The organism is Ventosimonas gracilis (assembly GCF_001580025.1).
Classification (GTDB): domain Bacteria; phylum Pseudomonadota; class Gammaproteobacteria; order Pseudomonadales; family Pseudomonadaceae; genus Ventosimonas; species Ventosimonas gracilis.
Genome location: NZ_LSZO01000157.1, coordinates 1 through 57,671 on the forward strand (window position 1 = coordinate 1; position 57,671 = coordinate 57,671).

Below are 57,671 nucleotides of genomic sequence, written 5' to 3' on the forward strand. Positions count from 1 at the left end.
CCGAATGCCTGACTCGTCAGCAAAGTACACGGCGGCATCTTCGCGCTTGGCCTGCAACACAATGGCTGGAAATGTCTCGGTTTCCCATGTATGCACCAGAGCAGCATCTTGCTGCCACGCACGATATTTCGGCTTTTGCGCACTGAATCCCAGAACTTTCATCACGCGATACATTGCACCTACGGACAGATTGATGCCAAATTTCCGTTTGATGAGATGACGAATGAGATCTAACGTCCAAAGGCCGAATTCAAAGCAAAATTGCTGGGGCGTTTTGCTGCGTACGGCATCGGCGATCCATTTCATCTGCTCATCACTCAACTTTGAAGGACGACCGGGAATTGGTTTGGCCAGCAATGCCGTTTGACCACCATTAGCGAACGCGGCCAGCCAGCGAAAAACACTTCTCTTATTGACACCAAAAGCAGCCGCCACACTGTCAATTGACTGCCCTTCGCGAACAGCTTTGACGGCTTGCTGGCGCATAACCTGTAAAGTGTGATGATCGTGAGCACGACCATCGGATTGCCGTTTGCATTTCATGCCTATATTATATATAAAAATGACTTTACTTGGTGAAAATTTAGTAAAATCTTATAACCCGCCTGATCGAGCAAACCATTGGCTTATTGTTTCAGCGCCGCAATGGCTTTTACCGATTCTTCAATTAACGCAGGCCCTCGATAAATAAAGCCGCTGTACAGTTGCACCAAAGAGGCACCTGCCTCTATTTTTTCCGCCGCGTGTGCGCCTTCGCTAATGCCACCTGCCGCAATAATCGGCAAACGCCCACGCAGCACGCTGGCCAGTTGCCTGACCATTTGCGTGCTGCGCTGGCGCAGTGGCGCACCGGACAAGCCTCCCGCCTCGGCACTTTGCGGCAGATGTTCTACGCCTTCGCGCGAGACCGTGGTATTGGTAGCAATCACCGCGTCCATGCCGCTATCGATTAACGCCTGCGCGACTTCAGCGGTATCGCTCTCGCTCATATCCGGTGCAATTTTGACGGCAATCGGCACATAACGGCGGTAACGCGCCGCCAACACGGCGCGGCGCTCGCTTAACGCGCCGAGCAAGGCTTTTAAACTGTCACCAAATTGCAAGCGGCGCAGCTGCGGGGTATTGGGCGAGCTAAGATTAACCGCCACATAACCGGCATGCAGATACACCCGATCAAGCGCTAACAGATAATCATCCGCTGCACGTTCCAAGGGTGTATCGAAGTTTTTGCCGATATTAATACCCAGTACGCCGTTAAAACGCGCCGTACGCACCCGCGCAAGCAGTGGATCAAGCCCTTGATTGTTAAAGCCCATGCGGTTAATCAGCGCGCCCGCCTCGGGCAGCCGAAACAGCCGCGGCTTGGGATTGCCCGGCTGCGCCCGCGGGGTGACGGTGCCGACTTCAATAAAACCAAAGCCCAAGCTCGCCAACCCTTCAATCGCCTCGCCGTTTTTATCAAAGCCCGCAGCAAGACCCACGGGATTGGCAAATTTCAGCCCCATCACCTGCACCGGCAGAGGCGGCAAAGAGGCAGAAACACCTAAGCGAGCACGGCTATCGAGCAGTTTTAAGGCGAGCTGATGCGCCGCCTCCGGCGGCAATTGAAACAATAACGCACGAGCCAAGCGGTACATAAGTCACAGCAGAACAAAAAAGAACGCATTATAGCCGCTGATTTTGCCAGCACGGCCAACTAACCGACTACAATCGCCCGCCAGCTGACGGAAAATGTTTATTGCCCCGTTTACGCCCATCAATCAGCAGACTAAATGAGTAGGAGTTTTCCTTTTGATCAAGAAAATCCTGATTGCCAACCGTGGAGAAATTGCGGTTCGTATCGCCAGAGCTTGCGCTGAAATGGGCGTTCGTTCGGTGGCGGTGCATTCGGAGGCTGACCGCTTCGCGCTGCATGTCAAGCGTGCCGATGAGGCGCACAGTTTGGGCGATGACCCGCTTTCCGGTTATTTAAATCCACGCAAATTGGTCAACCTTGCGGTGGAAACCGGCTGTGATGCGCTGCACCCAGGTTACGGTTTTTTGTCAGAAAACGCCGAGCTTGCACGGATTTGCGCCGCGCGTGGCATTACCTTTATCGGCCCATCGGCTGAAGTGATCGCGCGCATGGGCGATAAAACCGAAGCCCGAAAAGCCATGTTGGCAGCAGGTGTCCCTTGTACGCCGGGCAGTGCGGGCAATCTTGCCAACCTGGATGAAGCGCTGGCCGATGCCAAGCGTATCGGCTATCCGGTGATGCTTAAAGCGACCAGCGGCGGTGGTGGGCGCGGTATTCGTCGTTGTGATAACGCTGAAGAACTTAAGCACAACTTCCCGCGCGTGATTTCTGAAGCGAGCAAAGCCTTTGGTTCGGCAGAGGTGTTTTTAGAAAAGTGCATCGTCGGCCCCAAACATATCGAAGTGCAGATTTTGGCCGATCGCTTCGGCAACTGCGTGCACCTGTTTGAGCGCGATTGCTCCATTCAACGGCGCAACCAAAAACTGATTGAAATCGCCCCCAGCCCACAGCTCACCGAAGCGCAGCGGGAAAAAGTCGGCGAACTGGCGGTACGCGCAGCCAAGGCCGTCGGTTACCAGAACGCCGGAACCGTGGAGTTTTTGCTGCAAGGCGACGAGCTGTACTTTATGGAGATGAACACGCGGGTACAGGTCGAGCACACCATCAGTGAAGAAATCACCGGCATTGATATTGTCCGCGAGCAAATCCGCATTGCGTCTGGCTTGCCGCTTTCGGTTAAGCAAGAGGACATCCGCCATCGCGGCTTTGCCTTGCAGTTTCGTATCAATGCGGAAGACCCGAAAAACAACTTTTTGCCCTCGTTTGGCAAAGTCACCCGCTACTACGCACCAGGTGGGCCTGGCGTGCGTACCGATACGGCGATTTATACCGGCTACAACATTCCGCCCTATTACGATTCGATGTGCCTAAAACTCATTGTTTGGGCGCTGACCTGGGAAGAAGCGCTAAACCGCGGCTTGCGTGCACTGGATGACATGCGCCTGCAAGGCGTGCGCACTACCGCGCCCTATTATCAGGAAATTCTGCGCAACGCCGATTTTCGCAGCGGCCAGTTCGATACCCGCTTTGTGGAAAGCCATCCGGAACTGACCGAATACTCTATTAAGCGAAACCCCAATCATTTAGCCATTGCCATTGCCACCGCCATTGCCGCGCACGCCGGTTTATAAAGAGGACCATCCCTGATGAGTAAAAAAATCAGCGTTACCGATACCATTTTGCGCGACGCGCACCAGTCGCTGCTCGCCACCCGTATGCGCCTTGAAGACATGCTGCCGATTTGCCCCAAGCTCGATGCGGTCGGCTTTTGGTCGCTGGAAGTTTGGGGCGGCGCGACCTTTGACGCTTGTGTGCGCTTTTTAAAGGAAGACCCGTGGCAGCGCCTGCACCAGCTTAAAGCCGCACTGCCGAACACCCGGCTGCAAATGCTGCTGCGCGGACAAAATCTGCTCGGCTACCGCCATTACAGTGATGACGTGGTACGCGCCTTTGTCGAGCGTTCGGCAGCAGGCGGCATTGAAGTGTTTCGCATCTTTGATGCGATGAATGACGTGCGCAACCTAAAAACCTCGATTGAGGCGGTAAAAGCCAGCGGCCAGCACGCGCAAGGCACCATTTGCTATACCACAAGTCCGCTGCACAGCATCGAAACCTTTGTCGAACAGGCCAAACAAATGGCCGATATGGGCATTGATTCGATTGCCATTAAAGATATGGCCGGACTGCTTACCCCTTATCCCACCGGCGAACTGGTGGCCGCGCTCAAAGCTGCGCTACCTTTGGATGTGGTGATTCATTCGCACGATACCGCCGGTATCGCCAGCCTGTGCCAGCTTAAAGCCATTGAAAACGGCGCAGACCGTATTGATACGGCGATTTCCAGCATGGCTTGGGGCACCAGTCACCCAGGCACTGAATCGATGGTCGCCGCGCTCGCAGGCAGCCCGTTTGATACCGGCCTTAACTTGCAACTGCTGCAAGAAATCGGCCTGTATTTTTATGCCGTGCGTAAAAAATACCACCAGTTCGAGAGCGAATTTACCGGCGTGGATACCCGCGTACAGGTCAACCAAGTGCCGGGCGGGATGATTTCCAACCTCGCCAATCAGCTTAAAGAGCAAGGCGCACTTAACCGCATGGACGAAGTGCTGGCAGAAATCCCCAAGGTTCGTGCTGATTTGGGCTACCCGCCGTTGGTGACGCCCACTTCGCAGATTGTCGGCAGCCAAGCGTTTTTTAACGTACTGGCCGGCGAGCGCTACAAAACCATCACCAACGAAGTCAAACTCTACCTGCAAGGCCGCTACGGCAAAGCGCTTGGCGAAGTAAACCCTGAGCTGCGCCGCAAAGCCATTGGCAATGAAGAGGTTATCGACGTTCGCCCGGCCGATTTATTACCGCCGGAACTGGACCGATTGCGCGGGGAAATCGGCGCACTCGCCAAGAGCGAAGAAGACGTGCTCACTTACGCCATGTTCCCCGATATTGGCCGCAAATTCTTGGAAGAGCGCCAAGCAGGCACTTTGACCGCGGAAACGCTGCTGCCCATTCCAGACGGCAACCAAGCCGCCAGCACCACTGCCGAAGGCGTGCCGACCGAATTTGTGATTGACGTACACGGCGAAACCTACCGCGTGGACATTACCGGCGTAGGTCTTAAAGGTGAAGGCAAGCGGCACTTTTATCTTTCCATCGACGGCGTGCCGGAAGAGGTGGTATTTGAACCCAAAGGGCGCTTTGCCGGTGAAAGCAGCGGCCGCAAACAAGCCGAAAGCCCTGGTGATGTCGCGACCAATATGCCCGGCAATGTGGTCGATGTGCTGGTAAAAGAAGGCGATACGGTAAAAACCGGCCAAGCCGTTCTGATTACCGAAGCGATGAAAATGGAAACGGAAATCCAGGCTCCCATCGACGGTACCGTAAAAGCCCTTCACGTCAAAAAAGGCGACCGCATCAACCCCGGCGAAGTGCTGATTGAGATTGCCTAAAAGCCGCCACTTAAGCTATGTTTCCCCGCCTGATTTAAGCGGGGAACATCCCCAAGGAGCTCCAACCATGCGTCTGTTAATTGCCATCTTGCTGCCTTGGCTGGCTTTTTTCACCATTGGCCGCCCGCTGTCCGGCATTATCTGTCTGCTATTGCAACTAACCATTATCGGCTGGATACCCGCCGCCATCTGGGCGGCGGTGATGGTCAGCCAGTACTACACCGAAAAAAAAATCGAGCGTAGTCTTCTTAAACAACGCTAATCCCTTCCCTGCCAGTGAATTCCATGCGCACCACGTCCTATCTACTTGCCACCTTAAAAGAAACCCCGTCCGATGCGGTGGTTGTCAGTCACCAGTTGATGCTGCGCTCGGGCATGATTCGCCAGCTTGCTTCCGGGCTTTACACCTGGCTGCCGTTGGGGCTGCGGGTATTGCGCAAAGTTGAGCGCATTGTCCGCGAGGAGATGGATGCCGCCGGTGCGCTGGAAGTGTTAATGCCTGCCGTGCAACCGGCTGAACTTTGGCAGGAATCGGGCCGTTGGGAGGAATACGGCCCCGAGCTACTACGCTTTAAAGACCGCCATCAACGCGACTTTTGCGCAGGCCCCACGCATGAAGAAGTCATCACCCATTTAATCCGCAACGAAATCAGCAGCTACAAACAATTGCCGCTTAATCTCTACCAAATCCAAACCAAGTTCCGCGACGAAGTACGCCCGCGCTTTGGCCTGATGCGCGGGCGCGAATTTATTATGAAGGATGCTTATTCCTTCCACTTGGACCAAGCCTCGCTACAAGAAACTTACGAGCGCATGTACCAAGCCTACAGCCGCATATTTACCCGCCTTGGCCTTAAATTTCGCGCGGTTTTGGCCGATAACGGCAGCATCGGCGGCAGCGGCTCGCACGAATTCCACGTGCTCGCCGATTCCGGCGAAGACGCCATTGTCTTTAGTGACGGCTCGGACTACGCCGCCAATATGGAAAAAGCCGAAAGCCTGCCACGCGAAAGCGCCCGCGCGGCAGCGAGCGAAGCGCTGCGCTTGGTCGATACGCCCGAGGTGAAAACCATTGCCCAGCTGGTTGAAGGCTTTAACCTGCCGATTGAAAAAACCATTAAAACGCTGATCGTCCAAGGCACTGAAGCAGGCTCGCTGATTGCGCTGATCGTACGCGGCGACCATGAACTCAACGAAATCAAAGCCGCCAATCTGCCGCAAGTGGCAAGCCCGCTGGTGTTTGCCACGGAAGAGCAAATCCGCTCGGCGATCGGCGCAGGCCCCGGCTCGCTTGGGCCCTACCAACTCAGCATTCCTTGCGTGATTGACCGCAGTGTGGCACTGATCAGTGATTTTGCCGCCGGGGCAAATATCGAGGGCAAACACTGGTTTGGTCTTAACTGGGAACGTGATCTGCCGCTGCCCGAGGTCGCTGACCTGCGCAATGTGAAAGCCGGCGACCCCAGCCCGGACGGCCGCGGCACGCTGCAAATCTGCCGTGGCATTGAAGCCGGGCATATCTTTCAACTCGGCACTAAATACAGCGAGTCGATGAACTGCACGGTAATGGACGAAAACGGCAAACCGCGCGTTTTGACCACCGGCTGCTACGGTATTGGCGTATCACGCGTAGTGGCGGCGGCTATCGAACAGAGTTTTGACGAACGCGGCATTATCTGGAATGACGTGCTCGCGCCGTTCCAAATCGCATTGATCGCACTGCGTTATGAAACCGAAGCCGTGCGTGAAGCCGCCGACCGCCTGTATCAGCAATTAACCGAAGCCGGCTATGAAGTGCTGTTTGACGACCGCGACAAAAAAGTAAGCCCCGGTGTTAAATTCGCCGATATGGCGCTCATTGGCATTCCGCACCGCTTGGTGGTGAGCGATAAAGGCTTGGCGACAGGTGAAGTGGAATACCAAGAGCGCCGCAGCGGGGAAACGCAGCAAGTGTTGCTTACGCAATTACCGGGCTTTATTCAGTCGCGGGTTAAGCGACCCTAACCCGTACAACTGTTCAACGCCCCTCGCCCACTTGTGGGAGAGGGGAAAGCTTCGCTCTCTTGGCTTGCAGGAGAGCGAAAGTCACTAATACACGTCCCGCCGGTAATTGCCTTCTTCGATTAACTGCTGCACCGCATCAACGCCTAATAGTTCATTAAGAACGGTATCCACCCCAGCCGCCATGCCTTGCAGGCTGCCGCAGACGTAAATGGCCGCGCCTTTTGCCAGCCACTCTCGCAGGGTATCGGCGGCTTCCAGCAGGCGTTGCTGGACGTAGATTTTTTCCTGCTGGTCACGTGAAAAAGCCAAATCCAAGCGCTGCAAATCGCCACTTTCCAGCCAGCTTTCCAGCTCCTTGCGGCAGTAAAAATCATGCTCGCGGTTGCGCTCGCCAAACAGCAACCAGTTGCGCGGACAGTTCGCCACAATCCGCGCTTTAAGCAGCGAGCGCAGACCGGCAAGGCCGCTGCCATTGCCAATTAAGATCAGCGGGCGCTCATCGTCCGGCAGGTGGAAACCGCTGTTGCGGCGCAGCCTTGCCTGCACCCTACCGCCTTCGGCCAGATATTCGGTCAACCAACCGGAAGCGAGTCCCAGCGTGCCATCTTCGCGCTGCTCTTGACGAATGATCAGTTCCAGCACGCCATCACTGGGCAAAGAGGCAATGGAATACTCGCGGGCGGCGAGCGGCATCAGTGCATCGACCAGCGCCTGCGCGTGCAGGCCGACCAAGTGGGCAAAACTTTCCGGCAATTGCACAGCGCCAAGCGCCTCGCACAAGGGGCGGCGCTGGCCGCCTTGCAGGACGATAGCGCTGCCATCGAGTGCGTAGCGGTCAAGCCAGGCCTGCACGGTTTTTTGCGGATGACGCGCCAGCACTTGCAAAATATCGCCCGCCTGCCAACTCGCAGGTTCGCGGCTGCGTAGTCCCAACATAAAAGTGGGCAAACCTTGGCTGCCCGGATTAAGCCGTTCGCGCCGAATAAGCGTCCAGTCCTCCCACTCGGCCTGTTGCAGGGCTAGTGGCCTTGCTCCGGTTAAGTCGCTCACCTGCTGCTGCCAGCGCGAGAGCGCCGCTTGGTCGCTGCCGTCCATCTCTACCGGGTCAAACAAGCTGCTTGCACCTTGCTTGCCGAGCCACTGATGCAAACGGCGGGCAAAGCCGCAGAACTGTTCATATTGACGGTCGCCCAAGGCGAGCAGCGCATAGTTAAGGCCATCCAGCCCCAGTGGGCTGTCCAGTAATTTACGCGCAAAACCACGGGCGCTGTCCGGTGGCTCGCCGTCGCCAAAGGTGCTGACCACAAATAACGCTTTATCGGCTTCACGTAACGAATGGGCATCCAGTTGCGATAGCGGTTTGACGCGCACCGGCACATCGGCGGCTGCGAGTTGCCCGGCGGTCTGCCAGGCCAGTTGTTCGGCAAAGCCGCTTTGGCTGGCAAAACCAATCAACCAAGCGCCCGCGTCACTGCTGGCAACGCCCTTGCCGCGAGCCGTCTTGACCGCGCGTTTTTTACGCCGCCGATCAAGATAAAGCAGCCAGCCGGTGATAAAAAACAGCGGCATGGTCAGGCTTGCCAACATCACCAAAATGCGGCCCATCAGACCAAAGTATTCGCCGGTATGCAGTACGTAGATGCTGCCCAAAAGCTGCGACCTGATGCTTTTGTCCGCGTAACGCTCATGACGCAGGATTTGCCCACTCTGCGCGTCGATTTGCAGTTGATTAAAGGCGCGTGGATGCGCCGCATCGGCCAATTGGTAGGAGACTGAAAACGGCTGCCCAGGCTGTGTGCCACGCAAAAACCAACGCACCGGCGCACCGCCACTCGCCTGCTGCAAACCGCGCCAGAGTGCGTCATAGTCCACCGCTGCGGCGCTTTTTGCAGGCTTTGCACCGCGATTGGCATTGCCTTGGCCGCCTGCGCCGCGCGGCTGGGAAGTGACCGGCGCATCCGACAACAGACGCGTCAATCCGTCTCGATACCAGTCATAAGACCAATACAAACCGGTCAACGCGAGCAGCAGATAAAACAGCAATACCCAAGTACCGGCCACGGCGTGCAAATCCCAGTTAAAGCTGCGGCCCTTTTTCGCCCAATCGAAGGCAAGCCAAGCGCGAATACTTTTCGCATGACGCGGCCAGCGCAGATACAGGCCAGATAAACAAAAGAAAATCAGCGCCAGCGTGCTAAAACCGGTAATGCTCCGGCCAAGATCAAGCTGGCCGATTTCGCCCATCGCAAGCCAGCGGTGCAGTTGCAGCACAAAGCGGAAAAATCCCTGCCCGCGCGGCTCACCCAACAGCTCGCCGCTGTACGGGTCAAACCAACGACTCGCACCACGACGCTCGCCGGGGGGCGGTGCAAAAAACACTTGCGCAGCGCGGTTTTCAATGCCATCGACGGAAAAACCAGAGACCTTGTCGCCGCTGGCTTGTTCAATCCTTTGTACCATCTGCGCCGGTGTCAGCAGCGTTCTGCCCTGCGCCTTAACGACCAGTGTATCGGGATTAAGCGCCCGTAAAATCTCGCCCTGAAACGAATACAGCGCCCCGCTGATGCCCATGATGGACAGCACCAAGCCCGCACTGATGCCAAAAAACCAGTGCAACTGAAACAGAATTTTCTTAAACACCAAAGAGATACCTTGCCAGCACGAAGGAGCAGGTGAACACCCACCCTAGAAGCGGTCGGCATTTTAAGGGGATTTTTCAAAAAATCAAATAGGATTTATTATCATAAAAGAACGTGCGCGATTCGCTTCTGTGATTATATTTTATTTACATTCAGCCACTGCATTAGGCTCTGCTCCCATTTCAAACAAATGGCGCTTGCAGTAGTTCCTGTACGCTTAGCATTAAATCTTGCGTGCCAGCAAGGTGGCAAAACGCAGAGCAATAGGCTTGCCTTGTTGGTCTGTTTTATGCAAATGACCGACATCTTCGTTATAGGTTAAAAGCTGCCAGCCTTGATAATAATCACGCAATTCGCCCGCACGGAAAGTAAAGGGAAAAGGTACGCGGCAGGGATAATCTTCAGTATCCATTGCCGCGACTATTAGATTATGCCCGCCGCTTATCGTAGCCTGCTGCATATTGACAATTAACGGAGCAATGGTGGTTCGCTGCAAAAACATCATCACCACAGTGGATAAAATAAAATCGTACTGCTCGTTGATGCTTTGATTTTGATTTAAATCAACCTGGCGAAGGATTAAACTATCCAGCCCTTCCTGCTCTTTAATCTGCAAAGTGCTTTGCAGGCTTTGTGCATTGCTATCGATAGCTTGCACTTGAAAACCTTTCAAGGCCAGATACAACGAATTACGCCCGCTACCACAGCCAATATCCAGCGCTTTTCCCAAAGGCACATGCGCCATTGCCGCAATCACTTCCGAATGAGTGCGGGTTAGGCCGTATTTTTTACTAAAGTAATCCTCTGCCGTGCATAAAAAACTCAGTTGGCACTCAATATCGTCACTTGTTTCAACAATCAGGTGCCAGCGCTGTGGCTCAATTAAAGGCGGTTGCTGATTAGCATTAAACAGTCGTATTGCTTGAATATTGCCGAGCTCATCACAAAGTGCAAATTTTAACCAACCCTGCTTGATGCCAAGCTGCGCCCAAGTGCCCGCTTGTGTGTTATGCGGTTTTTTAAAGCCTTCTGGAATAGTATGCGCGTACCAATGCGGTAAATTTTTATAGGCGAACAGCTTGTTATTAAGCATAAACTTCTCCTTAAGTGATTTTATTCAATCCAGCAATAACCGGTTCGGGCATCAATTTATGCAGGCAGTCATAATGAGCAAAACGGCAAGTGCGCTTAAAACAAGGGCTGCACGCTAAATCAAGACGCACAATCTGCACCTGTTCGGCCAAGGGCGGAGTAAATTGTGGCGAGGTAGAACCATAAACGGCAATTAGCGGCCGATTTAATGCCGCCGCTACGTGCATTAAACCCGAATCATTGGAAACCACCGCAGATGCACAACTTAATAAATCAATCGCCTGTGCCAAAGTGGTACTCCCGGCGAGATTAACGGCAAATTCGCGCAAGTTTTCTGGCAATTGCTCGCAGATAGTATCGCCGCCCGGCCGGTCGCTGGCTGAACCAAAAATCCATACCTGCCAGCCTTCACGTATTTTTGCCTCGGCAACTTTGGCGTAATGCGCAGCAGGCCAGCGCTTGGCCTCGCCAAATTCCGCACCCGGACAAAGTGCGAGTATCGGGCGGTGGCTATTGAGTGAAAAATCATTTAATGCGGCCTTACGATGAGCTTCGTTAATTTGCAAGCGAGGCTTTGGATAAGGCTTGGTTAAAGCCGTATCGGGCGGATAAGCCAATGCCATAAAACGCTCAATCATTAACGGATAGCGCTGTTTATCGAGCTTGCGCCAATCATTTAACAGGCCATAACGCAGTTCACCCAACCAGCCTGTGCGCTTTTTTATTCCGGCAAAAAACGGCACCAAAGCGGATTTAAGCGAGTTGGGCAAAACAATCGCTTGGTCATACTCGCCTTTTAGCGATTTGCCAATCTGCCGCCTTTGCCTTAGCGCAAATTGCCCATGTCCCAGCGGAAAGCTCAACGCCTTGCGTACCTGTGGCATGCGTTCCAGTAGCGCAAAGCTCCACTGCGGTGCCAGTACATCAATAGTGCAACTTGGATATTGCTGGCGCAGAGCGGTAAACAAACACTGCGCCATCACCATATCGCCTACCCAACTGGGGCCGATAATCAGGATATTCATCGAAAACTCATCGGTGTTTTAACGCTTTAAATACGGCTCCATGTTCACTTAAAACTTGGGCTTGTAACCTAATTATCCCGCGTTAATAACGCGCCGATTTCCTCTGCCGCTTTTAATAAAGGCTCGGCCAGTTCGTTTTCTGTGCGCTGTTTAATGCGTTGGCCGGGGCCGGTGACGGCGACGGTGCCGATCATTCGTCCGGCCGGATTACGCACGGCGACGGCCAAGGCGTAGTGACTTTCTTCCAGTTCATCATCGACCACCGCGTAGCCTTGCTCACGCACCTGTTGCAGGGCGGCGAGCAGGGCGCGGCGCGAGGTGAGGGTAAAGCGGGTGAGTTTGGGCAGGGTTTCCGGCAGCAGTTGCTTTACGCGGCTGTCGGGCAATTCGGCCAGCACCAATTTGCCCATTGCGCTGGCGTGCAGTGGGAAGTCGCGCCCGACATAAGCAAAGCCGTGTGAGAAGTTAAACAGGCGCGATTCGGGCAGCTCTTCGGTAATCAAATCCAGCGCCGTTTCCCCGTACAGCACGCCGTAGCCAATGGCTTCGTGCATTTTGTTGGCCAATGCTTTGAGCAGCGGGCCAATGCGGTTGACCAGGCCGCTATTGGGGTCGGCGAGACGCCCTAAATGCACGACCTTCCAGCCCAGACGGTATTTGGTGCCGAGGCGTTCGACAAAACTGGTTTGCTCCAGCGACAACAGCAGCCGAAACGCGGTCGGGCGCGAAAGCCCGGTATGCCGCGCCAGTTCGGTCACGCTCGCACCTTGCGGATGGTTGCCCAGCTCATAGAGCAAGGCCGCCGCTTTGATAATGGATTTATTGGCTAAATCGGCACTTTCGCCGGATTTTTCCGGTTTTTCACTGCTTTCTTCCAACAATTGGGCATCGCTCACGAGATAATTTCCTGCCTGCCTGCCATTTGGTGTGTCTGTTCGCATTGCACTAATAATGTTCAAAAAAGCATTACTTTACCTTAAGTTATGCGAAAGGCCTCGTTTTTCAAGGCGTGGATGTCAAGTACCGCCAGCCTTGCCAGCAAAATACAGCCCGATGTACACTCATTATGTACATCATTCATCAAGGCCAGCCACCATGCTAACCACCCGTGCCTTCAAAAACGGGAACTCCCAGGCCGTGCGCATTCCCGCAGCCATTGCCTACCCCGACATGGACACGGAACTTGAGATCGAGCGTATCGGCGATGAACTACGTCTTCGCCCCGTGAGGCGCGACTTGGGCGATGTGCTGTCCATCTTCGCCAGCTTTTCGGAGGATTTCATGCAGGAAGGGCGAGGCAGCCAGGAGCAGTCGCCAAGGAAGGCACTGTGATGCCCCGCTACATGCTGGATACCAACATGTGCATTTACCTGCTCAAGCACCAGCCGGAGAGCGTCGCCAGAAAATTTGCGCAATGCCGCGTCGGCGAGATCATTATGTCAGCCATCACCTTTGCGGAACTGGATTATGGCGTGGCCGCCTGCGCCAATCCTGAGCGCGAAGCCAATCTGCTTGCTGCCTTGACCCGCCGCATCAAAGTGGCTCCTTTCGAGCAAAACTCTGCCAGAGCCTATGGCGCAGTCCGTCTGGCCACACGGGAGAGAAAATCCGACCATCTGGACAAGCTGATCGCGGCACACGCGATTTCCCTGAATGTTGTTCTGGCCACGAACAATATCCGTGATTTTTCAGCCTATTCCGGCCTTGTGCTGGAAAACTGGACTGAAAACGTGCATTGAGGCCCATGAAGTGAATTGCCCTATTCGGCTAAGCAATAGCAAACTTCTCTTTTCGCGTCTTTAATCGGCCTCGGCCAGTCTTGAGCCGGAAAAAGCCATAACCGGCTGATTTAACAGTAATTTATTAAAATTTAAGAATTTTCCCGTCAAAGTGCAATAACGCTTGACAAGTCAAAACATTGGCTTATGATTGCTCTTAAATTGAACGCATAGTCCATATTTAGAACAACGGGAGGCGGACAGCGTGGCTAAACAAATCCGTATCGAGCACGTATTTAAGGTGTTCGGTGGTGACCCCAAGCGTGCATTGGAGTTGGTCAAACAGGGGCTTTCCAAGCAGGAAATCCTCGAACGCAGCGGCCAATCCATCGGCGTATTCGATGCGCACTTTACCATTGAAGCCGGTGAAACCTTTGTCGTCATGGGCTTGTCCGGTTCCGGCAAATCCACCTTGGTGCGCATGCTTAATCGGCTGATTGAGCCGACCAGCGGGCAGATTGTGGTCGATGGGCAGGACATCGGCAGCCTTAATCCAAAAGCGCTGCGCCAGTTGCGGCGCAAAGATATTTCCATGGTGTTTCAGTCCTTTGCGCTGATGCCGCATATGAATGTGCTGGATAACACCGCCTTTGGGCTGGAACTGGACGGGGTAGACAAACCAACCCGACAAAAACAGGCGCAGGCCGCGCTCGAACAAGTGGGTCTGGCCGCTTGGGGCGCCAGTTACCCGGATGAACTGTCCGGCGGCATGCAGCAGCGCGTTGGTTTGGCGCGGGCGCTGGCATCCAATCCCTCGATTTTGCTGATGGATGAGGCGTTTTCTGCGCTCGATCCGATTATCCGCAGCGAGATGCAGTCCGAACTGCTGCGTCTGCAAAAAATCCAGCGGCGCACCATCGTGTTTATTTCGCACGATTTGGACGAAGCCACGCGCATCGGCGATCGCATCGCCATTATGAAAGATGGCCAAGTGGTGCAAGTCGGCACGCCGGATGAGATTTTGCGCAGCCCGGCCAATGATTATGTGAAGAGCTTTATCCACGGCGTGGACGCGGCGCTGGTATTTAAGGCCGGCGATTTGGCGCGTAAAAAGCGCATGACCTTTGTTTCCGAACAGGGCGAGCACTGCGGCTGCCATGCGGTGCTGCATCTTTTGGAACAAGCCGACCGCGACTACGCCTATATCGTCGCTGCGGATGGGCGCTTTTTGGGCGTAGTCACGCCGGATTCACTGCGCACAACGCTCAAAGACGGCGGCCAGGTTATCGGCATCAAACAGGCGTTTTTAAATGTGCCGCCGGTAACAGCCGATACACCCGTCACCGAACTGTTCGAGCCGGTGGTCGCCTCGCCCTGCCCGCTGCCGGTGATTGGCGAAAACGGCGAATTTGTCGGCGCGATTAGCCGCAACCGCTTACTGCGTTTTCTCGATAAAGACACCCCACCGCTGGCGGCCAATCCCAAAGAAATTGAACCCATTTTGTTGGATTAAACCGCCGGCTTATAACTAAACCACCCCACTTCAGCGTACAAATACAAGGGAGGAACGCTGATGAATGAGACCCAAAACCCCAATGCGGAAAGTGACCCGTGGGGCATGAACGCCGCGCCCGCGCCGAACCAAACCAGCCAAGACCCATGGGGCATGACTGAGGGCAGCAGCAGTGAAGCCGCGCAAAACTGGCTCTCTAGCGGCGGCGATAGCGCCAGTGATGCCGCCGCCAGTTTGCCTTTTCCTGAACTGGTGCAACTGGCGATTAACGACGGTTTGGGCTGGGTAGTAACCCATTTTCGCCCGCTCTTTCAAGCCATCCGCACGCCGATTGACAGCACGCTCAGCGGTATTACCGATTTGCTGCTCGCCCTGCCGTGGCCGCTGATGATTGCCGTTATCGCCCTTTTCGCCTGGCAATTTGCCGGGCGCTTAATGGCGGTGATGGCCGTGTTTTCCCTCGGCATGCTCTATCTGCTGGGGATTTGGCCGGAGACCATGATTACCTTGGCGCTGGTCTTTACTTCACTGGTGTTTTGCTTGATTTTGGGCTTGCCGCTGGGGATTTTGCTCGCCGCCAGCGACCGCGCACAAAGCCTCACCCGCCCGCTGCTCGATGCCATGCAGACCACACCGGCCTTTGTCTATCTGGTGCCGGTGGTGATGCTGTTTGGCACTGGTAATGTTCCCGGGGTGATTGTCACCATTATTTTTGCCCTACCGCCCTTGGTGCGCTTAACCAATCTGGGCATTCGTCAGGTTCGGCCGGATTTGATTGAAGCCTCCCTCGCCTATGGCGCCTCGCCCTGGCAATTGCTGCACAAAGTGCAACTGCCGCTGGCCTTGCCGTCGATTATGGCCGGGGTCAATCAAGCGCTGATGCTCTCGCTTTCAATGGTGGTGATTGCCTCGATGATTTCCGTGGCCGGATTGGGGCAAATGGTGCTGCGCGGCATTGGCAGGCTGGATATGGGTCTGGCGGCCGTGGGCGGATTAGGCATTGTCATGCTCGCCATTGTGCTCGACCGCATTACCCAATCGATGGGACAACCGGCGCGCAGCGGCAAACACTGGTATCACCTCGAACCACTGGGCTGGCTGGTTCGCCTTATTCGCCCAATTTCATCCCCGCATAACAAACTCAATGGAGAAAGCCTCGCATGAAACCTTGCACCCTATTTACCCGCGCCCTACTGGCTTTTAGTTTAATCATCGGCATAAACGCTTTCGCCAACGACCGTCCCGGCCAAGGTGTAAAAATCCAAATGATTAAAACCAATGAAGCCGGTGAATTATTTCAAACCCGCTTGGTGATGAAAGCCCTTGAACAATTAGGTTATGACGTACTGCCGCATCAGGAAATGTCGCATCCGTTAATGTATGTATCCCTTGCCAATGGCGATGCCGATATATTCGCCACTCATTGGGAACCCTTGCATTCGGACTATTACAAAAACGGCGGCGGCGATAGCAAATACTTTAAACGCGGCCAATATTCCACCGCGGCACAGGGTTATTTAATCGACAAAAAAACCGCTGAAGCACACGGCATTAGCAATATCGCCCAACTCAAAGACCCCGAGCTTGCCAAATTATTTGATACCGACGGCGACGGCAAAGCCGATTTAATCGGCTGCGACCCGGGCTGGGGCTGCGAAGCGATTATTGAACACCAATTAGATGCTTATGGCTTACGCAATAACATAAGCCACCGCCAAGGCAGCTACGCGGTACTGATTGCCGACGTGATCACCCGCTTTAAAGCCGGCCAACCGGTGCTTTATTACACCTGGATACCGCTGTGGCCGTCCTCCATTATGAAACCCGGCCAAGACGTGGTCTGGCTGGAAGTGCCCTTCTCCGCCCTGCCTGGCGGCCGCGCGGGAGAAGATACCACCCTGGCCAACGGCAAAAACTACGGCTTTAGCATGAATACCCAACATATCGTCGTATCGCGCCCCTTCGCCGAAGCGCATCCGGATGTCGCCAAACTCGCCGAAGTGATGCAACTGCCGGTCGCCGACATCACCGCGCAAAACGCCCTGATGGCCGAAGGCCAAAACACCGCCGCCGATGTCGAACGCCACACCAACGCCTGGATACGTGCACATCAAGCAACATTTGATGGCTGGCTGGAGCAGGCCAGAGCGGCGGTTAAATAAATAATACAAACAAGGCTTGATAACCCATCAAGCCTTGTTTGGTTTTACCAGTCCTTTGTTGGTTTATCTTGGCAGCACTTCACTGGACTTGGAGCTAATAGTCAGGTTTTCTTGCAGGCTTAAGACTTAAACTCAGGGCAAGGCTTCCAGCGGTACCGGGTAGACGTGCTCTCGTGGGTCGCTGCCGGGGGCGAGGGAGACCCAGCGGTCGGTATCGGCGTTGTAGCGTTGGTAGTAGCGTAGTTTAGTGGTTAGCCTGCGGATAAATTTTTCCTGTTCCAGTCCGGCCATGCCTTTCCAGGTATCTTCATCAAGGTTTAATACTTCGCTTAAATAGGGCAAGCCTTCAAGGTATTCGGCCATTAAACCCATTTGCTTTAATTTAAGGTTTTTATCTTGCAGTTGGTTGGGGTCTTTGCCCATTGTGGCAGCAACTTGGCGCAGCCGATCAAACATATCAGAAGGAGAAATCAACCCGTCGTTAGCGGCCTCTGCAATTTGTTTGACGACTTCGGCCAAATCACTGAGTTGGCTTTTAGTTAATAGTACACGAACATCGGTAGTGGGTTTTTCCTGATGAGTAAAATCACGGTCGCTAATCCAGGCTTTAAAAACGGGCGGTGCTTTGGCACTATTTTTTTCGCCCAACCAGGCAAGGCGCATGGCGTGCCCTAAAAGCTCGGTTTCTTTATCCAGCGCAGCTAGGTTTTCTTTGCCGTAGTTTTTATCGGCCGTTAATGCGCTGCCTGCGGCCATATCGCCACGATAAGCAGCTTTTACTTGGCCGGTAATGGCAGAAGACAGGCGGTCGAGCATATTACCAAATTCACCGATATCTCCGGCATTGACCGGATAATACAGTGGTTTATTAAGAAAGTTGTTATGGGTTAAGTTCTGGTACTGTGCTTCGGCGCTTTGATGATTTTTTGCGCCGCTGGGTGTTTTAAGGTGCAGTGCGTAAATGGCAACACCGCGATATTGCGCTTCAAGGCGCACTTGTTCGGCATTAAGACCGGTTGAGGATAAAGAATTATCACCGTCAATCGCACCAGCATCGGTAATTAGCACAATATAACGCGCACCAAATTGGTTCCAGGGTATATTGTCCAGCGCTTGCATTACACCGGCGTAACTGTCTTCGTCAAATGACGGGCTGGATACACGGGCTTGTTGCAAGTTGGCGGCTTTGGTGCGTTCAATAAAGTCTTTACCGTCTTTTACCTCGGCGGGATTAACAATCATTTTGCTGACGTATTCCAAGCCGGGGGCGGCTTTTATATTGGAGCGAAAAGCGACCAGTCCAAATTTAACCTGGTTTTGCAGCTTTTCTTTTTCTACCGTTTGATAGATACGCCTGACCGCTTCACGGGTACGCTCGATATAGGGCTTCATGGAAATGGTGGTATCAATGACAAAAACCACCGCTGCATTAAAACCTTTAAGGGTTTGTGCTTCACTTTCTTTGTTCGCGGGCTTTGCTTTATTTTCACTGGCGCTAACTGAGGCGACATTTAACAGGCGCACGCGAAAACCCTGTTCGGTAAATATTTCTTCAGCGTCCAGCACAGGTAGCAGGTAGAAGTTTTTTGCCATATCCACCGCGTAATCCGGCTCGCGCGCAAGTACAGCGGGGTCGCGCCCATTGTTTTTCATATTGGCGAGTATCGGCGCAAGTTGTTTTTTGGGGTCTTCTTGCTCCAATAACTGCATGGGTGTGGCTTTGTCTTTAAAAAACAGCAGCGGGTCGCGTCCGGCCGGGTTGGTTAATGCCAGTGTCATTTGCATTTTCCATTCGACGGTGCAGGCCGCATTCAGCCAGCCCGCGGTTTTTCCGTAGCTGTCTGCACCGACTTTCAGCCATTCGTCTGCCCCTTGTTTTTGTCTTTGGTAGACGTAAAAGCGGCTAAATGCAGGCTGTGCTTTACCACCGCTAGAGGCGGGTTTATCCAAAAGACGGCAAGTCGGCGTAGTAAGAACACGCTGGTAGAGCGTTTGTTTGCCTTGTTGCAGCAGCGGTTTTTCTTGGGCGAGCGTTATAAAGGGGAGCAGGCTGAGCAGTAGGGCAAGAAAGAGGTTTTTTTTCCTTGCCTCTCCTATCCGGCAAGCGGGCGAGGGGAATAAACGGCTTTCTTTCGCAAGCGGGCGAGGGGAAGTATTCATTTTTTTAGCGCCTCCAAGCGTTCGCGGGCGACGGATTGGCTGGGGTCGCGCTCCAGCGCGAGTTCGTACCAGTAGCTGGCGGTTTCTGCGTCGGCGCTTTCGATGCAACCGCCGGCTTTAAAGTTAGCCGGGTCGTATTCGCGGGCGTAGGCGAGCGCAATAACGGCATCGCCGGATTGCGCTTTGTGGGCGTACAGCCGCTGCACCAGATTGCAGCGTTTGTTTTCTTTGGCGGCGCTAATCAGTGCAAGGACTTCGTCACTGCTGGGGCTGGTTTTTAGGCAGCTTTGGATCAGTGCCAAGTCATCCGGGTTTTCAGCTAAAACGGGTGCACTGCATGCGCCTGCTTCGCCGCCCGCTTTAATATCGGCAGGACTTTGCATAAAGCGCGGTATCAGCCACCAGGCCAGGCCCGCGACAAGAATGGCAAACAGCAACAACAGCAGCCAGCGTAGCCAGCGCGATTGAGTCCGCTTTGCGGGTTCAGCGGGGGCATCAGGCCGATGCTGTTCCTCTTCCTTATTTTTTTGCTGTTTCTCTTGTTCTTCTTGTTTCTCCTCTTGTTCTGCCCTTTGCGCTTCCTTTTGTTCTTTCTCTTGCTCTTCCTTTTGTCGCTGCTCCTGCTTGCTTTTTTCTCGTCTTGTCTTGTCGATTGCAGTGCTGGACAACAGGCTATCGTCAATGCTCAGTACGCCTTGATCGCTACCGTCTGCATTTTGCAGATAGAGCAGATAGGTCATCGTTCTATCTTTGAGTAACGGATCTACCAGGCAAGCGCCCACTTGGGCCAATAATTTGCCGTCTTCTTCACGAACATCCGCCAGTGAATTCCAGTATTTGCTGGCACCCCACTTCCCTGCACCATCCAAATAGCCGTCGTTTTGATTGTTACGTACGGCAAATTCCAAGGCAGAGGCACCTTGCTTCCAGCCTTGTATCAGCAGTTCGCCTTGGCCGGGGGTGCCTTCGCGGGTGGGGCGCAGTTCAATTTTTAGCATGCTTTACCCCTGATGCAGACTACGTAAAGTGGTGAGCAGCTCACCGAGGGCTTCGTTTTGTTCGATGCTGATTTCAAGTCCGGCGCTGTGCCCGGCGTTGTCTTGGCAGATTTGCCCAAGACCTACCAGCCAGTCGCCGATGTATTGGCGGGTGTAGTCTCGCGGTTTTTCGGCCAGTTGCGGCAGTGCGTTTTCGCCAAGCGTAGCGGGCGGCTCAAACAGCGGTTTACCGGCGGCGATTTTGCTGGTGGGACGCTCGCTCGCCGGTTTGCCTGCAAAGCCCAGCCAGCCGATAAAGTCGCCCAGCAGGTTGCTGGCGACCAGCACTTGGCGACCGACCAGTTGCTCACGGCGTGTGCCGATTTGCTCAACGCTGGTGACGGCTGAAAGCAACAGGCCTTCCAGGTCAAGACGACTGGCGGCGGTGATCAGTTCATCGACCAAGGCTTCAATGGCGGTTTTGTCAAAGCCTAAAAATCTCATCAGCTTTAGGTTTTCCGGCAAATGGCGCAGATGGGCTATCCATTCGCGCAGTACGGCTTTGGCAAACTGTGCGTCGCTACCTCGCGCGGCAGGTTTTTCGGCCTTGGTTTCAAACAATGGTGCGCTCGTGCTGCCGAACAGGTCAAAGCCTTGATCGTCATCCTCGCTGTCACCCAAGTCGAGCGCCCCATCACTGGCAGCGGTTGGCATGGTTTCGCTGGCCGCTTGATCGTCCGGCGGCGCCTCTTCTTCTGCTCGCAGATAGAGCGGGCGCAGCAGTTCAGGCGGCAGCTCTAGATGGCTTAGTAGCTCACCCAGCAGTGCGCGGCGCGGCCAGATGGCTTGGGAGATTTGCTCAGCGATTTGCCGTTTTTTCGCCAGTTCCCCACTGCCTTCACCTTGAAACCAGCGCCCCAGGCGGCTTTCCAAGCCCAGCAGGATTTCATCCAGTTGTTCAGCAATACGCTTAAGTTTTACCTCAAGTGTCGCCACTTCGCTTAAATAGCGAGCAATGCGACCCACGCCGCCTTCGTTTAGCGCAAGTACGGCATCCCAAGCCGCTTCGGGGTCTTGGATATGCAGGCGTACGGCTTCATCTTCGCAAAAGGTTTTGCGCATCAGCGCAAGCTGTGTTTCGGCGTTGGCGCTGATGCCCTGCTCTCGATTATCCGCATCCTTCTCAATAAAACTGACGTCCATCACCGGGTTGCGCGCCAAAAAGGTATTGGCAAAGGGCGCGCCATTACTCCAATCGATCAGCCAAGAATGTTTGCCAAACAGCTCCAGCATGCAGCCTTTGAGCATGCCTGTACCACGCCCCCAGCTACTGCTTAAGATGTCTTCGTTTTGGCTTAGCCCTCGCGCCTGCCTGATGTCGAATTTAGTGATCACCCAAAGCAAACCGGGTTTGCGCCTGGCACGTTGTTCGGGAGTGGCTCCTTGCGTTTTCTCAATCCAGTGCGTTAATACCTCATCGACGTTGTTGTTAAGTTCCAACTGAACATCGGATGAAGTACAAAAAATCAGCACGTTCATTTCTTGGTTGTCGGTATAGCGCTCGAACAGGTAAGCCACTTTGCCGCGCAAAATCATTTGTGCGACGGCATTGGGGTTTTCCCCACCGACTTCGACTTTCATGCCCTCCATCGATAAGGTCGATGCTTTAAACCTGCCGCGATAGCCGGGAAAATCCAGCAAGTCCACCTGTTCAAACAAAGGCTGTGCGGTCGGTTCAAGCAGTGGAATCACCAGCTCAGTGGTCAACACCGCCAGTTGTGACAGGGGAAGCTCGACCTCTTGCGCAAGTTCACCGTCTTTGCTCGGACATACCCTAATAGCCTTTTGATCGCGCCCTAATCGGTTCAGCGTATCGACATTGAGCATGCTGCCAGACTGTGACAGCCCGCCTTTTTCGGTTTCGTGCACCAGGGCGGTCAGTGGCGCAAAGACGCTTTCGGCATGCCCAAGGCGCGCCAGTGTCTGCGCAAAATCCTGATAGGTACGGGTAAGTTCGGGGATTTCATTCCAGATAATGGAGAACAACTGGCTGCGTCCACTGCCGTCAAGCTTTGGCGCAAGTCTTATTGCGCTTGCCCAATAATCGTTCGGTAAATCGGTCAGCAGTGCCGAGAAGTTCTGCTGTAAATAATCCCAGAGTGAAACCACGTCATCTTCAGTCACGCCGGGCACGCTCTGTTTTGAGTTTACGCAGCGCTTGTCCAACTCCTTTAGCACCTGGGCAATGCGCCCGTTATCAAAGCGATACTGGACTTTGCCCTTGTCAAAATCGCTAAAAAAGGAGTTAGCCAGTATTTTGGCGATTTCCACTTCGCTAAAAAGTTTTAGTCTCAGCGGAAAACCTTCAGGCGTTGGTACTTGCGTGCGGGTAAAGCGAGTAACCAGTGCGGTGGCCTCCACACCGCCGCCGGGCGGGTTGATATGTTGAAGAAAATCCAGGCGTTTGCCATCTAGCAAGGTTTCCAGCTTGCCGTTTTTTCCGGCGACCATCGATGAAACCAGGTAGGACTTGCCCGCTTGCGACATACCGAAAAAACCCACCGTAATCGGCAGTTCAGACACGCTTCCCAAGCGTTTGGCGTTATTGCGGATACGGCGCAAGCTCAAAATCAGGTCATCGGCTTCGTTATCGAGCCTTGGCGCAGCGCTTCGCGTGGTTTGCGTCCATTCAATGGCTTTTCCTGCATTTTGGTAGAGGCTCGCCCAGTCGGTGGCCAGCTTTTTAGGGTCTGTCATTTGCGAAATACACTCCCGCTATCGAGCCAGTAATGGGTCTCAGCCAAACCGCTGTCATCCAAGGTATTAAGCCGCAGGCGAATATGCGCACGGCTCACTGAGCCGCTTTCTGATTCAGCGCCCAAAAATTCAAAGGTTTCGCTGCCTTCGCTTTGATTACGTGAGGGTTTGATGCCAAGGCGCACCTTCAGCACCAGCCCTTGCGAGGCCACGCGCTCGCGCAGTTTGTCATTCTCGATGGAAAGCACATAGAGCGGCGCGGCAGCCCAGCGTTCGCTTTCAAGCTGGCGAAACCCCAGGCGCAGTGTGCCGCGCATCTCAAAGGTCGTATCCGGCAATTGGTAATCGGGATTATCCAAATCAATATCGCGAAAGTAGACGTTGGCCTCTTTGATGAGATTGTTGTTGTCGATTTGCCCTAAAAATTTCAGCGTGGAATAAGCGCGAAATTCCGTCGAACGGAAGAAGAAGTTGGGCAGGCGCAGTTTATGCGCGAGTAAACACAGCATTGCCCCCACCGCAGCGGTCGTTTTGGGGTCTTCAATGCGTCCTTCTTTGTGGAACGGATACCAACCGCCGGTACGGTAATGATTAAGCGGGACAATGCGCGAAGGCGGCAGCGGCAGGAATTTACGTAAAAGCGCCTGCACTCCGGGCAAGCGCGACGGGCGACCGGTTAAGAGCAGCACGTCCGCCGAGTACTGATCAAGCACCTCGCACAGTGCTTTTAACGGTTTGGCAATGTTCATCCGATCGCTGATAAAGGCTTCGTGCACGCGGCGCAAAAGGACATTAAGCGGCACGCTCAGTATGTCAAAGCGCTCAGGCGGGCTGCCTGCCGCGCGGCGCACGGCGCTGGCAAAGTAATCGAGCACATCCGCCGTTGGCGTATCGCCCGGCAGCAGTTCGCCAAAGGTACCGGTAAACTGCACGGCCTCCTCCAGCGGGTCGTAGTGCTCGTAGGCTTTAAGCAGCGCCAGCCCCAGTGGGGCGAAAATTTGCAGGGTAAGCTGCTGGCGCAATACGCCTTCTTGTACCGAAAGCGGCTCGCTGCCAATCAAGCGCGACAGCAGCGCATCGGCATTATTCAGGCCAAAACGCTGCAAGGCGCTACCCAGCGCGGGCAGGATAAACAGTGCGATAACATCGAGCAGGATGTCGTCACCGGCTAGCTTAAAGCCGTCACGAAAGCGCTGTTTCGGCTTGATATAAACGTTACTGCCCTGCCCTTCGTCCAGCAGGTATTCGCTAACCACCAAATCCGTGGTGCCGCCTCCAATATCGATGGAGGCAATGCACAGGCCGTTGTTTTGTACGCGGCCTGCGCGGCGCATGGCGGCAAAAAATTCTTCGGGGCGACCGGCAAAGTGGTTCTGCGTTTCGTTAAACAGGTAGACCACTTGCGCACAGGTTGCTTCGTCCCACTGTACATGCACTTGCGGCAACGACGGGCGGGCGCTTTGGCGGCTTGACTCGTCGCTTAACTGGATAGGTTCATCGGCGCCATGCCAACCGTTTGCCTTCCACACCAATCCAACCGCTTGTTCCATGGATTTGGCGAAAATTTCCCGCTCCGGCTTGGGCATGGACGGCGGCACGGTCAGGATAATGGAACGCAGATGACGCGGCACGCGCGAATGGCTCATACGTAGCCTTTGCGCCGGACTGTTGATTTGCATCAGCGCCTGCGCCAACACCTCGCAGAGCATAAAACACATTAACGAACTGCGTGAATAGTGCGGATGAAATACCGGCATGCGGTCATCCGGCGGCAGGCTGTAGAGCGCCTGGCCTTTGTCGTTAATCAGGCTGGCAACCGGTGCGGCGGTGGCGTGTGGCTCAATGTCGGTCTTGACATAGGCGCAGTTAAAGCGCCAGCCAGGACCGTAGCCGTCCTCATCCCACAGGTAGCGTTTGGGGCTGGAAAGCCCGGTCGAGCCTTCAGTGCCGCGCCTTCTGGAAGCCAGCCTGCCCGCCTCGCGGCCAATGCGGGCAATGGTCGGCCATTGAAAAGCATCACGTAGGCCACTGCGCGCTGACCAATGGTCTTTGCCAAACACCGCTTGGGCAAATTCCACACGGCTTTCAAAAGGCTCAGGGTAAACCTGTTCGGGCTGGCTTAAATCGCGCAGGCACAGCTCGTAACGCTTGCTCAAACCATCACTTTCTTGCGGATGGTCTTCAATCAAAATGCCGCAGGTGCGCGAGTTGCCGACATCCAGCACCAGGTCCACGGCAATCGGCACCAGGTCTTTAGCTTGATTGGAGACCAGTTTGACCTCTGGCAAGCTAAGCGCCGTGCCGAGCAGGTGCAAAAAGTTAAGGTAATGCGCCTGGTGATAAAGCTGCTGGCATTCGTCTTCGATGTCATCCGGCTGCATGCGCAGTGGCGGCAACTTGGCCTGCTCGCAAAATACTTCGCGCAGCCAGCCGTCTACCCAGCCCAAATCGAGAAACCAGCCCATTTCATCCGATTGGTGCGCCAGCGCAAAGGCAGCGCCTGCGCGAATGTCTGCCTCGCTCGGGGCAAGGTAAGCAGTGCCTTCGCGGCGTTCCAGTACGCGCGTATCAAAGGCGAAGGTCAAACAATGGGTATTGCCGTCTACATCCGCCTCGGGCAAGGCGAGCAGTCGCGCCCGCACCCAGTTAAGCGGGCCAGCCGCGTCAAAATGCCTGGGTGGGGTAAAGCGAAAAAACGGCAGCGGCAGCCATAAACCTTCGAGCAGGCTGAGCGAGGTTTCCAGCGCCACGCTGTAATCCGCGCCCACCGCTTTGCCGGGTTCAGCCGGATGGTAAAAGTTGTTGCTGCGCTCGTCATACTTAAGCCGTGCCAGCGGTGCATCCGGTGCCGGACGAACAAATTCACCCGGCATTTGGCGGCGCAAATCCAGTTGCAGAACAAAATCCACAAACTGCACACCGCTGCCCATCACTAGAGTGATGCGCTCTTCGTAATCCATCTTTTGCGCAAACATAGGGCGTTATTTTCCGTTCTCGTTTTTTCGCATGCTCATGGGGATGCGCTGATTCTGGTAGTTGCCTTGGCAGTCGGCAGCGTTTTCACCTTTGCCACTTTCACATTGCACTTGCGGCATGCTGTAGCGGCTGCCGTCGCTGCAACGGGCCTGGTCCTGGCTGTTAATACCCAGTCGTCCGCCCTGCATGGTCGCGCTAACCGGCCCACGGCATTCCACACCATCAGCGCGCTGGATGCGTACCTCGCCCTGGCCGTTTTCGAACTCATAATCCAAACGCAGCGGCTGGCCGGTCTGCGCATCCTGAATGCCCGCGCCCGCCCGCCATTTGCCGTTAAGGAAATCGGTTGAACCGTTTTCTATGGCTTGCGGCGGAATGGCTAACGGATCGCCTTGCCGCTGAGGTTGTACAGGCGGCATTGCAGCAGCGGGCGGCATGGGCGGCTGTCCATCCTCTTGCTGCTCGGCACCTTGCAACTGAGGCGTCTCGGCGGCAGGGTTATCCGCTTGCGGTAATGCGCCATTGTCCTCTGCTGCGCCTGAGCCGTCCAAATTCTCACTCGTATTAGCGCCACCCCCATTGATGCCTGGCAGTGCCTGCAAACCGATGTCTGGCATATCCGGCAAATGAGTACCGGGCAGCCCAGGCAAATCGATGTCATCCAGCCCAAAGGGCAGCTTGACTTGTGGCGCACAGGCACGCAGCAAAAACAGCAGTAAAAGCAGCAACAACAATAAAAGCAAAAGCCAGCGTAACCAACGCCAGAAGGATTTTTTCTTGGGCACAGGTGCCGGCGAAACAGCGGCGGCTTCAACAGGAGCAGGCGCGGCAGGAGCAGGCGGCGGCGGACGCAGATAGAGCAGCGGATTGGACGCTTGCGCCCCCAGTGCGGCAAAGCCCCAAAAGGTTACAACCGGCTTGCCATCAACCAGATAGACATGCTCGCTACTGGGGAAATGCACCGCTTCGCGCAGTAGACGGGCGAAAATTTGCTTCTCGCGATTGGCGGCATCGTCTTGCATCTGCTGTGCGGTAGCGAGCAGCTCAGTGCGCAGGGTTTCCAGCTTGGCGAGCGCGTCGCGGCGCTCTTCGTCGGTCGCCGAACTCCAAGGGATCACATCGCCTGCAAAGGGCCCATACCAATCAAAGCTCTCGCCGCTTTCACTGGGTTGCACCAATGCCAAACAATTGGCCGCATCCGTGCCCAGCTTTAAGCGGATGGTTTCACGCAGCGGTAAGGCCGCGCTGTAGACCGGCTGCCCATCCGCCCCCAACGCCTGAAACTCCCGCGCTCCCCCGCTACGCAGCAATGCTCCGGGCATATTGTGCTCTCCGTCTGTCCCTTTAGCGCAAGCCTTGTAGTATGCCCAAGTCACAGTTCCCACTACAAGAGACGCCTACACTCGCCGGGCGCTTATATAAACGTCATCACTGACTTATTGATAATCCCTGTGGATTTTTGCGCCTCTTTTCTCTAAAATCACCGCTTTAGTGCGGCCACTAAAATTGCAGACAGGATTTGTAAGCCAACGCAAAGCGGGATGACAGCACAGTCATTCCGCTTTTTACTATCTGCTGCTTCGTTGTTTTTCGGAGGTTTTCTTGACACAGCCCGCCATTCTTGCGCTTGCGGACGGCAGCGTTTTTCAGGGTGTCGCCATTGGCGGCGAAGGTTTTGCCGTTGGCGAGGTGGTCTTTAATACCGCGATGACCGGCTATCAGGAAATCCTGACCGACCCGTCTTACGCCCGCCAATTGGTGACTTTAACTTACCCGCATATCGGTAATACCGGCACCAATCTTGAGGACGGCGAATCGGTGCGCGTACAGGCCGCGGGGCTGATTATCCGCGACCTGCCGCTACTGGCCAGCAACTGGCGCAATAAGCAATCGCTTGAGGGTTATCTCAAGGAAAACGGCACGGTTGCCATTGCAGGTATTGATACTCGCCGCTTGACCCGTCTGCTGCGTGAAAAAGGCGCACTAAACGGCTGCATCATGAGCGGCGAACAGGCCAGTATCGATAAGGCGCTGGAGCTTGCCCGCGCTTTCGGCGGCCTTAAAGGCATGGATTTAGCCAAAGAAGTCAGTTGCCGTGCGCCCTATCAATGGCGTGAAAGCGAGTGGGATTTGGCAACCGACAGCCATCCCGTGCGCACCCTGGACGAACTGCCGCTGCATGTGGTCGCCTATGACTTTGGCGTTAAGCGCAATATCTTGCGCATGTTGGTGGCACGCGGCTGCTTGATCACCGTGGTTCCGGCGCAAACGCCGGCCAAAGAGGTGCTGGCGTTAAAGCCCGATGGCGTGTTTCTCTCCAACGGCCCGGGCGACCCCGAGCCTTGCGATTACGCGATTAACGCAACGCGCGAACTACTGCAAAGTCGCATCCCGATCTTTGGTATCTGCTTGGGTCATCAGCTACTGGCACTCGCCTCGGGAGCAACAACGGTCAAAATGAAACACGGCCATCACGGCGCCAACCATCCGGTGCAGGATTTGGCGACTGGCGAGGTGCTGATCAGCAGTCAAAACCACGGCTTTGCGGTGGATGAGGCGAGCCTTCCGGCGACGCTTCGCGCCACTCATCGCTCGCTATTTGACGGCACGCTACAAGGCATTGAACGCACCGATGCGCCCGCCTTTAGCTTTCAAGGCCATCCTGAAGCCAGCCCCGGCCCGCATGATGTCGCCGGTCTGTTTGACCGCTTTGTCCACAGCATGATGCGCTAAGGCTTATCCGATGCTTGGCGTAACCGACCTGTGGACTTATCTGCTGGGTACGGTCTTTATCATCCTGCTGCCGGGGCCCAACTCTTTGTTTGTGCTGGCGGTTTCCGCAAAACTCGGCACGGCGGCGGGTTGGCGGGCGGCCAGTGCCGTGTTTATCGGCGATGCGCTGTTAATGCTGCTCGCCGCGCTGGGGCTGGCATCGCTGCTAAAAGCCTCGCCGCTGTTGTTTCAGCTATTAAGTTACGCAGGCGCCGCTTATTTATGCTGGCTGGGCGCAGGGATGCTTAAAGACGGCTGGCAGCGCTTGCGGCGCATGTCAATGGTGGACGCGCCAAGAGCCCGAGTTGCAAACGGCGCGGTATTTTCCAAAGCGCTGTATTTAAGTCTTTCCAATCCTAAAGCCATTGCCTTTTATTTGTCGTTTTTTATCCAGTTTGTTGACCCGAATTATCCCCATCCGGCTTTGTCTTTTTTATTGCTGGGAACGATTTTAGAATTAACCAGTTTGCTTTATTTAGCGTTACTGATTTTCTTTGGCGTGCGGCTGGCCGCTTGGTTTACCCGCCGCCAAAAACTTGCCGCCGCAGCCAGTGGCAGTGTTGGCGGTCTGTTTATCGGCTTTGGCGTTAAACTCGCCGCCGCTTCTTCTTATTAGATTTTTTAAAGGTTAAGCCATGCCTAAACGCACAGACATTAACAGCGTGCTGATTATCGGCGCAGGCCCAATTGTTATTGGTCAGGCGTGCGAGTTTGACTACTCCGGCGCACAAGCATGCAAGGCGCTAAAAGAAGAAGGCATTCGGGTGATTTTGGTCAATTCCAATCCGGCGACCATCATGACCGACCCGGCCATGGCCGATGCCACTTATATTGAGCCTATCCACTGGCAAACCGTCGCCAAAATCATCGAACAGGAGAGGCCCGATGCGCTGCTGCCCACAATGGGTGGACAAACCGCGCTTAACTGTGCGCTGGATTTGCAGCGCCACGGCGTGCTGGACCATTTTGGCGTGCAGATGATTGGTGCCAATGCCGACAGCATCGATAAAGCGGAAAACCGCGAGCGTTTTGATGCCGCCATGCGCAAAATCGGCCTTGCCTGCCCGCGTGCCGGTATTGCGCACAGCTTGCATGAGGCTTGGCAGGTGCAGGCCGAGGTCGGCTTTCCCTGCATTATTCGCCCGTCTTTTACCATGGGCGGCAGCGGTGGCGGCATTGCTTATAACCGCGAAGAATTCGAGGAAATCTGCACGCGTGGGCTGGAGCTGTCACCCTCCAATGAGCTGTTGATTGACGAGTCGCTGATCGGCTGGAAAGAGTACGAGATGGAGGTGATCCGCGATAAAAAGGATAACTGCATCATCGTCTGCTCGATTGAAAACTTCGACCCGATGGGCGTGCATACTGGCGATTCCATTACCGTTGCCCCGGCGCAAACCTTGACCGACAAGGAATACCAAATCATGCGTAACGCGGCGATTGCCGTGCTGCGCGAAATCGGCGTAGAAACCGGTGGCTCCAACGTGCAATTTGGCGTTAATCCTAAAGATGGGCGCATGGTGGTGATTGAGATGAACCCGCGCGTGTCGCGCTCATCGGCGCTCGCCTCGAAAGCGACCGGTTTTCCGATTGCCAAAGTCGCCGCCAAACTTGCCATCGGCTATAGCCTGGATGAACTGGCCAACGACATTACCGGCGGGCGTACGCCGGCTTCGTTTGAACCGTCGATTGACTATGTCGTCACCAAAATCCCGCGTTTTGCCTTCGAGAAATTCCCGCAAGCCGATGCTCGCCTGACCACGCAAATGAAATCCGTCGGCGAAGTCATGGCGATTGGCCGTAACTTCCAGGAATCGCTGCACAAAGCACTGCGCGGCCTGGAAGTCGGCGCAACGGGCTTAAATCCACGCCTTGAGCCGAACTCGGCAGAGGCTCAAAGCACCCTTCGGCGCGAACTGACGGTACCCGGTGAAGGGCGTATCTGGTATTTAGCCGATGCCTTTCGCTTGGGCAAAACCTTGGATGAAGTCTTTGAACTCACCCATATCGACCGCTGGTTTTTGGTGCAGGTGCAGGATTTGGTTGAAGAGGAAGAACGGCTTAAATCCCGTGCATTAAACGACTTAAATGAAGCCGATTTACGCAGACTAAAACGCAAAGGCTTTTCCGATGCACGCTTAGCCGAACAGCTAAATGCCAGCGAAGCCGATATTCGCGCTAAACGCCAAGTCCTTAACGTGCTGCCGGTCTATAAGCGCGTGGACACTTGCGCCGCCGAATTTGCTACCGACACCGCCTATCTGTATTCGACCTACGACGAAGAATGCGAAGCCGCGCCCTCTTCGCGCGACAAAATCATGATTTTAGGCGGCGGTCCCAACCGTATCGGCCAAGGTATTGAGTTTGACTACTGCTGCGTGCATGCCGCGCTCGCCATGCGCGAGGCCGGCTATGAAACCATCATGGTCAACTGCAATCCGGAAACCGTCTCCACCGACTACGACATTTCCGACCGCCTGTACTTTGAACCGGTCACGCTGGAAGACGTGCTGGAAATCGTCCGTATCGAGCAACCCAAGGGCGTGATTGTGCAATACGGCGGGCAAACCCCGCTCAAACTCTGCCGTGCACTTGAGGCTGCAGGCGTTCCCATCATCGGCACTTCAGCCGATGCCATTGACCGCGCCGAAGACCGCGAGCGCTTTGCCGCCATGGTGCAACAGCTTGCTCTGGCGCAGCCGCCCGGGGCGACCGCACGCAGCGCCGAACAAGCGCTGCAATACGCACGCAAGCTGGGCTACCCGCTGGTCGTGCGCCCATCCTATGTGCTGGGCGGTCGCGCGATGGAAATCGTCCATCAAGAAGAAGAACTCGCCCGCTATATGCGCGAGGCGGTTAAAGTCAGCGCGGGCAGTCCGGTCTTGCTCGACCGCTTCCTCGACCGCGCCATTGAGGTGGATGTCGATGCGCTGTGCGACGGCGAGCAAGTGGTGATCGGCGCCATCATGCAGCACATCGAGCAAGCGGGCGTGCATTCTGGCGATTCGGCTTGCTCGCTGCCGCCTTATTCGCTTGGCCAGGACATCCAGCAAAAAATCCGCGAACAGGTCAGCAAAATGGCGCTGGAGCTTGGCGTAATCGGCCTGATGAACGTACAAATGGCGGTTCAGGGCGAAGCGATTTACGTGATTGAAGTCAACCCGCGTGCCTCGCGCACCGTGCCTTTTGTCTCCAAGTGCATCGGCCAGTCGCTCGCTAAAATCGCCGCGCGCGTGATGGCCGGGGAAAAATTGGCGGATTTGGGCTTTACCCGCGAAGTCATCCCGCCCTATTTTTGCGTGAAAGAAGCGGTCTTCCCGTTTAACAAATTCCCCGGAGTAGACCCGATTTTAGGGCCGGAAATGAAATCCACCGGCGAAGTGATGGGCGTAGGCGAAACCTTCGGCGAAGCCTTCGCCAAATCACAGCTTGCCGCCGGCGAGCTATTGCCCGAATCCGGCACGGCCTTTATCAGCCTGCGCGAAAGCGATAAACCGCAAGCGGCGCAGCTTGCACAAGGACTGCTTGACTTAGGCTTTGAACTGGTCGCCACAGCAGGCACGGCGCGCTTTATCGAGCAAGCCGGATTAACGGTCACCCGCGTCAACAAAGTCACCGAAGGCCGCCCGCATATCGTCGATAAGATTAAAAACGGCGAAATCAGCCTGATTATCAACACCACTGAAGGCAGACAGTCGATTAGCGATTCCTGCTCCATCCGCCGTAACGCCCTGCAACACAAGGTTTACTGCACCACCACACTGGAAGCAGGCAAAGCCGTTTGTGATGCGCTGGCGGCACGCGGTGAACAAAGCGTTCGTCGCCTGCAAAGCCTGCACGCACAGCTTTAAATAAAGAGATTAAACAATGACTAAATTCCCCATGACGGCCACCGGCGCTAAAGCCCTTGAAGAGGAGCTCGCCAAACTTTTGGCCGAACGCCCAAAAATCAGCCAGGCCATTGCCACCGCCCGCGAACTCGGTGACTTAAAAGAAAACGCCGAATACCACGCCGCGCGTGAACAACAAGGCTTGGCGGAAGCACGTATCCGCGATATTGAGGCGAAACTCTCCAACGCGCAGATTATCGACATCCGCCAAATCCCACCAAGCGGCAAAGTGATTTTTGGCACAACGGTCGAGATTGCCCATTGCGAGACGGATGAAAGCCTGCGCTACCAAATCGTCGGCGAAGATGAAGCGGATATTAAACAGGGCAAAATCTCCGTCACCTCCCCCATCGCCCGCGCGTTAATCGGTAAAGAAGCAGGCGATACCGTCACCGTAAAAACCCCGGGCGGGGTGGTCGATTACGAAATTATTGAAGTGCAGCACTTATAAAGCCTACCCTCTCCCATTTTGGGCTCAGGGAGAGGGTGAACATTTGGGCACGGCTGCGAGCCACTTCGCCGGCGGGATTTCGCAGTTGATTTTGCGGCCGATCAGGGCTTCGATGGGCGCCAAGGCGAAGGCGTCGTTTTCCCCGGCAAAGCTAATCGACGTACCGCTTGCGCCCGCCCTGCCCGTGCGGCCGATGCGGTGGACGTAATCGCCCGCTTCTTCGGGCAGTGTGTAGTTAATGACGTGGCTGATACCTTCGATATGGATGCCGCGTCCGGCCACATCGGTGGCGACCAGCACGCGGATGCGCCCTTCACGGAAACCTTCGAGCACTTTGATACGTTTGTGCTGCGGTACGTCGCCGGACATTTGTGCGGCGCTGATGCCGTCTTTAAGCAAGCGTTCGCTGATGCGCTGTACTTCGTCGCGGCGGTTGGCGAAGACCATCACGCGCTGCCAGTTGTGCTCGGTGATCAGGTGATAGAGCAGTTTATATTTGTCGCTTTCGGCGACCGCGTAGACGTGTTGCTCCACGGTATCGCTGGCGACCTGTTCGGGTTCGATTTCTACCAACACCGGCTCTTTTGTCCACTGTTTGGCGAGGTTCATCACGTCTTCGCTAAAGGTTGCGGAAAACAGCAAAGTCTGGCGTTCGGCCTTAGGCGGGGTCTGGCGGATGATTTGCCTGACTTGCGGGATAAAACCCATATCGAGCATGCGGTCGGCTTCGTCTAAAACCAGCACTTCGACCATATCCAGATGCACTTCGCCGCGCTGGTTAAAGTCGAGCAGGCGCCCTGGGGTGGCTATCAGGATGTCGCAAAACCGCGCTTCCAAGGTTTTTAGTTGTTTATCGAAATCCATCCCGCCGACAAAGCCCATCACGTTAAGGCCGCTGTAGCGGGTCAAAGCCTCGGCATCTTTGCCAATCTGTACCACCAGCTCACGCGTGGGGGCTATCACCAAGGCACGCGGTTCGCCCATATAGCGCTCTTTCGGCGGCGGCGTGTGCAGCAGTTGGCTGATGATGGAAATTAAAAACGCCGCCGTTTTACCGGTACCGGTCTGCGCACGGCCAATCGCATCACGCCCGCTTAGCGTATGCCCCAACACTTCGGACTGAATCGGCGTGCAGTAGGGAAAGCCCAAATCATGCAGGGCGTGCATCAGGCCATCATGCAGGCCAAAGTCGTGAAAGCGGGTTTTGCCGGGAACCGGCGGGGCGACAAAATCGGCCAGTTGCCAAGGCTGTTCGGCCTTGTTGGTCGATGGTTGTTTACCGCGGCGCGGCGTTTTGGCTTTGCGGCTTTTAGCCGTCTTTGACGTATTTTCAGTGGATGGCTTTTCGGCATCCGCTTCCTTGGTCAGGATTTTTTTCAGTGTGTTCAGCAAGGGTTTCTCTAAAGTTTGTGGTCTGGTGAGCGGCTCTATTTCCTCCCCGCTCTCATTTATGGGAGCGGGAGGGCGATTACCGCCGCACCGGCCTTTTTTGCAGTTTGCGCTGCAAGGTACGCCGGTGCATGCCAAGGGCGCGGGCGGTGGCGGAAATATTACCCTCGTGTTCGGCCAGTACGCGCTGGATATGTTCCCATTGCAGACGGTCAACCGACATCGGGTTTTCCGGCACCAAGGTATCAGGGTTGGCCTGTTTGGAGAGTAGCGCGGTGAGCACGTCATCGGCATCGGCGGGCTTGCACAGGTAATTGGTCGCACCGCGTTTAATCGCCTCCACTGCGGTGGCGATACTGGAATAGCCGGTTAGGATAACCACGCGCATTTCCGCATCCAACTCCAGCAGTTTGGGCAGCAGTACCAAGCCGGAGTCACCCTCCATCTTTAAATCCAGCACGGCGTAATCGGGCAAATCATTCTGCGCGAGCGCCAAGCCTTCATCAGCGCTGTGCGCCACACTGACGCGAAAGCCGCGCCTGCTCATGGCGCGTTCCATCACGCGGGTAAAGGTGGGGTCGTCATCGACCAGCAAAAGGTGTGGTTGGTCTTCCGTTTCAGTAACTTCATTCATAAGGCGTTTCCTTGTGACCGATGCGGCAGCTTAAGTTCGGTTACTGTGCCAGCGACAGGGTGCGCGTACAACCTTAAAACGCCACCCACGCGGCTGATGCTGGCGCGGCTTAAAAATAAACCAATGCCAAAACCCTTGCCGTCTTTGCTGCTAACAAAGGGCTGGCCGATTTGCTTGGCAATAGCGGGCGATACGCCGCAGCCTTGGTCGTGAATGGTCAAATGGATATGGCTGTTGTCCCAATTTAAGCGAATTTCAAGCTGCTGTGGGCAGGCATCGGCGGCGTTGTTGAGCAGGCTAAGCAGCGCCTGGCTTAAATCGGTCGGCACGCTTAACTTCGGCGGCTCGCCCGGTCCTTGGCACTGATACTGATAGCTCAGCTCGGGGCGCATTAAATTCCAGCGGTTTAACGCGCTGTTTACCCAGTCGCTCACACTTTGTTCGGGAGGTGCCTCGCGGCGGTCGATTTCTGCCGCCCGTACCAGTTGTTGCAGCGTGTTTTTACACTGCCCGACTTGCTCTTGCAGCATGGCGAGGTCTTCTTGTAACGCCGGGTCCTGGTGCTCATGGCGCAACTCTTTAAGCAGCACGCTGATGGTCGCCAAGGGCGTGCCCAGTTCATGCGCCGCGCCAGCGGCCTGGGTGGCTATCGCCAGTAGTTGTTGGTCGCGCAGCCCTTCTTCGCGCCGCTTGGCACGCAGTTCTTCCTGCCTTCTTAAAGCAGCGGCCATTGCCGCGACAAAAAAGGTAATCAGCACAGCCGCCAGCGCAAAGCTGAGCCACATGCCGTAAATAAGCAGTTTTTCACGCTGGCCGGGCAGCATCTGCAGCGGCTGCGACCAGACAATCAGCAGGTTGTAGGCGGCCAGTGCCAGCCCTGCGAGCAGCAGGCTGTAAAAGCGCGATAAGGTCGCTGCGGCAATGGTCAGTGGCACCAGATAGTAGGAGACAAAAGGATTGGCTGCACCGCCGGAGTAGTACAGCAGCACGCTGTGTATCAACAGGTCACAGGCCAGTTGCGCGGCGTATTCGCGCTCCCCGACCGGCACGCTAAAGCGCAGCCTGAAAACCGTTAACGCACAGAGCGTGGCCGAAGCGGCGAGGGTGAGCCAAAGCGCCGTCCAAGGCAACGGGGATGGCAACAGGTCGCAAATATAGGCAAATCCCACCGAAGCGGCTTGCGCGAGTAGCACCAGAATGCGGATTAAGGTCAACCGCCAGAGGTTTTGATGGCTGGCCGAAAGCATCGCCAGCGGCGGTGTGGACATGCGGTTTTCAGTATTCATCGCGGTAAACGACTACCCGATTACGTCCGCCTGCCTTGGCTTGGTAAAGCGCCGCATCGGCGCATTGCAGCAGGGTTTCGCCCGCTTCTTGGGCTGTGTCTTTTTGCGGATACAGCGCGTGCACACCAATGCTGATGGTCAAAATGCCCAGCGGGCTGGCTCCGTGGCTGATGGCACGTTGCTCCAGTGTTTGGCGGATTTTCTCAGCCACTCGCGCCGCACCGCTGCTGTCAGTTGCCGAAAGCAGCAGGCAAAACTCCTCGCCACCGTAGCGAGCCGCCAAATCGCCCGGGCGATTCTGCCCCATCCGCAATACCTTGGCGACTTGGCGCAGACACTGGTCACCGCCGCTGTGTCCGTAAAGGTCGTTGTATTGCTTGAACAAATCCACATCCAACATCAGCAACGCCAAGGGCTGGCGGGCACGGCGGGCACGGCGCAATTCTTCATTCAGGTGCGCCATAAAATGCCGCCGATTGGCAAGGCCAGTTAGTTCATCTTCAAGGGCGAGTTTTTCCAATTGCAGCCTTTGTTCGGCCAGATGGTCACGCGCCTGTTGCAAGGCACGATGGGTCTCCAGCTCTCCTTTAATCAGGTGCAGCAGATAAAAGCCAAACAGGTTGAGCAGAACAATCAGAATAACTACGACCACTATTTGCATGGCCGCTTCAGTGCGCCAATTTGCCAGTACTTCGTCCTGCGTCAGCGCGGTTATCACCACCAACGGATAGCGCTCCAACCGACGGTAGCTGTACATCCGTTTGCGGCCATTTTCCATCAACCTAAAACTGCCGCTGTTTTGCTGCGAAGGTAGCGTGTTGCTGAGCAGGCCGTTGTCTGCGCTGGGTGGTTGACGCACCAATACGGTGCCGTCATTCAGCGACAACGAAATAAAGCCGTGGTATTTGATGTCCAGCGTTTGGTAAACCTGTTGAAAGTAATTCACCCGTACCGAGGCGACGACTACGCCATTAAAACGCCCCTCGTTATCATTCAAGCGGCGCGTGACCGGAATCACCCATTCACCACTGCTGCGCCCCGGCAAGGGCGGGCTGATATAGACATGGCTGTCTTCGTGCTCGCGGTGCCACTTGAAATAGCCGCGGTCGGTATTGTCATGGTCCTGCATACGTGCACCGTAAGAACTGGTCAGCCAATTGCCCTCACGGTCGAACGCCAGCAGGCTCTGTAGGTCCGGCAATTCCTGCACGCGCTGCTGCATAAAGCGTTGCAGCCTGGGCATTCGATTCGGCTCTTGCCCATCGACCTCAAGCCGCTCGGCCAAGCCCAGCAACACGGTATCAGCGGCTTTTAAGGTATCTTCGGCGTGTTGGGCAAGCGCAGCGGCGAGGTTTTCCGAAGCAGAACGCGCTTCATCCAAACGGGTTTGTCTGGCATCCCAGATTAGCCAAATGACGCTAACCAACAGCGAAAAACTGGCCAAGACGACGAACGCTTTGGTCAGCGGCAACAACATGGGTTTTCGGTGCAACAGGGGAACAGCAAAGTTATCGGGCATCAGCCTAAAAAATCGCTCTTGCAAGAAATTACATAGTGTACGCTAGTTGGCTCCCTACCCTACCACTCCTATTGAAAATTGCATGCCGTTTCACGCCGTTTTTCTTGACCAGGCTTCGCTTGATTTGGGCGACCTTGAACTTGCTCCGCTCCGCAACCTGTTTGATGAACTGGTATTACATCCATCCACCTGCCCCGAACAGGTCAGTGAGCGCCTGCAAGGTGCACAAATTGCCATCAGCAATAAAGTGCCGATCACGCGCGAGACTTTGCAGGCTTGTCCTGAGCTTAAGCTGGTGCTGATCGCCGCCACCGGCTGCAACAATATTGACCTTGCCGCCGCCGGTGAATTCGGTGTTACCGTCTGCAACTGCCAAGGCTACGGCACCGCTTCAGTGGCGCAACACTGCATCGGATTATTGCTCGCGCTGGCGACTCGCCTGGCAGACTATCAAAAAGCCGTACAAAGCGGGCGCTGGCAACAGGCCCGCCAATTTTGCTTGCTGGATTTTCCGATTGTGGAACTGTCCGGCAAAACCTTAGGCATTTTGGGTTACGGCGAATTAGGTCAAGCGGTCGGCAAACTCGCCCAAGCATTAGGCATGCAGGTATTGATCGGGCAGTTGCCGGGCCGTCCTGCTCAAAATGGACGACTGCCGCTGAGTCAACTGCTGCCGCAAGTCGATGCCTTAAGCCTGCACTGCCCATTAACCGAACAAACGCGCGGCTTGATCGGTAAAGACGAACTGCGGCAAATGAAAAAAACCGCCTTTTTACTCAATACCGCCCGTGGTGGCTTGGTCGATGAACAGGCGCTGGCAGATGCACTTAAAAACGGCCACCTGGGCGGCGCGGCGCTCGATGTGCTCAGCGAAGAGCCGCCGCGTTCGGGCAATGTGCTACTCGCGCCCGATATTCCGCGCCTGTTGATCACCCCACACAACGCCTGGGGTAGCCGTGAAGCGCGGCAGCGTATTGTGATGCAGCTTGCTGAAAATACCGCCGCGTTCTTGTCGGGTAATCCCATGCGGGTGATTGGCTGATGGATGCAAAAAGCCAGTTGCTGCTGCGCAATCCTTCCCATTTTGCAGGCACAGTGTTGCTCGCCGGATTGCCCGCCGATGATTTGCTCAAAGCTTTGCCACAGGCTTTTGGCTGGAGTTGGCAGATGGATGCCTATACCCCGCTTACGCGCAGCACTGACGGGCGCTGCCACTTTGGCATTGAGCCACCTTCAACTGAATTTGCCGCTGCCGTGCTGTTTCTGCCCAAATCGCGCGAGCAGACCGACTATTTATTAACCCAGCTCGCCGCCCGTTTGGCGGGCAGGCCGCTTTATCTGGTCGGCGAAAAACGCGCCGGTATTGAGCGTGCGGCCAAGCAGTTACAAGCCTTCGGCAGCCCGCACAAAATCGACAGCGCCCGCCATTGCCAGCTTTGGCGCGTTTTAGTCGAACAATCCCCGCCAGCTCCCGTGCTTGGCGAGTGGACCAAGCACTACCGCGTACCACTGGCAGACGGCGAACTTCGCGTGATCAGCCTGCCTGGGGTATTTGCGCACGGGCATTTGGATGCAGGCACGGCGCTTTTGCTGGAACAGCTTAACGCTCTGCCGCGCGGGCCGATTTTGGATTTTGGCTGCGGCGCGGGCGTATTGGGTGCGGCGCTGGCAAGGCGCTACCCTGATCAGTCGGTCACTTTGCTCGATAGCTGCGCCTTTGCCCTGCACAGCGCCCATTTAACGCTTGCCGCCAACTCTGTTGAAGCCAAGGTGCAAGCGGCCTGCGGCATTGCCGATGCCAAACAGGATTTCGCCGCGATTATCAGCAATCCGCCGTTTCATCAGGGCATTGCCACCTGCTATCAAACCACGGAAGACTTGCTGCGCGAGGCGCGCTCGCATCTTGTCCGAGGTGGCGAACTGCGGATTGTGGCAAACCGCTTTCTAAAATACCCGCCGATACTTTCGCAGTATTTAGGCAGCTGCGAGACGATGGCCGAGCGCGGTGGATTTCACGTATTACGCGCGGTTAATCAGCGAGCCAAATAAGGCTTGCCATGCGGCCGGTGGGATTTTCTCTGCGGTAGGAATAAAACCGCGCCTTATCGGTATAAGTGCAAAAACCGCCGCCGTAAACGGACGTTACCCCGCAGGCCGCCAGTCTTAAATAAGCAAGTTGATAGAGATCGGCCTGATATTTGCCGCTTATTGGCGCGGGGATAAAAGCGGCTTTCGCTTCGGCTTGCTGATCCACAAAAGCTGCGCGGACTTCTTCGCCGACTTCAAAGGCCGCCTGGCCGATACAAGGTCCTAGCCAAACCAGTAACTGGTCAGCAGGCACCGCGAGCGTTTGTACCGTTTGCTCCAAAATCCCGGCGGCTAGCCCGCGCCATCCGGCGTGCGCCGCGGCCACTCGGCTACCTGAGGCATCACAGAACAACACCGGCAAACAATCGGCCGTCAGTACCGTACAGGCGATACCCGGCATTTGCGTCCAACTGGCATCGGCCTGTGGGCAATCATCCGGATCGGCGGGAACGATTTGCTTGCCGTGTACCTGCTGCAAAAACGCAAGTTTACAACCTAAAACCCGCGCCAACTGCTCGCGGCCCGCACGGACGGTCTCTAACGAGTCCCCTACCCGGTCAGCCAAATTAAACGAGGCCCATGCGCCTTGGCTAAGCCCGCCGCTGCGCGTGGTGACGCAAGCCTTAACCCGTTTGGGTGCGGGCCAGTCTGGGGTAATCCAGTCAAAGGTTTTTTGCATCGTCTTTTAACCTTTGCAGTAACTGGCAAAAATCCGCAGCCAAGGTCGACTCAAAGTGCAGCCTTTGCCCTGTGTGTGGATGGGTTAATGCCAATTCTTTGGCATGCAGAGCCTGGCGCGGAAAGGTTTTTAGTGTGTCGATCAGTATTTGGCTCGCGCCCGCCGGTAAGCGCAAACGAGCGCCGTACTGCGCATCGCCCAACAAGGGATGGCCGATATGCGCCATATGTACGCGGATTTGATGGGTACGGCCGGTTTCCAATTTCACTTGAATATGCGAATGAGCGCGAAAACGCGAAAGCACCCGCCAATGACTCACCGCCGGTTTACCGCCTGCTGTGACTGCCATTTTCTGCCGCTGAATGGGATGTCTGCCAATCGGCGCATCCACCGTGCCACCTGCGGGGGGCGTTCCGCTAATCACCGCTTGATAAATCCGGCTGATGCTACGTGCCTGCAACTGCGCCACCAACGCGGTTTGCGCCTGCAAGGTTTTGCCGACCACTAACAAGCCACTGGTGTCTTTATCCAGCCGGTGAACGATACCGGCACGCGGCAACTGCGAAAGTTCCGGCAGATGATGCAGCAAGGCATTGAGCAGCGTGCCATCGGCATGCCCCGCCGCTGGATGCACCACCAATCCGGCAGGTTTATCCAGCACCAGAATATGCGCGTCCTCATACAGGATATTCAGTGCAATATCCTGCCCCTGCCAGCTACCTTGAACCTGCATTTGCGCGTTCAGTTGCAACAGTGCACCAGCTTTAACCCGATCACGCGGCCTGCACAGGGTGCCACCCACCGTTAAACAGCCGTCTTTAATCCAAGCACTCAGGCGCGAGCGTGAAAACCCGTCAAAAAGCTGCACGGCAACCGCATCCAAGCGCTGCCCAGCCAACTCAGGCGGCACTTTTGCAGTTTCGCAAATAAGCGGATCTAAATCGCTGGAAGGCATAACGGCAGGAAAAAGCATCTTTAGTAGGGCGGACAGGCTGTGATTAAATGTGAAAGGCAGCCATCATAGCAGTAGCTTTAGCAAGGCCGCCCAATACCCGTTACCCGAGATTACTGCATGTTTATCAAACCCTCTCCCCTAACCCAATACCCTGCCATGACGCTGATACTGCTGTTCCTGACTGCTCTGTTGCTTGGCGGCTGCTCATCGGATAAATCCACCGAAGAGGACAACACCAGCGAAGCGCAGCTTTACCAGCAGGCGCAAGAGGCGCTCGACAACAACAGCTACAGCGCCGCTGCGGAAAAATTAAGAGCGCTGGAATCACGCTATCCATTCGGGCACTTTGCCGAACAAGCGCAGCTTGAACTGGTCTACGCCTACTACAAAAGCGGTGACGCGGAAGCCTCGCGCTCGGCGGCAGAGCGTTTTATTCGCCTGCATCCGCAGCATCCCAATGTAGATTACGCTTGGTATATCAAAGGCTTAACCTCATTTGAGGAAAACCGCGGCCTGATTTCGCGCTTTTTACCGCTGGATGTGAACAAACGTGACCCGGGCGCGGCACGTGATTCGTTTAATGAATTTGCCGAACTGCTGCGGCGCTTTCCGCAAAGCCGCTACGCGCCCGATGCCAAGCAGCGCATGGTTTACCTGCGCAACCGCCTGGCCGCCTACGAGGTGCATGTCGGCAACTACTACATCAAGCGCAAGGCGTACCTCGCCGCCGCCAATCGTGGCCGCTATGTGGTGGAAAACTTCCAGGGTACGCCCGTCGTCGGTGACGGTCTCGCGCTGATGGTAGAAGGCTATCGCCAGCTTAAATTGGACGATTTGGCCGACAGCGCACTGGCCACTTTGCGCCTTAACTACCCCAATCATTCGCTACTTGCCAACGGCAAACTCACCGCCCCGACCAGCGAAGAAGACTACTTGGGCGCTTTTGAAAAAGCCCCACCTGCGCCGAGCACCACGCAAGCCAACCAAGAAGTGCAAAAGCAGTACGAAGATGCCAAGGACGAACTGCCAGCAGAAATCCAACAATAACGCCCTGTCCTTTGTACAAAAGCGGTGCGGATTTTTAACAACAAATAGAGTGGCTGCCCACTGAACAGCCCTCTCCCGCGCCCCATAGATCCTGTCGCGAAAGCCTCCGTCGCTATGCCTTGTGCATTGATCAAAACCGACTGCCAGCGGTTCAAACCGGTAAATACAACGTCAACGCTTCGCTTGTCGTAGGGCGAAAACCGTAGCTTTGATAAAACGCGGCGGCGGTGGCGTCTTTGGCATCAACAATCAGCACGCGCACGCCCATTGTCTGGCGGACTAAACGCGCCAGATTGACGGCGTGGCCCAGCAATAACCGACCATAGCCCTTACCTTGTTCCGTTGCCGCGATGGCCAGTCGCCCCATGCGCATGGCAGGCACCGGCCACGCGGGTAATCGTTTGCGGTCTGCTTCGCTCAATTCATGCAGATACAACTGCGCGGCGGATAATGCGCAATAACCCAGAACCCGGGCGGGTTCCTCATCGTCAATCAGAACGTGGATGGTGGCGATACTGTCGCGTTGATGCTGTCCGGCGCGCTGGCGTAGATAATCGTCCAGCGCTTTAACGCCACAGACGAACTCGGCACGGTCGTGCTGGCGGGTATCCAGTAAGGTGATACGCAGTGCCATTACGGCGCTTGGACGAGCTGGGCGGCGGCATCCATCGCCTGTTGCAGGCTGATATTGGGCGCAAAGGGAGCATCCAGCGCAGCCAGAAAGCGGCGGGTTTCGGTTTCGGACAGAGTGACCACGGTATCGGCGGCGATGGCGGAATCAGCCTCGCGCAAAACGGCTTCGCGCACGAAGACGGAGAGCGACATGCCGCGCAAGGCGGCGGCGCGGGCGATGCGCTGTTTGTCACCGATGTTCAGGCGCAAGTCCAGTCGGGCAGCGGTGGTGTTCATGTCAAGACTATGTACGTAAATATTCTGTACTGCAAGCAGTTTTTACCGAGTTGCGCAGAAAGCCCGTCCTTCAGAGGATGTCGCAAAAGACCCCGCCACCGGATTTTTGCTACCGATTGGTTTGATTTATATTAATAAAATCATGTGGTTAAAAATTTAATTCCAGAATGAAAATGTGTTCTCTACCCCTTTTACGATACACCTCCATAGATAAGAGAAGACCGCTAAGGCTATTCAGCGATTGGCTCCCCTAGCCCGCTTGCGGGCGAGGGCAAGCATTCTGTCGCAAATAAACATAATAAGGTCGCCCTAAAGCAAGTTACCAAAAGTATGTTCTATAAGGTTACAGCCCACTCGCCGGAAACCCCCATCCAAAATCCCCCCTTTTGAGGAAGCCATTTACAAAATTGTCAACATCTTGCCCAACAGGTAGTACTAAAGACTTGAAAATGCTTGTGCCTGGGCGCAATATTGATGACAATTCATCCATAAATCGAACCACCGTCCAATTCCTAAAAATTCCAAGAGGAAGCCATGACCGCCCAAGACAACAACACCAACGAAGCCTTTTTGCGATTTGTTCAGGTCAAAAAAACTTACGACCAGCAGTCTCTGGTGGTTAAAGACTTCAATTTGGATGTCGCCAAAGGCGAGTTCATCACCCTACTTGGCCCGTCCGGCTCGGGCAAAACCACTTGCCTGATGATGTTGGCCGGTTTTGAAGATGTCACCAGCGGCAAAATCCTTATCAATGGACGCAACGTCACCGATATTGCCCCCTATGACCGCAATATCGGCATGGTTTTCCAGCAATATGCGCTGTTTCCACACATGACCATCCGCGAAAACCTCGCCTACCCGCTCAAGCTGCGCAAGCAATCGAGCGAACAAGTGCAGGCCAAAGTCGATGAATACTTAAAACTGATTGAACTGGAAAGCTTTGGTGGACGCTATCCGGGGCAGCTTTCCGGCGGCCAGCGCCAGCGCGTGGCGCTCGCCAGGGCGCTGATTTTTGAGCCGGATATTGTGCTGATGGACGAACCCTTGGGCGCCCTGGATAAAAAACTGCGCGAACAAATGCAGTTTGAAATCAAGCGCTTGCACGAGCAGCTTGGCTTTACCGTGATTTACGTGACGCACGATCAGACCGAAGCGCTGACCATGAGCGACCGCATTGCCGTATTCAGCCGCGGCGTGGTACAGCAGTGCGATGCGCCCCATGTGCTCTATGAAAACCCGACCAATCTGTTTGTCGCCGACTTTATCGGCGAGAGCAACAAATTAGATGGCGTGGTCGAGAGCATTGATGAGCAGCAAGCCAAGGTGCGCCTGACCAGCGGCGCTACCGTCAGCGCCCGCCGCGCGGCAGGCGGCGTGAATCAAGTCGGGCAGAAAACCACCGTTTCGGTAAGGCCGGAAAAACTCACCTTTACCGATAACCTAGGCGAAAACGGCAACCGTATTCCCGCCCGCTTTGTCACCCGTCATTACGTGGGGGAATATATCCGCTATCATTTCGCAAGTAGCTGCGGCACTGAACTGGTGGTAAAAAGCCTTAACGACAGCGCCGCGCCGCGCTTTAAATCCGGTCAAGAAGTCTCGCTCGCCTGGCTGCCCGAGTTCAGCCAAGCACTTGACCACCCCGCCGGATAAGCGCATACCCCTACAACAATCCCAACAAGCAGGAGCACTTTAATGATGAAACCCTTACAACCACTGGCTCTCGCCGCCGCTTTTGCGCTCGCCTCAAGCATGGCGCTGGCGCAGGACAGCTTGACCGTTATTTCCTTTGGCGGTGCTTACGGCGCGATGCACAAAAAGCACTCGGTAGATCCGTTTGAGCGCGATAGCGGCATTAAAATCCTCTATGACAGCTATTCCGGCGGCGTGGCCGAGATGAAAGCGCAGGTCGAATCCGGCAATATCCAATGGGATGTCATCGGTATTGAGGCGGTTGACTTAGAGCGTGCCTGCTCCGAAGGCTTGCTCGAATCCATCGACCACAGCCTGCTGCCACCCGGCGCGGACGGCACCCCCGCCAAGGATGACTTCGTGCAAGGCACGCTGCAAAGTGACTGCACGGTCGATACCGACATCTTCTCCACCGTCTACGCCTACAACAAAGACACCATCGGTAAAGTCGTACCGACCACCATTGCCGATCTGTTCGATAGCGCCAAAATCCCCGGCAAACGCGCCTTGCGCAAGCGCCCGCAAATCAACCTCGAATGGGCACTGATGGCCGATGGCGTACCCTTTGATCAAGTCTACGCAGTGCTCGCCACCGATGCCGGGCAAAAACGCGCCTTTGCCAAGCTCGATACCATCAAAAAAGACGTGGTCTGGTTTGACTCCTGGTCGCAAGCCCCGCAGCTTTTGAACGATGGTGGCGCGGTGATGGTGCAGTCCGCCAACGGGCGTTTTTACGATGCCATCCGCAACGATAACCGCCCGTTCGTGATTATCTGGGACGGCCACCTGTACGACACCGAAGGTTGGTCCATCTTAAAAGGCACGCCGAAAAAAGACCTCGCCATCAAGTTCGTCCTCTACACCACCGGCACCACGCCATTAACCGGAACGGCCGATACGGCCTACGGCCCTGCGCGTAAATCCTCGGCGGCTCTACTGCCCAAGGATGTGGTGGATAACCTGCCAACCTCCCATTTGGATAAAGGCATTAAAGTCAGCTCAGAGTTCTGGGCAGACTATGGCGAAGCGCTGGGGGAAAAATTCAGCGAATGGCAGCTTAAATAAGATGGGCAAAGGATTGCGAATGGAAATACCCTTCGCAATCCGGCCGAAACTGTCTATTGTTAATGCCTGTTGGCAAACCCTTGAAAGACTATTTACTCACTATTTAAAAGAATGACTGACTGATTACCAAGCCTATGCCTTGGTAATAAGCCGCATAAAATACACAGCCAATAATGGGCTTGTGTAACCACGCTAAAACCAATAACCACAAGGGAGCATTATTTATGGCTTTTTTGCCAAAATCACTTGTCACAATAAGCACAGTCTGTGCGCTGGCGCTTTCTACCCCTATGGCATTTGCCGATGAATTAACCGTCTATTCGTTTGGCGGAGCCTATGGCGATACCATTAAAAAGCATATGGTCGAGCCGTTTGAAAAAGACAGCGGCAATAAAGTCCTGTTTGGCAGTTACGCAGGCGGCATTGCGCAAATCAAGGCGCAAGTCGAATCCGGCCAAGTACAGTGGGACGTTATCAATATTGAAGATATTGACCTGGAACGCGCCTGTTCCGAAGGGCTGTTGGAAATGATAGACCAAAGCACATTAGCCGATGGCGCAGACGGCAGTAAAGCCAGCGAGGATTTTATTCCCGGTGCACTGGATAGCGAATGCGCCGTACCGGCTGTGGTTTGGTCCGTGGTATTTGCCTATAACACACAAACTATCGGCAAAAATACGCCAAGCACGCTCGCCGATATCTTTGATTTGCAAAAATTCCCCGGTAAACGCGCCTTTCAACGCCGCCCTACTTATTTAATGGAATGGGCATTGATCGCCGATGGCGTGGATAAAGACCAAGTCTATGAGGTACTTGCCACCGATGAAGGGCAAAAACGCGCCTTTGCCAAACTCGACAGCATTAAAAAAGAGATTGTCTGGTTTGATGCCTGGTCACAAGCACCGCAATTATTAAATGACGGCGGTGCAGTGATTGTGCAATCGGCGAGCGGTCGCTTCTTTAATGCCATGCGCCAAGAAAAAGCGCCTTTTGTGATTGTTTGGGATAAACATATCTACAGCTTTGATTTGTTCGCCATCTTAAAAGGCAGCCAAAAACGCGATTTAGCCATGGACTTTGTCCGTTATGCCACCTCCTCCAAACCGCTGTCCGGCATGCCCGATATTGCCTACAGCCCGCCGCGTAAATCCTCCATGACACTGCGCGAAATGGATCAACAAACCATTGATAATTTGCCTACTTCGCACCTTGATAAGGGCATCAAGAGTAGTTCAAACTTTTGGGCGGATTACGGCGAAACCCTGGATGAAAAATTCACCGAATGGTTATTGAAATAAGCAGATAAACATAAGCGGACTGTATTCGGCAGTCCGCTTTATCAGGGAAATACCGAGCAATAAAAGGATAAATAAAATGAAACTCAGCAAGCAACAGAACTGCACTATAAAAATCTTGAAAAAACGCTTGTGTCATTATTTTCTTGGTGCTGCTTTAACTAGTATCGCAAGCATTGTAAGCGTTTCAGCCAATGCCCAAGATAACAGCTTAACTGTGATTTCATGGGGCGGCGCTTATAATATCATGCAGAAAAAATACGTGATTGACCCGTTTGAAAAAAACAGCGGCGTTAAAATTCTGTTTGACGGTTATGCCGGTGGCATGGCCGAAATTAAAGCGCAAGTCGAAGCCGGTAAAGTGCAGTGGGATGTGGTGAATGTCGATGCCTTTACCTTGGAGCGCGCCTGCTCCGAAGGACTGCTTGAAGTGCTCGACCACAACATGCTTTCACCAGGCAGTGACGGCAGCCAAGCCACGGATGACTTTTTACCCGGCACATTAACCGACTGCGGCATTGCCAACGATATTTATTCCCTTGCCATTGGTTACAACAGCAATACCATCGGCAAGATCGTACCGAAAACCATTAATGATGTTTTTGATACGAATAAAATCCCCGGAAAACGCGGCTTTCAACGCAAACCCATTGGCCTTTTGGAATGGGCACTGATGGCCGATGGCATAGCCCGCGAGCATGTTTATCATGAACTTGCCACAGAAGCCGGACAAAATCGCGCCTTTGCCAAGCTTGATAGCATTAAAAAAGACATTGTCTGGTTTGATGCCTATTCCCAGGCACCACAATTATTAAATGACGGCGGTGCCGTCTTGGTACAAGCTCCGCACGGGCGTTTTTATGAAGCCATGCGTAATCAAAACAGTCCCTTTGCCATTCTGTGGGACGGCCATATTTATGATTACGATATTTGGAGCATTCCCAAAGGCACGCCCAAGTTGGAACTGGCCAAACGTTTTATCACCTTTGCCACCGAGCCAGTGCCGTTAGTGGGCGGCACGGATTTATCCTACAGCCCAACCCGTAAATCCTCACTGGCATTGGTCGAAATGGATGATTTATTACGCAATAACCTGCCCACAACACATTTGAATATTGGTATTCAGGCCAATTCCGAATTTTGGGCGGATTACGGCCAAGCCCTGGATGAACGCTTTGCCGAATGGTTGCTGACTAATTAACCCTTATCCTTAAAGCCGGATAAATTCTGTCCGGCTCTTTATTTAAACAGGAGGCTGTGCTTTGTCTGTAATGACTGCTGAATTAAATCTACAAGAAGCCCGTCAAGCGGCGCAAAGCGCACGGCGCAAACGTTGGCTAGCCTTGGCCTTTGTCGCGCCGCTACTGCTGTTTGTGCTGATTACCTTTGCCCTGCCCATTGTCACCATGCTTTGGCGAAGTGTCTATCACCCGACCTTGGGCGAGCTTATCCCGCATACCTTGGAGCAGCTTTCCGGCTGGGATGGCGAGGGTCTGCCGGATAATTCGGTATTAACGACCTTTGCCACCGAATTGCATCAACTCAATGCCGAGCGTCAGGCCGGAAAACTGGCCGAAGAAGTCAACCGCGCTTATAGCGGTATGTCCAGCGTAATTAAATCGACCGCCAGACAAATTGGCCGTATGAAAAACGAAGAGCTACCGCTCTATGGCGCCGATGTATTGCTGCAAAGCCATAATAACTGGAAAGAAACCCATCTATGGCGCGCCATTGAACGCGCCGGTCGCCCATACACCTATGACAATTACTTAACCTCGCTGGATTTACAGATGAGCCATGACGGCCATATTGAAAACCGCGACACGCAAATCTACCGCAAGCTCTACGGCAAAACCCTGTATATGGCCTTGTTGATTACCCTGCTCTGTGGATTATTGGGTTATCCGCTGGCCTATTACCTCGCCAATCAACCGGCCAATAAAGCCAACTTGTTAATGGTCATGGTATTGCTGCCGTTTTGGACCTCGCTGCTGGTACGCACGACCGCGTGGATTGCGCTATTACAAACGAATGGGGTGATTAACAGTTTTTTAATAAGCATTGGTGTTATTAACCAGCCGTTTGAAATGCTCTATACCTCATTTTCCACCATTTTGGCGATGACCCATATCCTGCTGCCCTTTATGGTATTGCCTTTGTACAGCGTGATGTGTTCGATTGATCCCAGTTACACACGCGCGGCGTTATCAATGGGTGCAAAACCTTTAGGGGCTTTTGCACGGATTTATTTCCCGATGACCTTGCCCGGGGTTTCCGCCGGTGCTTTGCTGGTGTTTATTATTTCCGTCGGTTACTACATTACTCCGGCACTGGTCGGCGGTACCGATGGGCAGATGATCAGTAATATTATTGCCTTTCATATGCAAAGTTCCAATAACTGGGAACTGGCAGCGGCTTTAGGTTCATTGCTGCTGTTTTTGATTTTGCTTTTATATTGGCTATACGACCGTTTTGTCGGTGCCAGCAATATTAAATTGGGGTAAATCATGGCTAAGCAAACGGTTTATTACAGCACTTGGCACCGTATCGGCGGCGCGCTTTTAGGCAGTACCGCCTGGCTGGTACTTTTATTTTTAATTTTACCCATTTTGGTGATTGTGCCGCTTTCGTTTAATGCTGAACCTTTTTTCAGCTTTACCGAAGGCATGCTCAAATTAAAGCCAGAGGCTTATTCGCTGCGCTGGTACAGTGCGGTATTTAATGATGCCGGTTGGCTGCTTTCCATTAAAAACAGCTTTTTTATCGGTATCTTTTCAACTTTGATTGCTACCGCCTTGGGTACTTGCGCAGCGGTCGGGCTTGCCCGCGATGAAATGCCCGCGCGCCGACTGATTACTGCCCTGCTGCTCTCGCCCATGATTGTGCCGCTGATTATTACCGCCGCCGGTATGTTTTTTTTCTACGCCAATATCGGTCTTTCCGGCAATTTTTTAGGATTGATTTTGGCGCACGCGGTATTGGGTACGCCCTTTGTCATTATTACGGTCACCGCCACCTTGGTCGGCTTTGATTATTCACTGGTACGCGCCGCCCTAAGTTTGGGGGCAAGGCCGCTGCGGATTTTCTTTGATGTGATTTTGCCGTTGATTCGCCCCGGCGTTATTTCCGGCGCGTTATTTGCCTTTATTACTTCCTTTGATGAAGTGGTGGTCATTTTGTTTATGGCCGGTCCGCAACAAAGAACCATTCCACGGCAGATGTTTTCCGGCCTGCGCGAGCAAATCAACCCAAGCATTTTGTCGGTAGCGACTTTGCTGATTTTAATGTCGGTTATTTTGCTGGTGACATTGGAATTACTGCGCCGCCGCGCCATGCGACTGCGTGGCGCAGCGGGTTAATTTAACCTTTTCCCGCCCTCTCTCGCATAATTGTGAGGGAGGCGTTGTTTAACCATTGGCTATGAATTAAGTGGCTGTTGCAGGCTCTGGATAATTTCGCCCAGTTCCTGCAACTGCCCGGTCATTCTGTCAATCTGTTGTTGTAATTGTCCGCCTTGTTGGCGCACCCGACTGCTGTTTTGACTGAGTTGTTTCAGTTCGTGCATTTGGTTTTCCAACAATTTTTTGTGCTCAAGACAGCGTTGCACTAACGGTATCAGCGCACTGTTTGCCCAGGTCGTCGCATTTTCATGCAAGCGTTGGTGAAACTCGATAATTTTTTGCTCCAATGCGGTTAAAAAACGCTCTTTAAGCACCTTTTGCGCATTAAATAAAGCCCAAGGGTAAAGGCTGAATTGATGGCTTAATACACTTAGACCGGTTAATTCTTCACGGTAAGCATCAAGCTCAAATAATGGTGCGGTCAGCTCTTGTTGCGACGAATGTTCGCGCTTGTATTGGCGGTAAATATGCGCAACGGTCTGATTAACCACGCGCATTTCATGGGCAAAGGTTTGCAGATTACTTTCCAGTAGCGCAAAGAATTTTGCATTGGCCCTACGCACGCCCAAGGTCGTTAAACTGCCAGCAATGCCTTGGCGCAGTTGCTTAAGTGGTTCGTCCAGCATGACTTGCGGGCTGTTTGCAATCATTCGAGCGCTTTGCTCTTTGAGCAGGTTATGGTTATTTTTTAACTGCGCCAACTGTTTGCGGTAATTGCCATGCTCGGCGCGGGTTTTTGCAGCAAAACTGGCCAGTAGTTGATTGCTGTCTTGTTGCTTATCTGCCAATTGTTTTTGCTGTTCTTTGGTTTCGTTAAGACGCTCTTCGAGCACTTGGTAACTGCCTTCTACCAACTCCAATACTTGCTTGAGAACAGTCTGACCCAGCAGTTGCTCTTTTTGCCGAATCAAGCGCTCGCCGAGCAGTTTTTCCAAATTCGGCAGTTGGCTGCGTGCCAGTAGCGCTTCATCACTGCGGATGCGGGCGAGCAGCCCCTGTTTGGCCGAAAGCGGCAACACATCGCTTGCGGCGATATCCAGTTGTTCGGCGGTTTTGCGGCACATGCGGTCGATACTTTCCTGCACAAAATCACTGCCATGAGGGTCATCCCAGAGCAAATCGATTTTATTGAGGATGGCAAAGCGCAAGCCCCCGTGGCCACGCTGTGCTCCGTGCAAATGGTTTTGCCAAACGCCAAGGTCGGTTGCGCTGACTCCAGTACCCAGCGACAGCACAAATAAAATCGCCTGGCTGTCGGGTAGTATCGACAGGGTAAGCTCCGGCTCGCTGTCCAGCGCGTTAAGCCCGGGGGTATCGATAATGCGCAGCCCCATGCGCAGCAGTGGGTGGTCAAAGTTGATCAGCGCATGCTGCCAGCGCGGCACCAGCAGTAAACCGGCCTGCCCGGCAGGTTCAAGTTTGTCTACACAAAGCCCCAAACGTTCGGCTTCCTCCTTGGGCACGGCCTTGCTGCTGGCGACTTCGGCAAAGGCATTGGCAAGCGCCTCAGGGCTTGCCTCATTGAGGCGAATATGCGTCCAGTATTTGCTTTTGCGGCGCAACACGGCGAGGCTTTTGCCGGACAGGCGCGATTCAATCGGCAGCAGCGCGATGCTGGGATGCTGCGCCTCGGGGTCAAAATACAGTTCGGTCGGACACAAGGTGGTGCGGCCGGTTTGCGATGGCAGCAGGCGCTGGTTGTTGGCCGAAAACAGCAGACTGTTAATCAGCTCGGTCTTGCCGCGCGAGAACTCGCCAATCAGCACCAAGGTAATCTGGTCATTGCGCAACAGGTGTAGCGCCGCCTCAAGCCGCGCCTCGGCGGCGGCCGTAACCAGACGGCCTTTGCTCATCAGACTGCGGTAGCGGGTGATTTCTCGCAGCAGTTCCTTCTTCCAAGCAGACAGTGCACTGACCTTATGGCTCAGATGTTCCATTACAACCACTCCTTTAGTCTTTTGTCGTACTGACCGCTACAGCTTCTCAATCGGCGCAGTTGTGCTAACACAAGAGCGTAGCAGGCGGCAGCTTTCATGGGTCAAGGCGGCTAAGCCCGGCAAGCTCTGGTAAACGCTCCGGGCTTTTAATGCGCACGCGCTTTTGCCGACTCTGCGAGCCGCTTTCCAATTCAATATCGACTTTGCTGACGGCGAAGGCTTCGCTAAGAAAATCAATCAAGGCGGCATTGGCGCGTCCTTCCAAGGCAGGCGCACGCAGGCGGATTTTTAAGCGATCGCCATGCAGTCCGGCAAAGCCATTGGTTTTGGCCGCCGGCTGCAAATGACAGAAAAGAATTAAATCCCCGCCGTCCCAGCGAAAAAAATCTGTCATAAAAAAGGCGAGACGATGGCTTTTAACGAGCCGACCAGGCCGCTTTCTTGCAGCAGTGCGCCCAAAATAAAGCGGTCTATCAGGTTAATCGCGATAAAGGCAAAAATCGGCGAAATATCCAGCCCACCCAAATTGGGCAACAGGCGGCGAAACGGTGCCAGTAATGGCCAGCAAATCTGCCCGACCAATTGCGCGGCAGGATTGCGGCTCGCGGGCGCGACCCAAGAAATAATCACGCTGATAATCAGCGCATAGAAAAACACTTTAAGAAATAACGAAACCACGGCGAGCAGCGACCAAATCAGCAAAAGTCCCACAAAGCCCAACGGATTAAACCCGGCCAGCCACAGGGAAACGCTCATCAGCAGCAGTTGCACCAGTACGGAAAGTAGCAAGGAAGCGCCGTCAAAGCGTCCAAGGCTTGGAATGATCCTGCGCAAGGGACCGGCCAAAGGCTGCGTCGCACTCAAGATAAACTGGCTCAGCGGGTTATAAAAATCCGCCTGCACCAGTTGCAGGATAAAGCGCAGCAGCACCACCAGCAGGTATAACCCGCCCAGCGTTTGGATAATGTAAATCAGCGCGGAGGTGAGGCCAGACATCGCGGAATTCCTTGGAAAAGTGGTCAGTTTTTTACGATTTACGTCACATCACTTAAATAACAAACGCTCGCCATTTGACGAGATAAGGCCGCTCTCTGCTATTGTGCGCCTTGGCGCAATCATTGCTTGCTTAAGTGGTTTTGATGCGCACCAATCGCCGTTAAAAGCGGCAGCATTTTACCTGTCTGCCAAACTTTGGGGAGTTTTATGGATATTACCGAGCTGCTGGCATTTAGCGCCAAACAGGGCGCATCGGATTTACACCTTTCAGCGGGGCTGCCGCCGATGATTCGCATTGACGGCGATATCAGGCGCATTAACTTGCCGGCACTTGACCACAAAACCATTCAGCCGCTTATCTACGACATCATGAACGATAAGCAGCGCAAGGACTTTGAAGAGTTTTTGGAGACCGATTTTTCCTTTGAAGTACCGGGTCTTGCGCGTTTTCGTGTCAACGCCTTTAACCAGGGCCGCGGGCTTGGCGCGGTATTTCGTACCATTCCGAGCAAAGTGCTGAGCATGGAAGCCTTGGGGCTAGGCGAGACTTTCCGCGAAATCTGCTCGGTGCACAATGGCTTGGTGCTGGTGACAGGCCCTACCGGTTCCGGCAAATCCACCACACTGGCGGCGATGGTTGATTACCTGAATGAAACCAAATACGGACATATTTTGACCATTGAAGACCCGGTGGAATTTGTTCACGAATCAAAAAAATGCCTGGTTAACCAGCGCGAAGTGCACCGCGATACGCACGGCTTTTCCGAAGCGCTGCGTTCGGCGCTGCGCGAAGATCCGGACATTATTCTGGTCGGCGAACTGCGTGATTTGGAAACCATCCGTCTGGCGCTGACCGCCGCTGAAACCGGCCACTTGGTATTTGCCACGCTGCACACCTCTTCGGCGCCTAAAACCATCGACCGTATCGTGGACGTATTCCCGGCGGCAGAAAAACCGATGGTGCGCTCAATGTTGTCCGAATCCCTTCGTTCCGTGATTTCACAGGCGCTTTTGAAAAAAATCGGCGGTGGTCGGGTAGCGGCGCACGAAATCATGATTGGCACGCCAGCCATCCGTAATTTAATTCGTGAAGACAAAGTGGCGCAGATGTATTCAGCCATCCAAACCGGCGGTTCACTGGGCATGCAGACGCTCGACGGCTGTTTAAAGCAACTGCTTCGGCAAAAGGTCATTAGCTTGGAAAGCGCCCGTGAAAAAGCCAAAAACCCGGAAACGCTAAGCTAAGAGGCCGTACTCTGTGTCACTTAATCTGTTAAAGCGACCGGCAAAACCCGCACCTACCAAGGAAACCTTAATAATGCAGTTTGAGCAATTCCTTGAACTATTGGTAAATCGCGGCGGATCTGACCTGTTTATCTCAGCAGGAGCGCCGCCTTCCATCAAAATCAATGGTGAACTTACACCGCTCACAGATCAGCCATTGTCCCCGGAACAAACCCGTGAAATGGTTCTTGGGGTTATGGATGAATCCTTGATTGAGCGCTTTACCCAAGAGCACGAATGCAACTTTGCCATCAGTGCCTCCGGCATTGGTCGTTTTCGCGTCAGTGCGTTTTATCAGCGCAATTTGGTTGGCATGGTGCTTAGGCGTATTGAAACGACCATCCCGACGCTGGAACAACTGAAACTGCCCGAAGTCCTCAAGCCACTGGTGATGGCCAAGCGTGGGCTGGTGTTGTTTGTCGGCGCAACCGGCACCGGCAAATCCACTTCACTGGCGGCGCTGATCAATCATCGAAACCACAACACTAGCGGACATATTCTGTGTGTTGAAGACCCGATCGAGTTTATGCACCGCCACCAAAAAAGCCTGATCACCCAGCGTGAAGTGGGTCTTGATACCGAGTCGTTTGAAGTCGCGCTGAAAAACGCACTGCGCCAAGCCCCTGATGTCATCATGATTGGCGAGGTACGTACCCGTGATGCCATGCGCTACGCGCTGACCTTTGCCGATACCGGCCATCTGTGTCTGGCAACGCTGCACGCCAGCAACGCCGACCAGGCATTGGAACGCATCATCAACTTCTTCCCGGCCGACGAACACCATCAGATCTGGCTGGACTTATCCTTGCACTTAAAAGGCATTGTCGCCCAGCAATTGGTGAAAAATGCCGATGGCAACGGGCGCAGTGCGGTGATTGAAGTGCTGCTCAATACTCCGCTGGTCTCCGACCAAATCCGCAAAGGCGAGGTTAAAGCGCTTAAAGAACTGATGAAGCGCTCCACCCAACACGGCATGCAGACCTTTGACCAGGCGCTGTTTCGCCTGTACCGCAGCGGCACCATCCGCTACGAAGACGCGCTGCACCACGCCGACTCGCCCAATGATTTGCGGCTGATGATCAAGCTCGATGCGGAAACCAACAACCAGCGGGTGATGGATAACATCGGCGAAAGGCTAAGTTTTACGCTGGATGGGGATGATGATTAGCTTTTGCCCCCGCCCACAAGTGGAGGGGCTCCCGCCCGCAGGCGGGAGAGGGCAAGTGGCCTTACAACCAATCAAACAACGACAAGCGATTGACCTTGGCAAAGCTCTGCTGGCTGGCTTCCAGCAGGGTGGCTTGCAGGGTTAGTCGTGATAACGCTTCAAAGTAGTCCAAATCCCCCAGCTTTGATTGCATGCCTTGGTTGTGCAGCATTTGGCTTTCATGCCCGCTTTGTGTGGCGCTAATCAGATTAAGCCGTGCGCCGATTTGCCCGCGCTGGCTGTCCAGTTGCGCGGCGTTGCTATCGATATTGCGCAGCCCCAGTGCGACCGCATCACGCACTTGCCGTGCGCCTTGCGGGCTGTCGGCGGCGCTTTGCAGGGTTTTGCGCAAATCGCGGATGCCATTGAGCAGGCTGATTTTTTCTGCGGCATCGTGGCTTGCCTCAATGGTGCAGGATAAGCCTGGCTCCACTTTGCCGTTGATATAAAACGCCGCGCCCTGGTAGTGCACCAAGCTGTCTTCTCTATCATCCAAACGCCCTTGAACCGGCTCACCTTGCGGTAGCGGAGTTAATCTGTAAGCGAGAGGGTCGTTCGGGTCGTTAAAATCGAGGCGCACTCCAGCGCTTGGGAACTGCGCAAAGGCGAGTTCATCTTCGACCAGTGCACCGCTAATCCATTCCGCCGCCGCGCCGGATGCTTGCAGACGCGCGGCATTTTTACCGCTGGCAAAGGCCGCTTCGCCGCTAATGCCGCTGGCTACGGTCAAGCCATCGGCAATTTGTATCTCCTCACAACCGCTGTCGCCCTGCCAGCGATAGCGCCCGTCAGCGGCCTGTACGACGGGAGCGGTACGGGCGTTAAAGCCGCCAAAGCGGTAGTGACCTTGTTCATCTTGACTGTTCATCAGTGCCATCAGTTCTTTCTCGCATTCAGCAAGCTCAGCGGCAATATCGCCTCTGGCGGCTTTACTCAATGCACCGTCAGCGGCGCGCAGCGTGAGGTCACGCACATGTTGCAGCCGTGTATTGACGGAATCCAAAATGGTTTCCTGCTGACTGAGGCGGGAACTGGCTTCACTCAGATTGCCCTGATATTGCTGCAAACGGCTTTGTTGTTGTTCCAGCGCGAGCAGATGAGTTGCCGCCAGCGGGTCATCGGCGGCG

46 protein-coding genes and 1 pseudogene (1 of these 47 running past the window's edge) are annotated in these 57,671 nt (G+C 54.6%); 24 read left to right on the forward strand and 23 right to left on the reverse strand.

Features of this window, described 5'->3' with window-relative positions:
* Together AXE65_RS07375 and AXE65_RS07380 are read right to left on the reverse strand one after the other, a co-directional pair.
* On the reverse strand, window positions 1–543 hold a 543-nt coding region (locus tag AXE65_RS07375; protein ID WP_153015418.1), incomplete at its 3' end, for an IS630 family transposase.
* 83 nt (window positions 544–626) lie between these two features.
* A complete protein-coding gene (locus AXE65_RS07380; RefSeq protein WP_068390232.1) occupies window positions 627–1,637 on the reverse strand; it encodes a quinone-dependent dihydroorotate dehydrogenase in 1,011 nt (336 codons plus the stop codon).
* 154 nt (window positions 1,638–1,791) lie between these two features.
* Here AXE65_RS07380 and AXE65_RS07385 point away from each other — a divergent pair, with 154 nt between their 5' ends.
* The 4 genes from AXE65_RS07385 (at window position 1,792) to AXE65_RS07400 (ending at window position 7,029) form a co-directional block, all read left to right on the forward strand.
* The gene (locus AXE65_RS07385) at window positions 1,792–3,207 is read left to right on the forward strand and encodes an acetyl-CoA carboxylase biotin carboxylase subunit (protein WP_068390238.1); all 1,416 of its coding nucleotides are present in this window, start codon (window positions 1,792–1,794) and stop codon (window positions 3,205–3,207) included.
* A 15-nt stretch (window positions 3,208–3,222) separates the two neighbouring features.
* Complete coding sequence (oadA, locus tag AXE65_RS07390) at window positions 3,223–5,025, forward strand: sodium-extruding oxaloacetate decarboxylase subunit alpha (protein ID WP_068390241.1); 1,803 nt, start codon at window positions 3,223–3,225, stop codon at window positions 5,023–5,025.
* A 67-nt stretch (window positions 5,026–5,092) separates the two neighbouring features.
* Window positions 5,093–5,287, forward strand: a complete 195-nt coding sequence (locus AXE65_RS07395) for a YqaE/Pmp3 family membrane protein (RefSeq protein ID WP_068390243.1) — start codon at window positions 5,093–5,095, stop codon at window positions 5,285–5,287.
* A gap of 23 nt (window positions 5,288–5,310) precedes the next feature.
* On the forward strand, window positions 5,311–7,029 hold the full coding sequence (locus AXE65_RS07400; RefSeq protein ID WP_068390246.1) for a proline--tRNA ligase: 1,719 nt from the start codon (window positions 5,311–5,313) through the stop codon (window positions 7,027–7,029).
* A gap of 84 nt (window positions 7,030–7,113) precedes the next feature.
* Here the strand turns inward: AXE65_RS07400 and AXE65_RS07405 are convergent, their stop codons facing one another.
* The 4 genes from AXE65_RS07405 to AXE65_RS07420 all read right to left on the reverse strand — a co-directional run bounded on the left by AXE65_RS07405 (window position 7,114) and on the right by AXE65_RS07420 (window position 12,681).
* The gene (locus AXE65_RS07405) at window positions 7,114–9,669 is read right to left on the reverse strand and encodes a PepSY domain-containing protein (RefSeq protein WP_068390389.1); all 2,556 of its coding nucleotides are present in this window, start codon (window positions 9,667–9,669) and stop codon (window positions 7,114–7,116) included.
* A gap of 222 nt (window positions 9,670–9,891) precedes the next feature.
* A complete protein-coding gene (gene tehB / locus AXE65_RS07410; RefSeq protein WP_068390248.1) occupies window positions 9,892–10,761 on the reverse strand; it encodes an SAM-dependent methyltransferase TehB in 870 nt (289 codons plus the stop codon).
* A gap of 10 nt (window positions 10,762–10,771) precedes the next feature.
* On the reverse strand, window positions 10,772–11,785 hold the full coding sequence (waaF, locus tag AXE65_RS07415; protein ID WP_068390251.1) for a lipopolysaccharide heptosyltransferase II: 1,014 nt from the start codon (window positions 11,783–11,785) through the stop codon (window positions 10,772–10,774).
* Between the two features lie 68 nt (window positions 11,786–11,853).
* Window positions 11,854–12,681: an IclR family transcriptional regulator gene (locus AXE65_RS07420; protein ID WP_204376537.1), complete on the reverse strand. Its 828-nt coding sequence runs from the start codon at window positions 12,679–12,681 to the stop codon at window positions 11,854–11,856.
* 199 nt (window positions 12,682–12,880) lie between these two features.
* On the opposite strand from AXE65_RS07420, the gene vapB reads away from it, so the two are divergent.
* The 5 genes from vapB to proX all read left to right on the forward strand — a co-directional run bounded on the left by vapB (window position 12,881) and on the right by proX (window position 17,178).
* Window positions 12,881–13,117, forward strand: a complete 237-nt coding sequence (vapB, locus tag AXE65_RS07425) for a type II toxin-antitoxin system VapB family antitoxin (protein ID WP_068390258.1) — start codon at window positions 12,881–12,883, stop codon at window positions 13,115–13,117.
* On the forward strand, window positions 13,117–13,524 hold the full coding sequence (locus AXE65_RS07430) for a type II toxin-antitoxin system VapC family toxin (RefSeq protein ID WP_068390261.1): 408 nt from the start codon (window positions 13,117–13,119) through the stop codon (window positions 13,522–13,524). The genes vapB and AXE65_RS07430 overlap by 1 nt, the downstream gene beginning before the upstream one ends.
* Window positions 13,525–13,768: 244 nt before the next feature.
* Window positions 13,769–15,016: a glycine betaine/L-proline ABC transporter ATP-binding protein ProV gene (gene proV, locus AXE65_RS07435; RefSeq protein ID WP_068390264.1), complete on the forward strand. Its 1,248-nt coding sequence runs from the start codon at window positions 13,769–13,771 to the stop codon at window positions 15,014–15,016.
* 60 nt (window positions 15,017–15,076) lie between these two features.
* Window positions 15,077–16,180 carry a glycine betaine/L-proline ABC transporter permease ProW gene (gene proW / locus AXE65_RS07440; RefSeq protein WP_068390267.1) on the forward strand — a complete coding sequence of 368 codons (1,104 nt, stop codon included), beginning with the start codon at window positions 15,077–15,079 and terminating at the stop codon, window positions 16,178–16,180.
* Window positions 16,177–17,178: a glycine betaine/L-proline ABC transporter substrate-binding protein ProX gene (gene proX / locus AXE65_RS07445; RefSeq protein WP_068390270.1), complete on the forward strand. Its 1,002-nt coding sequence runs from the start codon at window positions 16,177–16,179 to the stop codon at window positions 17,176–17,178. The genes proW and proX overlap by 4 nt, the downstream gene beginning before the upstream one ends.
* A gap of 132 nt (window positions 17,179–17,310) precedes the next feature.
* Here proX and AXE65_RS07450 read toward each other — a convergent pair whose 3' ends face one another.
* The 5 genes from AXE65_RS07450 to AXE65_RS07470 are packed head-to-tail and all read right to left on the reverse strand — an operon-like array spanning window position 17,311 to window position 27,370.
* The gene (locus AXE65_RS07450; protein ID WP_239685047.1) at window positions 17,311–19,338 is read right to left on the reverse strand and encodes a vWA domain-containing protein; all 2,028 of its coding nucleotides are present in this window, start codon (window positions 19,336–19,338) and stop codon (window positions 17,311–17,313) included.
* A complete protein-coding gene (locus tag AXE65_RS13875) occupies window positions 19,335–20,336 on the reverse strand; it encodes a hypothetical protein (RefSeq protein ID WP_068390273.1) in 1,002 nt (333 codons plus the stop codon). Before AXE65_RS13875 ends, AXE65_RS07450 begins: the two co-directional genes overlap by 4 nt.
* A 3-nt stretch (window positions 20,337–20,339) precedes the next feature.
* Window positions 20,340–23,072 (reverse strand): putative virulence factor, encoded by a 2,733-nt coding sequence (locus AXE65_RS07460; protein ID WP_068390276.1) that lies wholly within the window; start codon window positions 23,070–23,072, stop codon window positions 20,340–20,342.
* On the reverse strand, window positions 23,069–26,047 hold the full coding sequence (locus tag AXE65_RS07465) for a virulence factor SrfB (RefSeq protein ID WP_068390280.1): 2,979 nt from the start codon (window positions 26,045–26,047) through the stop codon (window positions 23,069–23,071). Before AXE65_RS07465 ends, AXE65_RS07460 begins: the two co-directional genes overlap by 4 nt.
* Before the next feature lie 6 nt (window positions 26,048–26,053).
* Window positions 26,054–27,370 carry an SrfA family protein gene (locus AXE65_RS07470; protein ID WP_068390283.1) on the reverse strand — a complete coding sequence of 439 codons (1,317 nt, stop codon included), beginning with the start codon at window positions 27,368–27,370 and terminating at the stop codon, window positions 26,054–26,056.
* Between the two features lie 280 nt (window positions 27,371–27,650).
* On the opposite strand from AXE65_RS07470, the gene carA reads away from it, so the two are divergent.
* Genes carA through greA form a run of 4 tightly spaced genes read left to right on the forward strand, consistent with a single transcriptional unit; the run spans window position 27,651 to window position 33,161 of the window.
* The gene (gene carA, locus AXE65_RS07475) at window positions 27,651–28,781 is read left to right on the forward strand and encodes a glutamine-hydrolyzing carbamoyl-phosphate synthase small subunit (RefSeq protein WP_068390285.1); all 1,131 of its coding nucleotides are present in this window, start codon (window positions 27,651–27,653) and stop codon (window positions 28,779–28,781) included.
* Between the two features lie 10 nt (window positions 28,782–28,791).
* Complete coding sequence (gene leuE / locus AXE65_RS07480; protein WP_068390288.1) at window positions 28,792–29,436, forward strand: leucine efflux protein LeuE; 645 nt, start codon at window positions 28,792–28,794, stop codon at window positions 29,434–29,436.
* A gap of 19 nt (window positions 29,437–29,455) precedes the next feature.
* The gene (carB, locus tag AXE65_RS07485) at window positions 29,456–32,671 is read left to right on the forward strand and encodes a carbamoyl-phosphate synthase large subunit (RefSeq protein ID WP_068390291.1); all 3,216 of its coding nucleotides are present in this window, start codon (window positions 29,456–29,458) and stop codon (window positions 32,669–32,671) included.
* Window positions 32,672–32,687: 16 nt separating this feature from the next.
* Window positions 32,688–33,161: a transcription elongation factor GreA gene (gene greA, locus AXE65_RS07490; RefSeq protein WP_068390294.1), complete on the forward strand. Its 474-nt coding sequence runs from the start codon at window positions 32,688–32,690 to the stop codon at window positions 33,159–33,161.
* A gap of 24 nt (window positions 33,162–33,185) precedes the next feature.
* On the opposite strand, the gene rhlB is transcribed toward greA, so the two are convergent.
* The 4 genes from rhlB to AXE65_RS07510 are packed head-to-tail and all read right to left on the reverse strand — an operon-like array spanning window position 33,186 to window position 37,989.
* Window positions 33,186–34,688, reverse strand: coding sequence for an ATP-dependent RNA helicase RhlB (gene rhlB / locus AXE65_RS07495; protein ID WP_079214094.1), 1,503 nt, complete (start codon window positions 34,686–34,688; stop codon window positions 33,186–33,188).
* Window positions 34,630–35,184 (reverse strand): response regulator transcription factor, encoded by a 555-nt coding sequence (locus AXE65_RS07500; protein ID WP_068390297.1) that lies wholly within the window; start codon window positions 35,182–35,184, stop codon window positions 34,630–34,632. The genes rhlB and AXE65_RS07500 overlap by 59 nt, the downstream gene beginning before the upstream one ends.
* A complete protein-coding gene (locus AXE65_RS07505) occupies window positions 35,181–36,452 on the reverse strand; it encodes an ATP-binding protein (protein WP_068390398.1) in 1,272 nt (423 codons plus the stop codon). Before AXE65_RS07505 ends, AXE65_RS07500 begins: the two co-directional genes overlap by 4 nt.
* Before the next feature lie 7 nt (window positions 36,453–36,459).
* Window positions 36,460–37,989, reverse strand: coding sequence for a sensor domain-containing diguanylate cyclase (locus tag AXE65_RS07510; protein WP_068390299.1), 1,530 nt, complete (start codon window positions 37,987–37,989; stop codon window positions 36,460–36,462).
* Between the two features lie 82 nt (window positions 37,990–38,071).
* On the opposite strand from AXE65_RS07510, the gene AXE65_RS07515 reads away from it, so the two are divergent.
* The gene (locus AXE65_RS07515) at window positions 38,072–39,031 is read left to right on the forward strand and encodes a 2-hydroxyacid dehydrogenase (protein WP_068390302.1); all 960 of its coding nucleotides are present in this window, start codon (window positions 38,072–38,074) and stop codon (window positions 39,029–39,031) included.
* Entirely contained in the window at window positions 39,031–40,038 is a 1,008-nt protein-coding gene (locus tag AXE65_RS07520; protein WP_068390305.1) for a methyltransferase, read from the forward strand. Before AXE65_RS07515 ends, AXE65_RS07520 begins: the two co-directional genes overlap by 1 nt.
* On the opposite strand, the gene pgeF is transcribed toward AXE65_RS07520, so the two are convergent.
* Complete coding sequence (gene pgeF / locus AXE65_RS07525; RefSeq protein WP_068390310.1) at window positions 40,019–40,756, reverse strand: peptidoglycan editing factor PgeF; 738 nt, start codon at window positions 40,754–40,756, stop codon at window positions 40,019–40,021. The genes AXE65_RS07520 and pgeF overlap by 20 nt on opposite strands.
* Window positions 40,740–41,711 carry a 23S rRNA pseudouridine(1911/1915/1917) synthase RluD gene (rluD, locus tag AXE65_RS07530; RefSeq protein ID WP_068390313.1) on the reverse strand — a complete coding sequence of 324 codons (972 nt, stop codon included), beginning with the start codon at window positions 41,709–41,711 and terminating at the stop codon, window positions 40,740–40,742. The genes pgeF and rluD overlap by 17 nt, the downstream gene beginning before the upstream one ends.
* A 156-nt stretch (window positions 41,712–41,867) precedes the next feature.
* Here rluD and AXE65_RS07535 point away from each other — a divergent pair.
* Window positions 41,868–42,752 (forward strand): annotated as a pseudogene (locus AXE65_RS07535) (outer membrane protein assembly factor BamD); the annotation flags it as partial.
* A 157-nt stretch (window positions 42,753–42,909) separates the two neighbouring features.
* Here AXE65_RS07535 and AXE65_RS07540 read toward each other — a convergent pair.
* Both AXE65_RS07540 and AXE65_RS07545 read right to left on the reverse strand, forming a co-directional pair.
* On the reverse strand, window positions 42,910–43,392 hold the full coding sequence (locus AXE65_RS07540) for a GNAT family N-acetyltransferase (RefSeq protein WP_068390318.1): 483 nt from the start codon (window positions 43,390–43,392) through the stop codon (window positions 42,910–42,912).
* A complete protein-coding gene (locus AXE65_RS07545) occupies window positions 43,392–43,667 on the reverse strand; it encodes a type II toxin-antitoxin system TacA family antitoxin (protein WP_068390321.1) in 276 nt (91 codons plus the stop codon). Before AXE65_RS07545 ends, AXE65_RS07540 begins: the two co-directional genes overlap by 1 nt.
* Window positions 43,668–44,201: 534 nt before the next feature.
* On the opposite strand from AXE65_RS07545, the gene AXE65_RS07550 reads away from it, so the two are divergent.
* The 6 genes from AXE65_RS07550 (at window position 44,202) to AXE65_RS07575 (ending at window position 51,078) form a co-directional block, all read left to right on the forward strand.
* Window positions 44,202–45,320, forward strand: a complete 1,119-nt coding sequence (locus tag AXE65_RS07550; RefSeq protein ID WP_068390324.1) for an ABC transporter ATP-binding protein — start codon at window positions 44,202–44,204, stop codon at window positions 45,318–45,320.
* A 42-nt stretch (window positions 45,321–45,362) separates the two neighbouring features.
* Window positions 45,363–46,424 (forward strand): ABC transporter substrate-binding protein, encoded by a 1,062-nt coding sequence (locus AXE65_RS07555; protein WP_204376538.1) that lies wholly within the window; start codon window positions 45,363–45,365, stop codon window positions 46,422–46,424.
* Between the two features lie 224 nt (window positions 46,425–46,648).
* Window positions 46,649–47,722, forward strand: coding sequence for an ABC transporter substrate-binding protein (locus tag AXE65_RS07560; RefSeq protein ID WP_068390327.1), 1,074 nt, complete (start codon window positions 46,649–46,651; stop codon window positions 47,720–47,722).
* Window positions 47,723–47,966: 244 nt separating this feature from the next.
* Window positions 47,967–48,920: an extracellular solute-binding protein gene (locus tag AXE65_RS07565; RefSeq protein WP_239685048.1), complete on the forward strand. Its 954-nt coding sequence runs from the start codon at window positions 47,967–47,969 to the stop codon at window positions 48,918–48,920.
* Window positions 48,921–48,990: 70 nt separating this feature from the next.
* Window positions 48,991–50,223 (forward strand): ABC transporter permease, encoded by a 1,233-nt coding sequence (locus AXE65_RS07570; RefSeq protein WP_068390331.1) that lies wholly within the window; start codon window positions 48,991–48,993, stop codon window positions 50,221–50,223.
* A 3-nt stretch (window positions 50,224–50,226) separates the two neighbouring features.
* Window positions 50,227–51,078 carry an ABC transporter permease gene (locus tag AXE65_RS07575; protein ID WP_068390333.1) on the forward strand — a complete coding sequence of 284 codons (852 nt, stop codon included), beginning with the start codon at window positions 50,227–50,229 and terminating at the stop codon, window positions 51,076–51,078.
* A 59-nt stretch (window positions 51,079–51,137) separates the two neighbouring features.
* Here the strand turns inward: AXE65_RS07575 and AXE65_RS07580 are convergent, their stop codons facing one another.
* The 3 genes from AXE65_RS07580 to AXE65_RS07590 all read right to left on the reverse strand — a co-directional run bounded on the left by AXE65_RS07580 (window position 51,138) and on the right by AXE65_RS07590 (window position 54,053).
* The gene (locus tag AXE65_RS07580) at window positions 51,138–53,057 is read right to left on the reverse strand and encodes a dynamin family protein (RefSeq protein WP_079214096.1); all 1,920 of its coding nucleotides are present in this window, start codon (window positions 53,055–53,057) and stop codon (window positions 51,138–51,140) included.
* Between the two features lie 94 nt (window positions 53,058–53,151).
* A complete protein-coding gene (locus AXE65_RS07585) occupies window positions 53,152–53,451 on the reverse strand; it encodes a DUF167 family protein (RefSeq protein ID WP_068390336.1) in 300 nt (99 codons plus the stop codon).
* The gene (locus tag AXE65_RS07590; RefSeq protein ID WP_068390339.1) at window positions 53,448–54,053 is read right to left on the reverse strand and encodes a YggT family protein; all 606 of its coding nucleotides are present in this window, start codon (window positions 54,051–54,053) and stop codon (window positions 53,448–53,450) included. The genes AXE65_RS07585 and AXE65_RS07590 overlap by 4 nt, the downstream gene beginning before the upstream one ends.
* 207 nt (window positions 54,054–54,260) lie before the next feature.
* Here AXE65_RS07590 and AXE65_RS07595 point away from each other — a divergent pair, with 207 nt between their 5' ends.
* Window positions 54,261–55,298 carry a type IV pilus twitching motility protein PilT gene (locus tag AXE65_RS07595; protein WP_068390342.1) on the forward strand — a complete coding sequence of 346 codons (1,038 nt, stop codon included), beginning with the start codon at window positions 54,261–54,263 and terminating at the stop codon, window positions 55,296–55,298.
* Between the two features lie 73 nt (window positions 55,299–55,371).
* Window positions 55,372–56,505: a PilT/PilU family type 4a pilus ATPase gene (locus AXE65_RS07600; RefSeq protein ID WP_068390345.1), complete on the forward strand. Its 1,134-nt coding sequence runs from the start codon at window positions 55,372–55,374 to the stop codon at window positions 56,503–56,505.
* A 61-nt stretch (window positions 56,506–56,566) separates the two neighbouring features.
* Here AXE65_RS07600 and flgL read toward each other — a convergent pair whose 3' ends face one another.
* Window positions 56,567–57,671 carry the 3' portion of a flagellar hook-associated protein FlgL gene (gene flgL, locus AXE65_RS07605; protein ID WP_068390348.1) on the reverse strand. The gene runs 116 nt beyond the window's last position, so 1,105 of the gene's 1,221 nt are visible here — the last part of the coding sequence; its start codon lies beyond the right edge, outside the window; it ends in the stop codon at window positions 56,567–56,569.

Excerpts from the sequence above, each read along its gene's own strand:
- AXE65_RS07380 (WP_068390232.1), bottom strand. The coding sequence starts at position 1,637 with ATGTACCGCTTGGCTCGTGCGTTATTGTTTCAATTGCCGCCGGAGGCG.
- oadA (WP_068390241.1), top strand. The coding sequence starts at position 3,223 with ATGAGTAAAAAAATCAGCGTTACCGATACCATTTTGCGCGACGCGCAC.
- AXE65_RS07395 (WP_068390243.1), top strand. The coding sequence starts at position 5,093 with ATGCGTCTGTTAATTGCCATCTTGCTGCCTTGGCTGGCTTTTTTCACC.
- AXE65_RS07400 (WP_068390246.1), top strand. The coding sequence starts at position 5,311 with ATGCGCACCACGTCCTATCTACTTGCCACCTTAAAAGAAACCCCGTCC.
- tehB (WP_068390248.1), bottom strand. The coding sequence starts at position 10,761 with ATGCTTAATAACAAGCTGTTCGCCTATAAAAATTTACCGCATTGGTAC.
- waaF (WP_068390251.1), bottom strand. The coding sequence starts at position 11,785 with ATGAATATCCTGATTATCGGCCCCAGTTGGGTAGGCGATATGGTGATG.
- vapB (WP_068390258.1), top strand. The coding sequence starts at position 12,881 with ATGCTAACCACCCGTGCCTTCAAAAACGGGAACTCCCAGGCCGTGCGC.
- AXE65_RS07430 (WP_068390261.1), top strand. The coding sequence starts at position 13,117 with ATGCCCCGCTACATGCTGGATACCAACATGTGCATTTACCTGCTCAAG.
- proW (WP_068390267.1), top strand. The coding sequence starts at position 15,077 with ATGAATGAGACCCAAAACCCCAATGCGGAAAGTGACCCGTGGGGCATG.
- proX (WP_068390270.1), top strand. The coding sequence starts at position 16,177 with ATGAAACCTTGCACCCTATTTACCCGCGCCCTACTGGCTTTTAGTTTA.
- AXE65_RS07450 (WP_239685047.1), bottom strand. The coding sequence starts at position 19,338 with ATGAATACTTCCCCTCGCCCGCTTGCGAAAGAAAGCCGTTTATTCCCC.
- AXE65_RS13875 (WP_068390273.1), bottom strand. The coding sequence starts at position 20,336 with ATGCTAAAAATTGAACTGCGCCCCACCCGCGAAGGCACCCCCGGCCAA.
- AXE65_RS07460 (WP_068390276.1), bottom strand. The coding sequence starts at position 23,072 with ATGACAGACCCTAAAAAGCTGGCCACCGACTGGGCGAGCCTCTACCAA.
- AXE65_RS07465 (WP_068390280.1), bottom strand. The coding sequence starts at position 26,047 with ATGTTTGCGCAAAAGATGGATTACGAAGAGCGCATCACTCTAGTGATG.
- AXE65_RS07470 (WP_068390283.1), bottom strand. The coding sequence starts at position 27,370 with ATGCCCGGAGCATTGCTGCGTAGCGGGGGAGCGCGGGAGTTTCAGGCG.
- leuE (WP_068390288.1), top strand. The coding sequence starts at position 28,792 with ATGCTTGGCGTAACCGACCTGTGGACTTATCTGCTGGGTACGGTCTTT.
- carB (WP_068390291.1), top strand. The coding sequence starts at position 29,456 with ATGCCTAAACGCACAGACATTAACAGCGTGCTGATTATCGGCGCAGGC.
- greA (WP_068390294.1), top strand. The coding sequence starts at position 32,688 with ATGACTAAATTCCCCATGACGGCCACCGGCGCTAAAGCCCTTGAAGAG.
- AXE65_RS07500 (WP_068390297.1), bottom strand. The coding sequence starts at position 35,184 with ATGAATGAAGTTACTGAAACGGAAGACCAACCACACCTTTTGCTGGTC.
- AXE65_RS07505 (WP_068390398.1), bottom strand. The coding sequence starts at position 36,452 with ATGTCCACACCGCCGCTGGCGATGCTTTCGGCCAGCCATCAAAACCTC.
- AXE65_RS07510 (WP_068390299.1), bottom strand. The coding sequence starts at position 37,989 with ATGCCCGATAACTTTGCTGTTCCCCTGTTGCACCGAAAACCCATGTTG.
- AXE65_RS07515 (WP_068390302.1), top strand. The coding sequence starts at position 38,072 with ATGCCGTTTCACGCCGTTTTTCTTGACCAGGCTTCGCTTGATTTGGGC.
- AXE65_RS07520 (WP_068390305.1), top strand. The coding sequence starts at position 39,031 with ATGGATGCAAAAAGCCAGTTGCTGCTGCGCAATCCTTCCCATTTTGCA.
- pgeF (WP_068390310.1), bottom strand. The coding sequence starts at position 40,756 with ATGCAAAAAACCTTTGACTGGATTACCCCAGACTGGCCCGCACCCAAA.
- rluD (WP_068390313.1), bottom strand. The coding sequence starts at position 41,711 with ATGCCTTCCAGCGATTTAGATCCGCTTATTTGCGAAACTGCAAAAGTG.
- AXE65_RS07540 (WP_068390318.1), bottom strand. The coding sequence starts at position 43,392 with ATGGCACTGCGTATCACCTTACTGGATACCCGCCAGCACGACCGTGCC.
- AXE65_RS07545 (WP_068390321.1), bottom strand. The coding sequence starts at position 43,667 with ATGAACACCACCGCTGCCCGACTGGACTTGCGCCTGAACATCGGTGAC.
- AXE65_RS07550 (WP_068390324.1), top strand. The coding sequence starts at position 44,202 with ATGACCGCCCAAGACAACAACACCAACGAAGCCTTTTTGCGATTTGTT.
- AXE65_RS07555 (WP_204376538.1), top strand. The coding sequence starts at position 45,363 with ATGATGAAACCCTTACAACCACTGGCTCTCGCCGCCGCTTTTGCGCTC.
- AXE65_RS07560 (WP_068390327.1), top strand. The coding sequence starts at position 46,649 with ATGGCTTTTTTGCCAAAATCACTTGTCACAATAAGCACAGTCTGTGCG.
- AXE65_RS07565 (WP_239685048.1), top strand. The coding sequence starts at position 47,967 with ATGCAGAAAAAATACGTGATTGACCCGTTTGAAAAAAACAGCGGCGTT.
- AXE65_RS07570 (WP_068390331.1), top strand. The coding sequence starts at position 48,991 with ATGACTGCTGAATTAAATCTACAAGAAGCCCGTCAAGCGGCGCAAAGC.
- AXE65_RS07575 (WP_068390333.1), top strand. The coding sequence starts at position 50,227 with ATGGCTAAGCAAACGGTTTATTACAGCACTTGGCACCGTATCGGCGGC.
- AXE65_RS07580 (WP_079214096.1), bottom strand. The coding sequence starts at position 53,057 with ATGGAACATCTGAGCCATAAGGTCAGTGCACTGTCTGCTTGGAAGAAG.
- AXE65_RS07585 (WP_068390336.1), bottom strand. The coding sequence starts at position 53,451 with ATGACAGATTTTTTTCGCTGGGACGGCGGGGATTTAATTCTTTTCTGT.
- AXE65_RS07590 (WP_068390339.1), bottom strand. The coding sequence starts at position 54,053 with ATGTCTGGCCTCACCTCCGCGCTGATTTACATTATCCAAACGCTGGGC.
- AXE65_RS07595 (WP_068390342.1), top strand. The coding sequence starts at position 54,261 with ATGGATATTACCGAGCTGCTGGCATTTAGCGCCAAACAGGGCGCATCG.
- AXE65_RS07600 (WP_068390345.1), top strand. The coding sequence starts at position 55,372 with ATGCAGTTTGAGCAATTCCTTGAACTATTGGTAAATCGCGGCGGATCT.